47 protein-coding genes (2 of these 47 only partly in view) are annotated in these 56,409 nt (G+C 70.7%); 24 read left to right on the top strand and 23 right to left on the bottom strand.

Annotated features, from left to right (window positions below; all coding sequences use genetic code 11):
- The 3 genes in view from ABD658_RS08215 to ABD658_RS08225 are tightly spaced (at most 46 nt apart) and all read left to right on the top strand, a layout consistent with a single transcriptional unit that may run on beyond the window.
- On the top strand, positions 1-367 hold the end of the coding sequence (locus ABD658_RS08215) for a helix-turn-helix domain-containing protein (RefSeq protein ID WP_344685882.1). Its footprint begins 482 nt before the window's first position; the window shows 367 of its 849 coding nt (coding positions 483-849); the start codon falls outside the window, past its left edge; the stop codon is at positions 365-367.
- A gap of 46 nt (positions 368-413) precedes the next feature.
- A complete protein-coding gene (locus tag ABD658_RS08220) occupies positions 414-764 on the top strand; it encodes a VOC family protein (RefSeq protein WP_311025099.1) in 351 nt (116 codons plus the stop codon).
- 36 nt (positions 765-800) lie between these two features.
- Positions 801-1,196 carry an MmcQ/YjbR family DNA-binding protein gene (locus ABD658_RS08225; protein WP_344685879.1) on the top strand — a complete coding sequence of 132 codons (396 nt, stop codon included), beginning with the start codon at positions 801-803 and terminating at the stop codon, positions 1,194-1,196.
- Positions 1,197-1,230: 34 nt separating this feature from the next.
- On the opposite strand, the gene ABD658_RS08230 is transcribed toward ABD658_RS08225, so the two are convergent.
- Positions 1,231-1,719, bottom strand: coding sequence for an Lrp/AsnC family transcriptional regulator (locus ABD658_RS08230; protein WP_070162475.1), 489 nt, complete (start codon positions 1,717-1,719; stop codon positions 1,231-1,233).
- Positions 1,720-1,832: 113 nt separating this feature from the next.
- Between ABD658_RS08230 and ABD658_RS08235 the strand changes: the two genes are divergently transcribed.
- Both ABD658_RS08235 and ABD658_RS08240 read left to right on the top strand, forming a co-directional pair.
- Entirely contained in the window at positions 1,833-3,029 is a 1,197-nt protein-coding gene (locus ABD658_RS08235; RefSeq protein ID WP_344685875.1) for a trans-sulfuration enzyme family protein, read from the top strand.
- Between the two features lie 16 nt (positions 3,030-3,045).
- Positions 3,046-5,454 (top strand): transketolase-like TK C-terminal-containing protein, encoded by a 2,409-nt coding sequence (locus ABD658_RS08240; protein WP_344685873.1) that lies wholly within the window; start codon positions 3,046-3,048, stop codon positions 5,452-5,454.
- Between the two features lie 38 nt (positions 5,455-5,492).
- Here ABD658_RS08240 and ABD658_RS08245 read toward each other — a convergent pair whose 3' ends face one another.
- The gene (locus tag ABD658_RS08245; protein ID WP_344744265.1) at positions 5,493-8,219 is read right to left on the bottom strand and encodes a hypothetical protein; all 2,727 of its coding nucleotides are present in this window, start codon (positions 8,217-8,219) and stop codon (positions 5,493-5,495) included.
- 22 nt (positions 8,220-8,241) lie between these two features.
- Positions 8,242-9,159 carry a LysR family transcriptional regulator gene (locus tag ABD658_RS08250; RefSeq protein ID WP_344685867.1) on the bottom strand — a complete coding sequence of 306 codons (918 nt, stop codon included), beginning with the start codon at positions 9,157-9,159 and terminating at the stop codon, positions 8,242-8,244.
- A 73-nt stretch (positions 9,160-9,232) separates the two neighbouring features.
- On the opposite strand from ABD658_RS08250, the gene ABD658_RS08255 reads away from it, so the two are divergent.
- The 3 genes from ABD658_RS08255 (at position 9,233) to clpB (ending at position 14,762) form a co-directional block, all read left to right on the top strand.
- A complete protein-coding gene (locus ABD658_RS08255) occupies positions 9,233-10,828 on the top strand; it encodes an MFS transporter (RefSeq protein ID WP_344685865.1) in 1,596 nt (531 codons plus the stop codon).
- Positions 10,829-10,900: 72 nt separating this feature from the next.
- Positions 10,901-11,983 carry an acyltransferase family protein gene (locus ABD658_RS08260; RefSeq protein ID WP_344685863.1) on the top strand — a complete coding sequence of 361 codons (1,083 nt, stop codon included), beginning with the start codon at positions 10,901-10,903 and terminating at the stop codon, positions 11,981-11,983.
- Between the two features lie 151 nt (positions 11,984-12,134).
- Positions 12,135-14,762, top strand: coding sequence for an ATP-dependent chaperone ClpB (gene clpB / locus ABD658_RS08265; protein ID WP_344685861.1), 2,628 nt, complete (start codon positions 12,135-12,137; stop codon positions 14,760-14,762).
- Between the two features lie 115 nt (positions 14,763-14,877).
- Here clpB and ABD658_RS08270 read toward each other — a convergent pair whose 3' ends face one another.
- A complete protein-coding gene (locus ABD658_RS08270) occupies positions 14,878-15,468 on the bottom strand; it encodes a methylated-DNA--[protein]-cysteine S-methyltransferase (protein ID WP_344685859.1) in 591 nt (196 codons plus the stop codon).
- Positions 15,465-16,205 carry a TetR/AcrR family transcriptional regulator gene (locus ABD658_RS08275; RefSeq protein ID WP_344685857.1) on the bottom strand — a complete coding sequence of 247 codons (741 nt, stop codon included), beginning with the start codon at positions 16,203-16,205 and terminating at the stop codon, positions 15,465-15,467. The genes ABD658_RS08270 and ABD658_RS08275 overlap by 4 nt, the downstream gene beginning before the upstream one ends.
- A gap of 145 nt (positions 16,206-16,350) precedes the next feature.
- Between ABD658_RS08275 and ABD658_RS08280 the strand changes: the two genes are divergently transcribed.
- On the top strand, positions 16,351-17,307 hold the full coding sequence (locus tag ABD658_RS08280) for an NAD(P)H-binding protein (RefSeq protein WP_344685855.1): 957 nt from the start codon (positions 16,351-16,353) through the stop codon (positions 17,305-17,307).
- Between the two features lie 14 nt (positions 17,308-17,321).
- On the opposite strand, the gene ABD658_RS08285 is transcribed toward ABD658_RS08280, so the two are convergent.
- Positions 17,322-18,281 (bottom strand): hypothetical protein, encoded by a 960-nt coding sequence (locus ABD658_RS08285; protein ID WP_344685853.1) that lies wholly within the window; start codon positions 18,279-18,281, stop codon positions 17,322-17,324.
- Positions 18,282-18,642: 361 nt separating this feature from the next.
- Between ABD658_RS08285 and ABD658_RS08290 the strand changes: the two genes are divergently transcribed.
- On the top strand, positions 18,643-18,843 hold the full coding sequence (locus ABD658_RS08290; RefSeq protein WP_070160596.1) for a DUF3073 domain-containing protein: 201 nt from the start codon (positions 18,643-18,645) through the stop codon (positions 18,841-18,843).
- 97 nt (positions 18,844-18,940) lie between these two features.
- Positions 18,941-19,915, top strand: coding sequence for a Sir2 family NAD-dependent protein deacetylase (locus ABD658_RS08295; RefSeq protein WP_344685851.1), 975 nt, complete (start codon positions 18,941-18,943; stop codon positions 19,913-19,915).
- A gap of 61 nt (positions 19,916-19,976) precedes the next feature.
- On the opposite strand, the gene ABD658_RS08300 is transcribed toward ABD658_RS08295, so the two are convergent.
- The 3 genes from ABD658_RS08300 to ABD658_RS08310 all read right to left on the bottom strand — a co-directional run bounded on the left by ABD658_RS08300 (position 19,977) and on the right by ABD658_RS08310 (position 23,511).
- On the bottom strand, positions 19,977-20,591 hold the full coding sequence (locus ABD658_RS08300) for a TetR/AcrR family transcriptional regulator (protein ID WP_344685849.1): 615 nt from the start codon (positions 20,589-20,591) through the stop codon (positions 19,977-19,979).
- Between the two features lie 53 nt (positions 20,592-20,644).
- A complete protein-coding gene (locus ABD658_RS08305) occupies positions 20,645-22,183 on the bottom strand; it encodes an MFS transporter (protein ID WP_344685847.1) in 1,539 nt (512 codons plus the stop codon).
- Between the two features lie 137 nt (positions 22,184-22,320).
- Positions 22,321-23,511: a lipid II:glycine glycyltransferase FemX gene (locus tag ABD658_RS08310; protein WP_344685845.1), complete on the bottom strand. Its 1,191-nt coding sequence runs from the start codon at positions 23,509-23,511 to the stop codon at positions 22,321-22,323.
- A gap of 146 nt (positions 23,512-23,657) precedes the next feature.
- Between ABD658_RS08310 and ABD658_RS08315 the strand changes: the two genes are divergently transcribed.
- Both ABD658_RS08315 and ABD658_RS08320 read left to right on the top strand, forming a co-directional pair.
- Positions 23,658-24,269, top strand: coding sequence for a LysE family translocator (locus ABD658_RS08315; RefSeq protein ID WP_344685843.1), 612 nt, complete (start codon positions 23,658-23,660; stop codon positions 24,267-24,269).
- Between the two features lie 72 nt (positions 24,270-24,341).
- A complete protein-coding gene (locus tag ABD658_RS08320) occupies positions 24,342-24,851 on the top strand; it encodes a hypothetical protein (RefSeq protein ID WP_344685841.1) in 510 nt (169 codons plus the stop codon).
- A 16-nt stretch (positions 24,852-24,867) separates the two neighbouring features.
- Here the strand turns inward: ABD658_RS08320 and ABD658_RS08325 are convergent, their stop codons facing one another.
- From ABD658_RS08325 to purD, 6 genes are all read right to left on the bottom strand, one after another.
- Entirely contained in the window at positions 24,868-26,283 is a 1,416-nt protein-coding gene (locus tag ABD658_RS08325) for a sugar porter family MFS transporter (protein WP_344685840.1), read from the bottom strand.
- Between the two features lie 165 nt (positions 26,284-26,448).
- Positions 26,449-27,645, bottom strand: coding sequence for an ROK family transcriptional regulator (locus ABD658_RS08330; protein ID WP_344685839.1), 1,197 nt, complete (start codon positions 27,643-27,645; stop codon positions 26,449-26,451).
- 105 nt (positions 27,646-27,750) lie between these two features.
- Positions 27,751-28,965 carry a phosphoribosylformylglycinamidine cyclo-ligase gene (purM, locus tag ABD658_RS08335; RefSeq protein ID WP_344685838.1) on the bottom strand — a complete coding sequence of 405 codons (1,215 nt, stop codon included), beginning with the start codon at positions 28,963-28,965 and terminating at the stop codon, positions 27,751-27,753.
- Positions 28,962-30,530 carry an amidophosphoribosyltransferase gene (purF, locus tag ABD658_RS08340; RefSeq protein WP_085437215.1) on the bottom strand — a complete coding sequence of 523 codons (1,569 nt, stop codon included), beginning with the start codon at positions 30,528-30,530 and terminating at the stop codon, positions 28,962-28,964. The genes purM and purF overlap by 4 nt, the downstream gene beginning before the upstream one ends.
- Entirely contained in the window at positions 30,517-30,831 is a 315-nt protein-coding gene (locus tag ABD658_RS08345) for a hypothetical protein (RefSeq protein WP_070160609.1), read from the bottom strand. Before ABD658_RS08345 ends, purF begins: the two co-directional genes overlap by 14 nt.
- Positions 30,832-30,886: 55 nt before the next feature.
- Positions 30,887-33,082, bottom strand: coding sequence for a phosphoribosylamine--glycine ligase (gene purD / locus ABD658_RS08350; protein ID WP_344685835.1), 2,196 nt, complete (start codon positions 33,080-33,082; stop codon positions 30,887-30,889).
- Positions 33,083-33,247: 165 nt separating this feature from the next.
- Between purD and ABD658_RS08355 the strand changes: the two genes are divergently transcribed.
- Entirely contained in the window at positions 33,248-34,336 is a 1,089-nt protein-coding gene (locus ABD658_RS08355; RefSeq protein WP_344685833.1) for an asparaginase, read from the top strand.
- 18 nt (positions 34,337-34,354) lie between these two features.
- Complete coding sequence (locus tag ABD658_RS08360) at positions 34,355-34,717, top strand: sterol carrier family protein (RefSeq protein WP_344685831.1); 363 nt, start codon at positions 34,355-34,357, stop codon at positions 34,715-34,717.
- Positions 34,718-34,819: 102 nt separating this feature from the next.
- Here the strand turns inward: ABD658_RS08360 and ABD658_RS08365 are convergent, their stop codons facing one another.
- The 3 genes from ABD658_RS08365 to ABD658_RS08375 form a co-directional block, all read right to left on the bottom strand.
- Positions 34,820-36,781 (bottom strand): endo-1,4-beta-xylanase, encoded by a 1,962-nt coding sequence (locus ABD658_RS08365; RefSeq protein WP_344685830.1) that lies wholly within the window; start codon positions 36,779-36,781, stop codon positions 34,820-34,822.
- A gap of 506 nt (positions 36,782-37,287) precedes the next feature.
- Positions 37,288-39,060, bottom strand: coding sequence for an ABC transporter ATP-binding protein (locus tag ABD658_RS08370; protein WP_344744298.1), 1,773 nt, complete (start codon positions 39,058-39,060; stop codon positions 37,288-37,290).
- Positions 39,061-39,265: 205 nt separating this feature from the next.
- Positions 39,266-41,257, bottom strand: coding sequence for an ABC transporter ATP-binding protein (locus tag ABD658_RS08375; RefSeq protein ID WP_344685826.1), 1,992 nt, complete (start codon positions 41,255-41,257; stop codon positions 39,266-39,268).
- A gap of 856 nt (positions 41,258-42,113) precedes the next feature.
- Here ABD658_RS08375 and ABD658_RS08380 point away from each other — a divergent pair.
- Entirely contained in the window at positions 42,114-42,434 is a 321-nt protein-coding gene (locus tag ABD658_RS08380; protein ID WP_344685817.1) for a hypothetical protein, read from the top strand.
- 15 nt (positions 42,435-42,449) lie between these two features.
- Here ABD658_RS08380 and ABD658_RS08385 read toward each other — a convergent pair whose 3' ends face one another.
- Together ABD658_RS08385 and ABD658_RS08390 are read right to left on the bottom strand one after the other, a co-directional pair.
- On the bottom strand, positions 42,450-43,439 hold the full coding sequence (locus ABD658_RS08385) for a metallophosphoesterase (protein WP_344685815.1): 990 nt from the start codon (positions 43,437-43,439) through the stop codon (positions 42,450-42,452).
- A 14-nt stretch (positions 43,440-43,453) separates the two neighbouring features.
- On the bottom strand, positions 43,454-45,703 hold the full coding sequence (locus ABD658_RS08390) for a transglycosylase domain-containing protein (RefSeq protein WP_344685813.1): 2,250 nt from the start codon (positions 45,701-45,703) through the stop codon (positions 43,454-43,456).
- Between the two features lie 66 nt (positions 45,704-45,769).
- Here ABD658_RS08390 and sp36 point away from each other — a divergent pair, with 66 nt between their 5' ends.
- Both sp36 and ABD658_RS08400 read left to right on the top strand, forming a co-directional pair.
- Positions 45,770-45,937 (top strand): Sp36 family protein, encoded by a 168-nt coding sequence (gene sp36, locus ABD658_RS08395; protein ID WP_170922583.1) that lies wholly within the window; start codon positions 45,770-45,772, stop codon positions 45,935-45,937.
- A gap of 35 nt (positions 45,938-45,972) precedes the next feature.
- The gene (locus ABD658_RS08400; protein WP_344685811.1) at positions 45,973-46,452 is read left to right on the top strand and encodes a RidA family protein; all 480 of its coding nucleotides are present in this window, start codon (positions 45,973-45,975) and stop codon (positions 46,450-46,452) included.
- 229 nt (positions 46,453-46,681) lie between these two features.
- Here the strand turns inward: ABD658_RS08400 and ABD658_RS08405 are convergent, their stop codons facing one another.
- A complete protein-coding gene (locus tag ABD658_RS08405) occupies positions 46,682-47,359 on the bottom strand; it encodes a Crp/Fnr family transcriptional regulator (protein WP_070160133.1) in 678 nt (225 codons plus the stop codon).
- 184 nt (positions 47,360-47,543) lie between these two features.
- Between ABD658_RS08405 and ABD658_RS08410 the strand changes: the two genes are divergently transcribed.
- Entirely contained in the window at positions 47,544-48,722 is a 1,179-nt protein-coding gene (locus tag ABD658_RS08410) for a MarP family serine protease (RefSeq protein ID WP_344685808.1), read from the top strand.
- Positions 48,723-48,823: 101 nt separating this feature from the next.
- Here ABD658_RS08410 and aroQ read toward each other — a convergent pair whose 3' ends face one another.
- Positions 48,824-49,306: a type II 3-dehydroquinate dehydratase gene (gene aroQ, locus ABD658_RS08415; protein ID WP_344685806.1), complete on the bottom strand. Its 483-nt coding sequence runs from the start codon at positions 49,304-49,306 to the stop codon at positions 48,824-48,826.
- Between the two features lie 330 nt (positions 49,307-49,636).
- Positions 49,637-51,649, bottom strand: a complete 2,013-nt coding sequence (gene acs, locus ABD658_RS08420) for an acetate--CoA ligase (RefSeq protein ID WP_344685803.1) — start codon at positions 51,647-51,649, stop codon at positions 49,637-49,639.
- Between the two features lie 281 nt (positions 51,650-51,930).
- On the opposite strand from acs, the gene nth reads away from it, so the two are divergent.
- The 5 genes from nth to ABD658_RS08445 all read left to right on the top strand — a co-directional run.
- Positions 51,931-52,725: an endonuclease III gene (gene nth / locus ABD658_RS08425; protein ID WP_344744277.1), complete on the top strand. Its 795-nt coding sequence runs from the start codon at positions 51,931-51,933 to the stop codon at positions 52,723-52,725.
- Positions 52,718-53,527: an NUDIX hydrolase gene (locus ABD658_RS08430; protein WP_344685799.1), complete on the top strand. Its 810-nt coding sequence runs from the start codon at positions 52,718-52,720 to the stop codon at positions 53,525-53,527. Before nth ends, ABD658_RS08430 begins: the two co-directional genes overlap by 8 nt.
- 133 nt (positions 53,528-53,660) lie before the next feature.
- Positions 53,661-54,818: a CpaE-like family protein gene (locus tag ABD658_RS08435; protein WP_344685796.1), complete on the top strand. Its 1,158-nt coding sequence runs from the start codon at positions 53,661-53,663 to the stop codon at positions 54,816-54,818.
- Positions 54,811-56,118 (top strand): TadA family conjugal transfer-associated ATPase, encoded by a 1,308-nt coding sequence (locus tag ABD658_RS08440; protein WP_344685794.1) that lies wholly within the window; start codon positions 54,811-54,813, stop codon positions 56,116-56,118. The genes ABD658_RS08435 and ABD658_RS08440 overlap by 8 nt, the downstream gene beginning before the upstream one ends.
- Positions 56,115-56,409, top strand: partial view of a type II secretion system F family protein gene (locus tag ABD658_RS08445; RefSeq protein WP_344685792.1) — the 5' portion only. 641 nt of this gene lie beyond the right edge of the window; the window shows 295 of its 936 coding nt (coding positions 1-295); it begins with the start codon at positions 56,115-56,117; its stop codon lies off the right edge, out of view. The genes ABD658_RS08440 and ABD658_RS08445 overlap by 4 nt, the downstream gene beginning before the upstream one ends.

The raw sequence follows: 56,409 nt of genomic DNA on the forward strand, positions 1-56,409 counted from the left end.
GGAATCGCTGCTGGCCGCCGCGGTCAGGCGCATCGACGCCGATCCCTCCGCTGTGGAGGTCAGCGCCGTGTGCCGTGAGCTCGCGATCTCGGCATCCACGCTGTACCGCGCGTTCCGGCGCGGCATCGGCCTCGCCCCGAAGCAGTACATCCAGGTCATGCGACACCGGGCGTTCACCGACCGGCTCCTGGCCGAGACGGACGGGGAACCGGCCGCGCTGGCCGCCGCCCTGACCGGCTACGCCGACCAGCCGCATGCCACGCGGGAGTTCGCCCGATTCACCGGTATGACGGTGTCCTCCTTCCGGGACACCTATGACGGCATCGCCCGGCTCATGGCCCGCACCGACGAGGTCGCCGCGCACTGACCGATTCGTTCAAGGCAGCTGCACACGGCGTCCCTACGCTGGAGCCATGGGACACATCATGCACGTCGAGCTGACCAGTGCGGCGCCCCAGGCGACCGCAGACTTCTACTCCCGGGCCTTCGGGTGGCGCACGGAGGCGTCGCCCTTCCTGCCCGGATACCTGCTGGCGCAGACCGGTGACGGGCCCGGAATCGATGCGGCCATCATGAGCCGCGAGCACCAGGAGCAGGCCGCCATCATCTGGATCCAGGTGGAGGACATCGACGCCGCCCGCGCCGCCGTGACGGAGGCCGGAGGTGATGCGTCAGGAGAGGTCCATGACCTCCCCGGGGAGGGACGGGTCGGGTACGTCACCGACCCCGACGGCGTGGTGCTCGGACTCAAGCAGCCCGCCTGAGGGCTCCGGCGGCGGGCATGCCTCTACAGTGGAGGCATGGAGGAGACCCTCACCGGACGCCGCATCCAGCAGGTGGCCGCAGCCGCCGCCCGGCAGCTGCCCTGGGTCACGTGCACCCACCCGTTCGGGGAGGAGCACGACGTCTACAAGGTCCGCGAGAAGGTCTTCCTCATGGCCACCGACGTCATCGGAGAGCCGATCATCACCCTGAAGGCTCAGCCCGATGCCTCCGAGGTGCTGCGCGAGGAGTTCCCCAGCATCCGCCCCGGCTATCACATGAACAAGCGGCACTGGATCTCCGTGGCCGAAGGACCGGGCGTGACCGCTGAGCTGATCGAGGAGCTGGTGGTGTCCTCCTACGACCTGGTGGTCTCCACCATGGTCGTCTCACGCCAGCCGATCCGCTTCGGCCTGGGTCCCGACGACGGCTGATCGGGCAGGCTGCCGCCGTCGCCCGGGCGCCCGCTTACGGCGCCTCGGGGATCCAGGTCCCGCGCCGGGAGTCGAACACGATGTGGGTCTCCGTGTTGCGGATCGCCGGGTGGACCGTGATGTGGTCCAGCACGAAGTTCTTCAGCTCCTCGGCGCTGCGCACCGCCACGGTGAGCATGAAGTCCGCCCGCCCGGTCAGGTGCACCACCTGCAGCACATGGGCCGTGGTGACCATGCTGTCCAGGAACTGGTCCACCGCTTCGCGGGAGTGGCTGCTCATATACACCGTGATGACGGCTTGGAGGGAATAGCCGAGCTGGGCATGGTCCAGGTCCAGCCGCGGAGGGCCGATGGTGCCCGCATCGCGCAGCCGCCGGCGTCGGTACGCGCAGGTGGACTCCGCCACGCCGAGCCGGGAGGCCAATGCCTTGTTGGTCAGCTCCGGGCTGGCGCTGAGTGCGGCGATGAGGGCGTGATCGAGCCCGTCCAGGGTCTCCGGCGTGAGTTGCCGACTCGACGACATGACCCCTCCTTCCGTTCGTCCACTATGCCGAGAACGCAGCATCCCTCGCGATGGATGGGCATGTCAGCAAGATGTCTTGCTGATGACTGTGTCCTCAGCAATCATCATGACCCATGAGACGCGAATCACACAGCCTGGACACGGCCGCGGTGCACGCCGGTCGTGACGACCTCGCCGCCCTCGGCGTCCACGCCCTGCCCCTGGACCTCTCCACCACGAACCCGCTGCCCGGCATCGAGGCCGGCGGGCTCTCCTATGAGGCTCTGGCCTCCGGGGGTGAGATGCCCGAGGGCGGCAGCGCGGTCTACGCGCGCCTCTGGAACCCCACCGTGGCGCGCTTCGAGGACGCCCTGGCCACCATGGAGAACGCCGAGGCCGGAGTGGCGTTCTCCTCCGGGATGGCCGCCGTCACCGCGTCGGTGCTGGCGCTGTGCCTGGGCGAACAGAAGCCGCATGTGGTCGCGGTCCGCCCGCTCTACGGGGGCACCGATCACCTGCTGGCCTCTGGGATGGTGGGCACCGAGGTCACCTTCTGTGCCGCGCATGAGGTGGCCGCCGCGGTCCGTCCGGACACGGGGCTGATCATGCTGGAGACTCCGGCCAACCCGACCCTGGAGCTGGTGGACATCGCCGACGTCGTCGCCCAGGCCCCCGGCGTCCCGGTGCTGGTGGACAACACCTTCGCCACACCCGTGCTGCAGAACCCGCTGGACCACGGGGCCGCGCTGAGCCTGCACAGCGCCACCAAGTACCTCGGCGGCCACGGAGACGCCGTCGGCGGGGTGGTGGCCTGCGCGGAGGAGATCGCCGCCCGACTGCGGCAGGTCCGGGCCATCACCGGCGGGATCCTGCACCCGCTGGCCGCCTACCTCTTCCACCGGGGGTTGGCCACGCTGCCGGTGCGGATGCGCGCGCAGCAGGACTCCGCCCGGCGTATCGTGGACTGGCTCTCCGGCCACGACGCCGTCGCCGAGGTCTGCTACCCGGGCCTCCACGGCGACCCCGCCGGAGTGCTCGGGAGGCAGATGCGGGGCACCGGTGCGATGATCGCCATCCGGCTGCGCGGCGGCTACGCGGCCGCCGAACGGCTCGCCGGGGACGTCTCGCTGTTCACCCACGCGGTCTCCCTGGGCGGGGTCGACTCCCTGATCCAGCACCCGGCGGCGCTGACCCACCGGCCCGTGGCCGCCGAGGCGAAGCCCGATGCCGACGTCGTCCGGCTCTCCATCGGGCTGGAGTCCCCGGAGGATCTGATCGCTGACCTAGCCCGGGCGCTGGTGGTTCCAGCGCTGATCGGGGAGGATCGGTGACGTGGACCACAGACCGATGACGACGCACCCGATGGACGAGGACCGCCAGTTCGAGACCTCGGACCAGTACGACCCGCCGACGACGAACTCGCGGCCGCTGCGGGCCTCCTCCGCCGCCGACGCCACCGTGCTCGATGAGATCGCCCAGCGCGTGCTGTGGCTGGCCACCGGCATCATCGACGCCGCCAATCGCGGGCGGGAGAACACCGACGGGCTCAAGGTCGGCGGGCACCAGTCCTCCTCGGCCTCGATGGTCGGCATCATGACCGCCCTGTGGTTCTCCCAGCTGACCAGCCGGGACCGGGTCTCGGTGAAGCCGCATGCCTCCCCGGTGCTGCACGCCATCAACTATCTGCTCGGCGACCTCGACGCCTCCTATCTGACCCGGCTGCGCTCCCTGGGCGGGCTGCAGCCCTACCCCTCCCGGTCCAAGGACCCGGACACCGTGGACTTCTCCACGGGGTCGGTCGGCATCGGCGCCACCGCACCCATCTGGGCGGCCCTGTCCCACCGCTACCTGGCCAGCCGGATCGAGGACACCCCTCCGGCCGGCCGCTTCTACTCGCTGCTCGGCGACGCCGAGATGGACGAGGGCGCGGTGTGGGAGGCCATCATCGACCCGGAGGTGCGCCAGCTGGGTGAGGTCGTGTGGATCGTGGACCTCAACCGGCAGTCCCTGGACCGCGTCATCCCGGACTCGCAGATCCAGCGGCTGCGCGGGATGTTCGCCGCCGCCGACTGGCAGGTCATCACCTGCCCGTGGGGCCGCCGGCTCCAGGAGACCTTCTCCCGCCCCGGCGGCGAGGTGCTCGAACGGCGCATGCGCACGATGCCCAACGAGGAGTACCAACGGATCCTACGCGCCCACCCTGCGGAGATCCGCGACCGTCTGCTGCGCGGCTGCACCGCGCAGGACGCCGCCGCCCTGACCAAGCTGCTCGCCGGTCACGACGACGGCGCCCTCGCCGAGCTCGTGCGCGACCTCGGCGGCCATGACCTCCAAGAGCTGCAGGCCGCGTTCGCCGCCATCGACGACACCCGGCCCACCGTGGTGTTCGCCTACACGATCAAAGGCCGCGGCCTGGCCACCGAAGGGCACCCCAACAACCACGCCGCACAGCTCACCGAGGAGCAGATGCACGAGCTCGCCGAGGCCTCCGGCACCTCGCTCCAGGACCCGTGGGTCCGCTTCCCCGAGGACACTCCGGCCGGCCGGCTGTGCACCGAGGTGGCCCGGCGGCTGGCCCGAGAGCCCATCACCCCGGCCGTGCCCCCGACCGTCCCCGCCGAGCTCGGCTGGAGCCCGAAGGCGGTGACCTCCACCCAGGCCTCCCTGGGCCGGTTCCTCTCCGACCTGCGCCGCGCAGCCCCCGAGGTGACGGACCGGGTGGTCACCGTCAGCCCCGACGTCGCCAGCTCCACCAACCTGGGCGGGTGGATCAACAAGACCGGGGTGTGGTCCCTGGCCGGGAGGCATGACTGGTTCTCGGACGACAGGGAGCGGCTGCTCAAGTGGCAGGAGAAGCCGCAGGGCCAGCACATCGAGCTCGGGATCGCCGAGGTCAACCTGGTCAGCCTGGCCGGCGAGCTGGGGCTCACCGGTGAGCGCTGGGGTCAGCCGCTGATCCCCATCGGGGTGCTCTACGACCCGTTCATCAACCGGGCGCTGGAGCCGTGGACCTTCGGGCTCTACGCGGGAGGCCGCTCCCTCATGATCGGCACCCCCTCCGGGGTGACCCTGGCGCCGGAGGGCGGGGCACATCAGTCCATCAACACACCCTCGGCGACCCTGGAGATCCCCGGGCTGACCAGCTGGGAGCCCGCCTTCGCCCAGGATGTGGAATGGGTGATGCTTGAGGCCATGCGGGACCTGCTGGATCCCGCCGGCGGCTCCGCCTATCTGCGCCTGTCCACCCGCCCGGTGGACCAGTCCCTGGCGAAGGTGCCCGAGGACGAGCTGCTGCGCCGTCGTCGTCGGGAGCAGGTGGTGGCCGGCGGGTACCGGCTCTCCGCGCATCCTGCTGCTGAGGACGACGTGACCCTGGTGGGGGCCGGCGCGATCATGACCGAGGTGTGCGCGGCCGCCGAGGCGCTGGGCCGGCACGGGATCCGGGCCGGTGTGGTCTGCGTGACCAGCCCCAGCCTGCTGTTCCGGGCGCTGCGGGCCCGGCGTGAGGTGACGGCGACGCCGCGCTCGGCGATCCTGGACACGCTGTTCCCGGCCGAGCACCCGCGGCCGCTGGTCACCGTGATGGATGCCCACCCGCACACGCTCGCGTTCCTGGCCGGAGTGCGCGGCGATGAGACCCACACGCTGGGGGTCACCGCGTTCGGGCAGGCCGGCACCATGGCGGAGATGCACCGGCTGCACGGCATCGACGAGGACTCGATCGCCTCGGTCGCCCTGGGGCTGCTGGGCCGCTGAAGGGCTGTCCCTCCCGTTGGCTCCAGAGGCAACCTGGCCTAGCGCTGGGTGCGCAGCAGCTCTTCGGCGCGGACGGCGACGTCGGTCTCGCGGGCGGCGAGCGTGTCGATGAGCGTCTCGACGTGGGCCACCCGGGACTCCCAGTCCTCTCCGCGCTGCTCGCGGCGGGGGAGGCGCTCCAGGGCCTGGACCTCGCGCCAGGCGGTGGCCAGCGCGGCCTCGTGGAGGCGCTGGTCGGCCTGCTCGGCGCGGCCTCCGGTGGGGGAGTCCCCGCCCAGGACAGCGACCATGTCCAGGCGGGAGAGGTCCAGTCCGAGGGCGAGCTCGTCGAGTCGCGAGCGCAGCCCGGCCAGCTGGTGCCGCACCCGGCGCGTCCCGATCCCCCGACGCCCGGCCTCCGCGACGGCGACGCCGATCATCAGCAGCGTCTGCGCCCCGGCCCACACGGAGACGGCCACGAGCCAGAACAGGGAGGTGGTGTCCACCTTCACCGACTCCTGGTGGTTGTACTCCATGGCGCGGCCCAGATCCTGCATCGTGTTGGCCACCTGGTCGCCCAGGGTGATCTCGAAGTCTCCGGCGCCGGAGACGATGAGGTCCGTGGCCCGGAAGGAGTAGGTGCCCAGGCGGCTGTCCACTCCCGAGCTGATCTCCCCGGTCATCGTGTAGCCCACGGCGAAGGTGTCCTCGTCCAGCAGCCAGACCGGCAGGATCCCCTGCCCGAGGGCCACCTCCCCGGAGGCGGCGTCGATGACACCCGGATCTTCGGCGCCGACCTCCTCCTTGATCCGGGCATGGGCATCGAGGATGTCCCAATAGTCGATGTCGATGCGGTAGTCGTGGTCGGGGCGTGCGGAGTAGCTGATGTAGTCGTCGGCGGGAAGCAGCGCCACATGCAGCTCGAGGTGGTCCGGCAGCAGAGCCGTGTCCTCGGTGAACTCGACGGTGCGCGCCATGGACTCCCGTACGTACTCCAGGGTCAGGGAATCCTGGTTGGAGGGCCGGAGGTCGGAGGGCTCCTCGAACTCGGGGACGGCCCCGAGGTCGCCGTGCACGTCCAGGGCCGCCAGCGGCTGGTCTCCTTCGAGCGTCCGGCCGAAAGCGGTGTTCACGTCGGCCCGGTCGACGGCGGCCCATCCGGACACAAGCCCGGCCGCCACCGGCAGCAGCAGGGTGACGGTGGCGACGACGGCCTGCCAGCCCTCCTCGCTGATGCCGCCGCTCGGGTCGCCGTCGGGGCGTCCGGCCTGCTCCAGCTGGGCCAGGACGCGCTCGGCGGACCACATCGGACCGCCCTGCGCCCCGTGTTTCAAGCCGAGGGAGGCGCGCAGCTCGGCCAAGGAGTCAGTGGCCCCGCCGGAGCTGGCCAGCACGCGACGGCGGACCCGCTCCTCCGCGTCGCGGCGGAGCTCCTTCTTCCCGGGGCTTCCCTCTCGGCGATGGGCCTTCAGCGCGCCGCCCAGTGAGCTGCAGGCCCCGACGATCCGTCGTTCCGCCGCCTCCCAGCGGTCCAGCAGATCCGCATGCTCGCTGACCAGGCGCGCACCCTCCTCGCCGTCGTCGTCACCGCTCCTCGCCGGGATCGTCGCGGCCTCCTGGTTCAGCGCCAGGAGCTCGTCCCGGGCGTGCTCGAGCCGCTCCAGGGCCTGGCTGGCCCCCTCGCCGGCGAGCGAAGCGAGTCGGCCCTGCTGGGCCAGCACCTCGTCCACCGACTGCAGCAGCGGCAGGGCCAACCGGTCCAGCACCGACCCGGAGCCGGCGTGCCCGGCGCGCAGCTCCGAGGCGGCGGCCAGGGCGTCGGCCCGCCGCTGAAGTTCGGCGGTCTCCTGCTCGAACTGATCCAGGTCGGACCATGCCGGGGCTCTGCCGCCCGGCTCACCGGAGGGCCCGCGGGGAGCCGGGCCGCCCAGCCAGGCGTGCTCCAGCTCCTGCTCACGGCGGGCCAGCCGCAGACTGTCCCGCCGGATGCGGTCCCAGTCGGTCTCCAGTGCCGCCAAGGAGTCGGTCGCGACGATGTCGCCGGCACTGCCCAGAGCAGCCCGGGCGGTCTCGAAGCGCAGCTCCAGGACGTCGAGCTCCAGCACCACGCGGGCCAGGCGGAGCTTCGCTCGGGTGAAGCGTCGCAGGCGCCGTCGCTGGAGTCCCCGGCCGCGCACCCAGACGAACAGCAGTGCGACGCCCGCCATCAGCGGCAGGGCCGCCGCCGCGACCCAGGTCACGGCGGAGCGGCCGCCCTCGTCGAAGTGCATGTCCGCGGCGGTCAGTGCGGCGCCCACCACGGCATTGGGGCCGTGGCCGATGGTGCGGTTGTTCACGAAGGTTTCGCGCACCGTGGAGGCTACCCCGTAGCGATCATCGGAGTCGAGGCCGCTGATGCCCACGCGGGTGGCGTCGGCGAGGGCCAGGTCCGGATCCTCCGGATCGTCGCCCACGGAGAGGATCATGTCCGCATCCTCGATCTCGCCGTTCATGTATTCGTCCCAGTCGAGCTCCCGCTCCACCACACGGACGGTGAAGGGCTGGTAGCTGGCGATGCGGTCCTCAGCCGCGGCCTCCACGGTCTCCTGGGTGATGCCGTGGGGAAGGCCGTCCTCGACGATGAAGCTGACCTCGGCCTCAGGCTCGGTGGTGACGCGGTCATAGCCCACGAGGCCGATCCCCACCGAGGCTCCGGCCAGCCCGAGGGCGAGCATGGGGGCGAGCCAGGCGGGGAGTCGGCCGATGACGTCAGCGAACGACGAGTCGCCGGAAGAGGTGCGCGTCATCGCTTCAGTGTACGAGACCTCGTCACACCTGGGCCGGTGCGGAGTCGGAGCAGTGGGCCTGGAGCGCACGCATTGCGGCCGCCACCCGCGGGTTCTCCTCCGAGCCTCGGCGACGGGCGAGCAGGATCCGACGTCGTGGCACGGGAGATCCGGCCAGGGGGACCTGGACGACGTCGGGATGCGGGATCGTCATCGCCAGCCGGGGCACCGCGGCGATGCCGGCACCGGCTGCCACCAGCGCGGTCGTGGCGGTGAACTCCTGCGCCAGGTGGGCGACCCGCGGGGCGTAGCCGACGGCCCGGGTGGCGGCCAGCAGCTCGGCATAGGCGTCCTGGTGCGGATGCCCGGTGATCCAGTCCTGGTGGGCGGCGTCCTGGAGGGTGACCGTCTCCGCCGCGGCGAAGGGGTGGGCCCGGGGGACCAGCAGGTCGAGAGGGTCATCCTGGAGGCCGGTCACTGTGAGGTGATCTGCGGACAGCCCGCCGGTGGAGTCGTCGGCCACGTAGATGCCGAGGTCCACCGCCCCGGACTCCAGGGCGGCCACGAGCTCGCCGGAGTAGACCTCCTTGACCACCGGGCGCAGCTGGGGGTGCTGAGCCCGCAGGCCGGGGAGGGCCGGGGCGATGATCGAGGAGATGGCCGTGGGGAACCCGCCGATGCTGATCGGTCCGCACAGCTGTGTGGCGGCGGTCGCCACATCACCGAGGGCGGTCTCCCACTGGGCGTTGAGCGCGCGGGCGTGGGCCACCAGCCGCTCGCCCGCCGGGGTGAGGCGGACGCGCCGCCCGTGACGTTCCAACAGGTCGACGTCGAGCTCGCGGGCCAGTTCCTTGAGCTGCCGGGAGACTCCGGAGGGGGTGCGGTACAGCGCCTCCGCGGCGGCCGTGACCGTGCCGTGCTCACAGACGGCGATGAGCAGCTGGAGGCGCGAATCAATCATGTACCTATAGTGCATGAAATCAGGAAAATGATGAACCTGGACTCCATGATGATGTCCCCGTAGAACTGAAGGTATGACACCACATGCCCCCGCAGAGACGACTCTCGAGAGCCCGCGACGGCTGGCGGCCATCCTGCTGCTGTTCGCGGCGGTGATGCTGGTCGGCGGGACGGACATGACCAAGGTCGTGGTCGCCCTGCCGGAGCTGACCGCCGACGTCTCGCTCGACCCCGCCGGGTCGGTCTGGGTCGCTGACATCTACCCCCTGGCGGCCGGCGCCGTCCTGATGACCAGTGCCGTGCTCGCCGACCGCTTGGGGCGGCGACGCCTCTACCTGTCCGGGCTGGTGGTGGCCGTCCTCAGCGCCGCGCTGGTCGGCTTCTCCTCCACCGGTGCGGCGGTCATCGCCGGGCGGATCGGCCAGGGCGTCGGAGCGGCGCTGCTGATCGCCGGCACGGTCGCGATCATCCGGGTGACCTTCCCTGGAGGCCGTCTGCGCGCCCTGGCCTACGGGGTCTGGGTGGTCGGCTTCAGTGCGGGTTCGGCGCTCGGGCCGCTGGTGGGCGGAGTGCTGGTCGACCTGGCCGGCTGGCGCTGGGTCTTCTGGGTCAATGTGCCGGTGCTCGGCCTGTGTCTGGTGGCCGCCGTCGTCGTGCTGCGTGAGTCCCGCAACTCGGACCCGCCTCGCCTGGACGGGCTCAGCATCGTGTCTTCGATGGCCGCCGTCGGGCTGCTGGTGGTGGGGATGAAGACCCTGGCGCGGCCCGAGTCGCCGGCCTGGGCCAGTGTGGCGGCGCTGCTCGGCGGGGTGCTCCTCGCGGTGGTGTTCGTGGGCCGCCAGCTGCGCATGCCGCGGCCGTTCCTGGACGTGCGGCTGCTCGCCGACCCGCTGCTGGGCACCTCCGCGGTGATCATCCTCGGGACGCTCGGCGTCTTCAACGGCGCCCTGTATCTGCTCACGCAGCAGCACCAGCTGGTCGACGGACTCTCCGCCGTGCGCACCGGCATCGCCCTGCTCCCTCTGGTCGCCGCCAGTGCGGCCGGAGGGCTCCTGGGGCCGCTGCTGCACCGATGGATTTCGCAACGACCCCTCATCGTCGTCGGACTGGGCCTGGTCGCCGGCGGGCTGCTGACGGTGGCTGCGCTCGACGGCGTCGGCAGGTCGGCGGGCATGGTGCTGCTCGGGGTCGGGGCCGGGATCATCATGTCCATCGGGGCGAACGCACTCATGAGCGCGGCGCCGGAGACCCGGACCGCCGACGCCGGCGCCATCCAGGAGACCGCCTTCGCACTCGGCGCAGGCGCCGGCATCGCCGCGCTGGGGACGCTGGCGATCCATCATGGAGCCGACGTCGGCGGCGGGGCCTCCGCAGCCGTCCATGGTCCCGGCGCCGAGGCCGCCCTCGGGCTGGGTGCAGTCCTCTATGCCCTGTTCGCCCTGGGCGCGGGCCTGATCATCCTCAGCGCCGCCGATGGCGATCCGGAACGGATCGCCGAACAGGAGCCTGTGCGCAAGGCTGTGGGGGAGGCGCAGCATCATCAGGGTGCGCGGCGCGAGCGCGCGGATCGTCGCCCGCGGAATGCTGAGGGGGCCGACGTCCGGCGCGAGCCCGTCAAGGTCGGCGGTCGTCGCGGATCGGGCGTCACGTCCCGTGCGTCATCGAGGTGACCGCCCTCCCCGTCTTCTGGGGCGGAGGCCGGAGCCCTTGTGATGCGGGGGCCCATGGTATTGCCTGAAGGGATGAGTCCGGTCTCCTCTCCGCCGGCGCGCGACGCCACTCTCGACATCGCGAAGGCGCTGGCCATCATCCTCATCGTGGTCGGGCATGTGTGGCGCGCGCTGGAGCCGGCAGGCCTGGTGCAGGACCCCCTCCTGACGCAGGTGGACGGCGTCATCTACATGGCTCATCTGTCGGTCTTCGCCTTCGCAGCAGGGCTGTTCGTGGCCGGCGGGATGCGCCGCGACGGACCCTGGCACTACGCCCGCGCCCGCACGGTCACCTTCCTGTGGCTCTACACCCTGTGGTCCACCCTGCAGCTGCTGATGAAGATCGCCGTGGGCTCGGTGGTCAACGACCCGGTCTCGCCGGTGGAGCTGCTGAGGATCTGGGAGCCGAAGGAGCAGTTCTGGTTCTTCGGGTGGCTCACCCTGATGATGCTGCTCGCGGCCGCAGCCCGGCCCTGGATCAGCCGTCGGGCCGCCGCAGTGACCCTCGGGGCCGCCGCCGTCGGCTCGCTGGCGGTGTGGGGGCTGAACTGGAACGTCCTCGGTGGTGAGGGCCTCGCGCTGACGGTCTTCTTCTTCGCGGGAGTGGTGCTGACCGGGCGCCGTCTGCTCGGCTGGATGCAGGGCCTCCGCGTCGTGCCGGTGCTCCTCGTGCTCGTCGTGGGCGGCGCCGTGTGGGTGGTGCTGGGCGCCACGCTGCTGGGGACACCGCCCACGGCCTACGGGAGTCTCCGCACCGTCTCCAGCGTGGCGCTCGGTGTCGTCGGCTCGAGCGCCGGCGTCGTCGCCGTCCTCGCGGTGTCCTGGCTGTTGGCGCGGAGGTCCGCGGGCATGCGCTGGCTGGCGTGGATCGGTGAGCGGTCGCTGGTGGTGTTCGTCGCGCATGTGTTCTTCACGGCGAGCACGCGCATCGCGCTCAGCGCGGTGGGAGTCGACTCCCTCGGCGTCCACGTGGTGGTGCCTACCCTCGCCGGCGTCGTCGGGCCGCTGGTGCTCTACGTCGTCGCACTGCGGCTGCGGCAGGACTGGGTGTTCGAGGCCCCGCGGTGGCTGAGACGCCTCACCCGTGCTGACCGGAGTCCCGCCCCGCGTCCCTGAAGGCGGGTGGGTTCTCGTGTCCCGGGCGGGAATATGCACCCCATGCCCAAAGTTGAGTATCATTGACTCAAGTTTGCATGACAGGGCTCGCCGGACCTGATGTACTACAGGTGAGGGCCCGCCGAGGCGCTGAGAAAGGAGCCTTCACCCCATGGACGTCAAGCTCACCACGAAGTCGCAGGAGGCCGTGTCGGCCGCCGCGATGAACGCCAGCACCGCTGGGAACCCGCAGATCGAACCGGCCCACATCCTCAAGGCGCTGATGGACCAGCGGGAGTCCGTGGCCGTCGCGCTGCTCAAGGCCGCCGGGGCGGACCCCGACGCCGTCTCCACCCGGGCCTCCGCGGCCATCCGGCAGCTGCCGGCCACCAGCGGCGACGCCGTCGCGGCCCCGCAGTTCTCCCAGGCCGGGCTGTCCGTCATCAGGGCCGCGCAGGCAGAGGCCGAGCAGATGGGCGACGACTACGTCTCCACCGAGCACCTGCTGCTCGGTGTGGCCGCTGACGCCGGACCCGCCGGCCGCGCCCTGTCCGAGGCGCAGGCCGGCCCGGAGGCGCTGAAGGCCGAGCTGCCCGGACTGCGCGGCGACCGCAAGGTCACCACCCCGGATCCGGAGAACACCTTCCAGTCGCTGGAGAAGTTCGGCACCGACCTCACCGAGGTCGCCCGCTCCGGCAAGCTGGATCCCGTCATCGGGCGCGACTCCGAGATCCGCCGCGTGGTCCAGGTGCTCTCCCGGCGCACCAAGAACAACCCCGTGCTCATCGGTGAGCCCGGCGTCGGCAAGACCGCCGTCGTCGAAGGGCTGGCGCAGCGCATCGTGGCCGGCGACGTCCCCGAGTCCCTGCGGGACAAGACGCTGATCTCCCTGGACCTCGGGGCGATGATCGCCGGAGCGAAGTACCGCGGCGAGTTCGAGGAGCGGCTCAAGGCCGTCCTGGAGGAGATCAAGGCGGCCGAGGGCGGGATCATCACCTTCCTCGACGAGCTCCACACCGTGGTCGGCGCCGGCGCCTCCGAAGGTTCCATGGACGCGGGCAACATGCTCAAGCCCATGCTGGCCCGCGGCGAGCTGCGGCTCATCGGTGCCACCACCCTGGACGAGTACCGGGAGAACGTGGAGTCCGACGCCGCCCTGGAGCGCCGCTTCCAGCAGGTCTACGTGGGCGAGCCCTCAGTGGAGGACACCATCGGCATCCTCCGTGGCGTGAAGGAACGCTACGAGGCCCACCACAAGGTGGCCATCGCCGACAACGCCCTGGTGGCCGCCGCCTCGCTGTCCGACCGGTACATCACCGGACGTCAGCTGCCGGACAAGGCCATCGACCTCATCGACGAGGCCGCCTCCCGGCTCCGCATGGAGATCGATTCCGCGCCGGTGGAGATCGATGAGCTGCGCCGGGTGGTGGACCGTCTGACCATGGAGGAGATGGCCCTGGCGGAGGAGACCGACGCCGGCTCCGCCGAGCGCCTGCAGGCGCTGCGGGGCGACCTCGCGGACAAGAAGGAGGAGCTCGCCGAGCTCACTGCCCGCTGGGAGGCCGAGAAGTCTGAGCTCAACCGGGCCGGTGAGCTGCGCGTCCAGCTCGACGACCTGCGCAGCCAGGCCGAGCGCGCCCAGCGCGAGGGGGACCTCGCCGAGGCCTCCCGTCTGCTCTACGGGGAGATCCCCCAGCTGGAGCAGCGCCTGGCCGACGCCGAGGCCCAGGAGAGCTCGCCCGGGGAGGGCCGGGGTGCCCGCATGGTCTCCGAGGAGGTCGACGCCGACGGCATCGCCGAGGTCATCTCCGCCTGGACCGGGATCCCCGCGGGCCGTCTGATGCAGGGCGAGACCGAGAAGCTGCTCCACATGGAGGAGCTCATCGGCTCCCGGCTCATCGGTCAGCACAAGGCGGTCGCCAGCGTGGCCGACGCCGTCCGTCGGGCCCGCACCGGGGTCTCCGACCCGGACCGGCCCACCGGTTCCTTCCTGTTCCTGGGTCCCACCGGGGTGGGCAAGACCGAGCTGGCCAAGGCGCTGGCCGAGTTCCTCTTCGACGACGAGCGCTCCATGGTGCGCATCGACATGTCCGAGTACTCGGAGAAGCACTCCGTGGCCCGGCTGGTCGGCGCGCCTCCCGGGTACGTCGGCTTCGACGAGGGCGGTCAGCTCACCGAGGCGGTGCGGCGGCGCCCCTACTCGGTGGTGCTGCTGGACGAGGTGGAGAAGGCCCACCATGAGGTCTTCGACATCCTGCTCCAGGTCCTCGACGACGGCCGCCTCACCGACGGGCAGGGCCGCACCGTGGACTTCCGCAACGTGGTGCTGATCCTGACCTCCAACCTGGGCTCCCAGTTCCTGGTGGACCAGTCGCTGGAGGCCGACGCCCAGCGCAAGGCCGTCATGGAGGTGGTCAACCGGTCCTTCAAGCCGGAGTTCCTCAACCGCCTGGACGACATCGTGATGTTCGACCCGCTGTCCATGGAGCAGCTCAGCAGCATCGTGGACCTGCAGATCGGGTCCCTGCAGGAGCGGATGGCCTCCCGCCGTCTGGTCCTGGAGGTCACCGACCCGGCCCGCGAGTGGCTGGCCTTCACCGGCTACGACCCCGCCTACGGGGCGCGACCCCTGCGTCGGCTGGTGCAGCGGGAGATCGGTGACCAGCTGGCCAAGGCGCTGCTCTCCGGTGCGGTGGAGGACGGCGACACCGTCCTGGTGGACCGGCAGGAGCTCTCCCTGGAGGAGGATTCCGTGCACGGGCTCACCGTGGCGAAGAAGGATGCGGCAGTGACGGGCTGAGGCCGCGTGATCCCTCCGTCGAGTGGCCGCGAATCCCGGCATCTGCCCAGCGACGCGCCGCGACACGGGTGAAAGTACCGCGATTCGTGGCCACTCGATGCTGCTGGGGGGCTGCTCAGAGGTGGATGCCCTCGCGGGCCAGCAGACGGCGCTTCGTGGTCACCCCGCCGAAGCCGTATCCGCCGATGGAGCCGTCCGCCAGGATCACCCGGTGGCAGGGGATCGCGAACGCCACCAGGTTGTGTGCACAGGCGCTCGCCGCAGCCCGGTGGGCCAGCGGCCGTCCCGCCATCTGCGCCAGCTCCGCGTAGGAGACCGTCTCGCCGGCCGGCACCTCGCGCAGCGCCGACCACACCTGCTGCCGATACTCCGAACCCGGCTGGACGACGACGAGGCCGTCGAAGGCGCCATGGTCGCCGTCGGCGTAGGCCGCCACGGCCTCGGCAACGGCGCCCCGGTCCGTGGGCAGCGGGTTCATCTCCCGATCCGCGGTCTCCGGGGCTGTGGCCTCCAGCCGCTCCATCATCTGCTCCAGGCATCGGCCGATCGCGGCCACCTCAGGCTCCTCGCCCACGGGCCGAGCCAGGCTCGCGGCGCGGATGGTGTCATCCTCGGGGGAGTGGACGACGACGGCGGAGCCGAGCTCGCCCAGCGATGCGGAGGACCAGCGCAGCTCCGGCAGCGGCGTGGAAGGGTCGGTGGTCATCGGGTCTCCTGGCGTGGTGGAACATGGGGTGATTCCAGGGTCTCAGGCGCCGGGGTGCCGGTGCCGCAGATCAGGCGCAGGACATGTGTGCGCATCAGATGGTCTTCCCAGGTGGCGCTCTCGGGTCCGAGCTGACCGAAGCGCAGCATGTTCACCATGCCGAGAAGGCTCGCCCAGACGGAGACGGCCCGCAACGCTGAATGAGGGGGTATGGCCAGGCCGAGCTCGTCCAGGTCCCTGGCGAGCCAGAGCGCCGCCGGGTCCCGTGCCGCCGACTCGGAGGAGAGTCGGGGATCGTCGGTGTCGTCGTCAAGGGCTGCGACCAGCCGAGCCACCTGGATGGCGACGCGTGTCCCGGGGAGGACAGTGTGCCGTGGGGCCCGGTAGTCCGCCACGGGGGACCCATGGATGAGTTCCCACCGGCGGGGATGACGCCGGGACCAGTCCAACATTGCGAAGGCGACCGATTCCAAGGAGTCATCACGTGCCACAGCGGCGTCGACCGTGTCTGCCAGGCGATCGTAGGCGTCGGTGATCAGGAGCGTCAGCAGCTCGTCCCGACTCCGCACGTAGCGGTAGACGGCACTGGAGACCACGCCGAGGTCCCGTGCCACCGCTCGGAGCGACAGACTCTGGGCGCCGTCGGCGTCGAGGTGGCGGGTGGCGATCTCCAGCACGGCGGCCTCCGTGGCCTGCCTGTTCTTCTGGCGGGGCGTCATGCCGGCGTCGGGCGTCATGGCACGAGGCTAGCAGGAGGCGGAGATCACCAGTCACGCATGAGAGCAGTGCTCTTGTTTTCGGGAGCTGTGGGGAATAGGGTCGATTCGTCATCGGAGAGCAGTGCTCTCATTCGTGGTGCGGGACATCGACAGGAGGCTGGCCATGCGCACAGCAACGGTCATCGGCTATGGGCAGATCGGAGCGCGGATCGTCGCCGATCTGCTGCGTCAGGGAGTGGAGACGACGGTGGTGACGCGCTCTGCGGGGGCCTCGGTGCCGGACGCGGCGAGGCATGTGATCGGCGATGCCGGACGCCGGGACGACGTCGCCGGCGCCGCAGCGGGGGCTGAGGCGATCTTTGCCTGCTTCCACACCGGGTATGACGCCCGGCTATGGGCAGATGTCCTGCCCGGGTTGGAGCAGGTGGTGCTCGATGTCGCTGCCGAGCAGAGCAGCGTGGTGATCTTTCCCGAGTCGACCTACGCCTTCGCGGCCCAGGCGGAGGAGCTCAGAGACGACGCCGCGTTCGCGCCCGCAGAGGACAAGGGACGGGTGCGTCAGCAGCTGATGGAGGCGCGGTCGGCTCATCCCGCTCGCGCGCTCAGCGTGCTGGCGGGAGATCTCGTCGGCCCTGATGCTGTGCCCGGGACGAGTGTGGTCCGCATGATGATCACGGACCGCGTGGCGGCGGGTCGGCGCCCCATCGTTCCGGCAGACCCTGATGTGCCGCATGCCCTCACCGACATCGCCGATCTCAGTGCGGCGATGATCCACAGTGCGGAGCACGTCGAGGAGCTGCTCGAGGGGATGCCAGGGGCCGGTGGGCATCGGCTGCTGATCGCGCCGTCGCAGGCGCCGACCCTGCGTGACGTCGGCGAGCGTGCGGCCAGAGTCGCCGGTCGTCCTGTGGCGGCGCCGTGGGTGCTGCCTCATGGTGTGTTGCGCGCTGCAGGGCTGGTCAGTCGGACGGCGCTGGAACTCGCCCGGCTTCAGCCCATCTGGTGGCGTCGCTGCGTCCTGGTCCCGAGCGGAGAGTTCGCCGGTGCACTGCCTGGAACGCCCTGGAGGCGCAGCGTCGAACAGATGGTGAGGCAGAGCGTGGAAGGGGCACCTGTCTGAGGCTGGCCGCCGCCTCAGGCGTCGGCGTCAGTGCTGTCAGCGTCGTCCGTCTCGTCTTCGGTGTCCTCCGTGCCCTCGGCGTCATCTCCGGCGTCATCTCCGGAGCCGGGCTCGGCGTCCTCATCGTCGGCGGCGGAGGAGTGCTCCTCCGGGTCCACCACGAAGTTCCCCGTCATGGTGGTGCCGCCGGCGGGCTGCAGCAGGCAGTTCACCCGCCGGTCGCTTTCGCGACGCCAGGTGGACTCGGTCGGGTGGGAGATGCGGACCTCCAGTGCGAAGTCCACGGAGTCCACGGCGTCCTGGTCCAGCTGGCCGTTCTCCTCGCAGGCGCGGTGGGCCCGCTCCGAGATCTCCTCATCACCCGGGTACTCGCCCACCTCAAGGTCCTCCCAGTGGATCACCTGCACGTCATAGCTGTGGTCGCATTCGATGATCGTGGCAGGGGCGGATTCGTCATGCGGCTGGAAGCCGGTCAGGCAGTCGCCGGCCGACCACTGGTCCGGGGCGGCGTCGCGGAGGATCACCCCATCGATTCCGGGATCGTCCTCGCGCTCCGCGACCGTCTCCGGCAGCTCTGTGGGCTCCTCGCGGATCAGGAACCACCACAGCAGAGCCAGCATGAAGAGCACGACCAGCCCGCCGATGAAGACGAAGGGGAGCATGTTCGGTCGGTGTGGGTCCCGGTGAGCGGTCTCGCGGACGTCGAACTCCTCGAGCCCCGCAGGCTCCGCCTCCTCGGGCGTGCCGGTCGGGGTGTCAGCGGCCGGCCCGTCCGTGGCCGGCTCGTCGGCGGGCATCTTCTGCGCGGGTGTCTGACCCTCCCCGGAGGTGCGGGCGTCACGAGCACCCTTCCCTCGGGCGGCGCGCTGGCGAGCCTCGCGGCGGGCCCGGCGCGTCTGCGGCGAGGACGTCCCGTCCTGGCCGTCGGTGCGGGCTGTCGGGTCGGTGGTGCCGTCTTCGGTGCTGTCTTCCACTGCGGCGGTGCTCCTGTGCGCGTCGTGGCGGGTTCGGCGGGGGCCTCCGGCGGAGCCCCGCGGCGCGCCGCCGGGGTGATGTCCGTCCCATCCGGCCGTCATCCAGGGTGCCGTCAGGTGGTGACGGCACCCGGAAGAACAGCCTGTGAGCAGGTGGGGACCCCCGTGAACTGGACCTTCCCGGCGCGCGACACACTGCAGGACGGGCCCGAGTGGAGGGCTTCGCCCTGCGCGGACGTGCGACGCGCCGTTCCCAATCATGTTAACCTAGGAAGCACGAACCAGTTGATCGCAGAGATACTCCCGCGGTGGACCCTGCCCGGCATCGCGAGGACCAGAGAAGACAGAGGGGGTCTCGCTCATGGGGCGCGGCCGTCAGAAGGCGAAAGCAACGAAGCAGGCTCGGGAGATCAAGTACTTCACCCCGAACACTGACCTGTCAGCTCTCGAGCGAGAGCTGGCTCAGTCGCGTGGGGACAGCTCGGCGGATGACCTGACCTCATACGAGTCGGAGGACGAGTCGTACGGCTACGACGACCTCTCAGACCGCTACGGCCGCTGAGTTCGTGGAGCAGCGCAGCACGGCTCCCCTCAGCAGGTCGGCACAGATCAGCAGTCACGAATCCGACCCGGCGATGACCGCCGGGTCGGATTCTGCTGTGCCTGGAAACGGCACCCGCTACACCGATTCCCCGGCCTTCACCACACCTGTGGCCAATGCGCATCGGGCCGCTCTGCGTTCCATCGCCCGGGTGGTGGAGGACAGCGCCCCGCCGCAGCCCGCCCAGGAGGCCCGCGCAGGAATCCTGGAGATGATGGGGTCCCTGAGGGTCCTGGTGGTCACCGGGGCCGGCGTCTCCACCGATTCCGGCATCCCTGACTATCGAGGCCCGCAGGGCTCGCTGCACCGGCACCGTCCCATGACGTACCAGGAGTTCCAGCACGACGCCGGCGCCCGTCACCGGTACTGGGCCCGCAGCTATGTGGGCTGGCGTCACATGGACCAGGCTGCTCCGAACATGGCCCATCGCATCCTTGCCGACTGGCAGCGCCGGGGGCTGCTCTCCGGCCTGGTGACGCAGAACGTGGACGGTCTGCACGCCCAGGCGAACCGCGAGGTCGGAGTCGCCAGCCCCCTGATCCCGCTGCACGGGGACCTGGGCACCGTGGTGTGCCTGGCCTGCGGCAACCGGGAAGACCGGCGGCACCTGGACTCGCGGCTCGAGGAGGCCAACCCGGGCTATGCCGAGGAGGCGATCCACGCCGCCGAGAACGTCAATCCCGACGGCGACGTCAGCCTGGACGACTCCTGGGTCCAACGGTTCCACATGGTGGCCTGCCTGGTCTGCGGCTCGACGCGTCTGAAGCCCGACGTGGTCTACTTCGGCGAAAGCGTCCCGCCGGAGCGCAAGGCCGCCGTCGACGAGCTCATCGACGCCTCCACCGGACTGCTCGTGGTGGGGTCCTCGATGGCCGTGATGAGCGGCTTCCGGATCGCCCTGCACATGCGGCGGGCCGGCCGTCCGATCGGGGTCATCAACGGGGGCCCCTCCCGTGCGGACGCGAAGGCGGACTGGCGCTGGCGCACGCGCATCGCCCCGGCGTTGCAGGACCTCGACGCCGCCCTCGCCTGAATCTCATTGCTTGGCTGAACCTCAGTGCTCGGCTGAACCTCAGCGGGGCGGAGACGTCGCCTCAGCCCTGCGAGTGTCCACCCGCGCCGAGCTTGACGATCGCCTCCACGATCGTCGACCGCTGCGCCTCGGTGAAATGGCCCGGGGTCAGCGCCTCGTAGAACCACAGCCCGTCGGCGGCCAGTCGCGCCAGGAACGGCAGCAGGGCAGGGTCCGGCTCGGAGTCCCGGGAGGAGCCGCTGTCTCCTGCGCTGTCTCCTGCGCTGTCGCCACTCGTCGGGGCCGGAGCCCCGCTCGGGGCCGGAGGGGACCAGCGGTCGTGGACCCGGTCCCAGGCGGCCTGGGCGGCCGGATCACCGGCGGACTCCAGCATCAGCAGCAGCTCGGCCCGGTCCGGGTTCTGCGAGGCGCGGATATAGGCGTCCAGGCGCTGCCCCGGCGTCAGCTCCTCATAGGGGCCGCCGGCTTCGGACTCCATGCAGGCCTCCCACTGCCCGGAGACGTGCTCATGCAGCGCCAGCAGCATGTCCTCCCGGGACGGGAAGTGGTAGAGCAGCCCGCCCTTGGTGAGTCCGGCTTCGGAGGCCACCGATTCGTAGGTCAGGGCCGTGACGCCGTCGCGCTGGACGATGCGCGTGGCGGCCTGCAGGATCTCGGTGCGTTTGGACTGTCGCATGATGGTCAAGCCTAACCGTCGTGGAGCGCGGGGCGCTCAGGAGTGCCGGGCCCTCAGTGGTTGCCCGGGTACGCCTGCGATGCGGTGCCGGGGGTGTAGCGGCGCAGCAGGGACAGCGTGGTAGCGGCGCCTGCCACCAGCACCACGGCGACGGCGACCAGCACCGCCACGAAGGCTCCGTCCATGGCGTCGGCGGCCGCGAGGACGACGTCGGACCGGCCGCTGGTCAGCGCCGCCGTCGGGCTGGCGTCGGCGAACTCGCCGGCACCGGTCGGCAGCACCAGGAACCGGAAGTAGGCGAAGTTCAGCAGGCTGCCCATCGTCGCCACGGCCACCAGGCCGCCGAACTCGTAGGAGACCTCCTCGATGGAGGCCGCCATCCCGGCCCGGCGCGGCGGGACGTTGCCCATGATCGCCGTGGAGGCCACGGAGATGGAGGCGCCGAGCCCGGCGCCCATGATCAGCAGCCCCAGCACCAGCACCGGCAGCAGGTGCTGCGCGGCCCCGACGACGGCGACGCCGGCGCCCACCGCCGCTGTGCTCAGTCCACCCCCGATGAGCAGCAGCAGACCGGTGCGCTGCAGGACCGCACCGCCGATCAGGGCCAGCGGCAGGGAGCCGACGGCGATGACGGAGACCAGCAGGCCCGCCTCCAGCGGGGTGTAGCCCTCCACGAGCTGGAAGCGCTGCGTGCTGGCCAGCTGGGCGCCCATGATGGCGAAGACGCTGGTCGCGGCGGCCACCATGCCTCCGGTGAAGGCCTTGTTCCGGAACATCGTGAAATCGATCAGCGGCTCCTGGCGCCGGGTCTGCCGCCGGCCGAAGACGGTCAGGGACGCGGCGGCGACGACGGCGGAGCCGATCACGAGCGGCCAGTTGATGTGGTTCTCCGCCAGGGACTTGATGGCCAGCACGGAGGCCGTGAGGCCGACCATCACCTGGGCCGAGGAGACCCCGTCCCAGTGCTTGCTGGGATTCCGGCGGTTGGGCGGGCCGATCAGGATGATGGCCAGCAGTCCCGCGACGGCGATGGGTACGTTGATCAGGAACACCGAGCCCCACCAGAAATGCTCCAGCAGCAGTCCGCCCACGATGGGGCCGATGGCCATGCCGACCAGCGAGACCGACGCCCACACGGCGATGGCGACGTTCCTCTCGCGCTCCATGGGGAAGCTGATCCGGATGAGCGCCAGGGTGGCGGGCATCATGGCCGCCGCCCCGACGGCGAGGAGCGCCCGGGCGGCGATGAGCGTCTCCGCAGTGGGGGAGAAGGCGGCCGCGAGCGAGGCGAGCCCGAAGATCACCAGCCCGTACTGGAAGAGCCGTTTGTGGCCGAGGCGGTCGCCCAGGGACCCGGATCCGGGCAGCAGCCCGGCGATGACCAGCGGATAGGCGTTGATGATCCACAACGACTGCGAGGTGGAGGCCTGGAGATCCTCGGTGAGCCGGGGCAGCGCCGTGTAGAGGACGGTGTTGTCCAGGGTGATGAGCAGCAGCGCGGAGGAGACGATGACGAGCACGCTCCAGCGCTGCCAGCGGGAGAGCTGCTGGCCGGGGCCGGTGTCCACGACAGGGAGGGAGGCAGTCGTCATGCCAGAAACTGTACCGGACGTATGGTGAAGTGTGGAGGGTTCTGGGACCGAGATCACCGGTGGGCGTGACGTGCGGTGCGGGCCCACGGCTGAGTGGGGCGCGGCTGACCCGGGCGTCCGCTCGGCGGCGCCCCGGGTCAGCGGCGCGACATGTACAGCGTGAACGCTTTCGTCAGCAGTCGGTCCACGGGGAAGTCCCACTCGCCGTAGGTCTGCACCACATCCGCCCCCATGGTGGTCTTGAACCGGGTGAGTCCGGCCAGCGGATACTCCGGGTCCAGGGACGGGCTGAGCCCGCCGAGGTCGTACCACCGGCACCCGGCGGCCAGCGCGTCTTCGATCTGCCGCAACTGCAGCGCCCGGGGTGCGTAGCGCTTGCGCTCCTCGGAGGAGGAGGCCCCGTAGACGTACCAGGCGAACTGCCCCTGCCGCACATAGATCGCCGCCGCCAGCAGCGTCTCCTCGTAGTGGGCGAAGTACAGCGTGCACTCGGTGTCCTCGGCGGCGTTGAGCTCGCGGAACATCCGTTGGAAGTAGCTCAACGGGCGACCGGTGAAGTCGTCACGCTCCGCGGTCTCCTCGTAGAGCGCCTGCCAGGCGGGCAGGTCCTCCACCCCGCCGGTGCTGATGGTCAGTTCCGAGCGGGTGGACTTGCGGGTCTGCCGCCGTGAGGTCTGGTCCATGCGGGCCAGGACCGCGTCGACGTCGAGGGCGGCGCCGTCGTCGTCGGTCAGCGGGATGCGGGCCTGGAACTGCGGCTGACCGGCCTCGAACTCCTCGGACGCGGAGGGAGCCTGCCAGCCGAGGCGCTCCAGCTCGGCACGGACCGCGTCAGCGCCGTCGTGGACCGTCAGGGGCTCCAGCTCGGTGATGCTGCGGTGCTCCCCGGAGGCCAGCGCGCGGCGGACGTCCTGGGCCGCCCAGCGGCGGGTGGCCCCGGGCAGGCCCATGCGGATCAGGAAGGCCCCCTGGCGCTTCAGGTGGTCGGTCAGGGCGGGCAGCAGCGCACGGAGCTCCACCTCGTCGGGGTCGAAGACCGGCCCCTCGGCCAGGTAGGCCAGGCTCTTGCGGCCCAGCACCGGAACGGCCGCAGGGACGGGCAGCCGGCGGTGGAGGACCAGGGTCGCGGCCACGAGCCGGTCGCCGTCGAAGGCTCCCAGGGACTCGCCCCGCCAGTCGGTCTTGACCTGCGGCCAGCGGGGATTCTGCAGGAACGACGACGTCGGGTGCCGACGCAGGAAGGCGGCGTGGTCGGCGGTGCTGATCGGCGTCACCGAGAGCCGGCGCGGGCTGGTCGTCTGCCGGGAGGGCTGGGGTGGGGTGCTCACGGTCCCGATGATACCGGCCGGGCCTGCCGCTCCCGGGGACGCCGACAGGCGGTGCGGGGGATCGCGGCTCGGGTGGCGAGTCTCAGAGTGCGGGCTCCGCCGGGCGTCCCGCCGCCGGCCCTGTCACCCACGCTACGCTGTCGCCCGTGACCATCCTCTCGCTGATCTTCTTCGCGCTGGCGACCGCCGGCACGCCTGGCCCGAACAACACGATCGCCATGGCCTCGGGCGCGACCTACGGGCTGCGCCGCACGGTGCCGACGATCGCCGGGGTGAACATCGGTTTCCCGGTGATGATCGTGCTCGTCGGGCTGGGGCTGGGTCAGATCCTGGAGCAGCAGCCGGTGGTCCTGGACGTGCTGCGGCCGATCGGCATCGCCTACCTGCTGTACCTGGCGTGGAAGATCGCCTCCGGCCCCACGGACCTCTCGGCCCAGGACGGGGCCCGTCCGCCGTCGTTCGTGCAGATGGCGCTCTTCCAGTTCGTGAACCCGAAGGCGTGGACCATGGTGGTGGGCGCGATCGCCGCCTACACGGGCTTCTGGGAGTCCTTCACCGTCGAGGTCCTGGTGATCGCCGCCGTCTTCCTGCTGTTCGGGACCCCGTGCACGGCGAGCTGGGCGCTGCTGGGCGTCGGGGCCGGGCGGCTCATCTCCAAGCCCGCGCACCTGCGGGTGTTCAACCTGGTGATGGCGGGTCTGCTGGTGGTCTCCTTAATGCCCGCCGCCGTGGAGACGGTGGCGTCCGTGACCGGTTGACGACTCTGGCGAGGAGCGTCGTCCGCCGGTACCCTGACGCGGGACAGCTTCGGCGTCGAGCAGAAGGGCCGCATGTCAACGCAGAACCACGCCTACGCCCCGTACCCTCCGACGGACGGCTCGTACCTGGGCCCGGATGAGGTGCGGCACCGGCTCAGTGACGACGACGCCCGGCGGCTCGGCCTGACCGGCTGGCGCCGCTGGACGGTCGGCCCCGCCGCCGGCACGCCCGGGCGGGCGAAGCTCCAGGTCGCGGCCGGGGTCGTGGGTGGCTCCCTGCAGCTGGCCTCGCAGCTCTACAACGTCGCCTCCGGGGTGGACACCGGGGTGTGGGCCACCGTGGTGATGATCAGCGGAATCCTCTTCTATGTCCTGGCCTTGGGCACCTATGTCACCTACCGCGGCAACATCGACCACGGCGTCTACGCGCGCCTCGACCAGGCGCGGCGCGAGGAGGTCGCCCGCTGGGAGGAGACCCACGGCCGCCGTCGCCAGCGGCTGCGGGATGCGGCTCAGGCTCAGCAGGCGCCGGAACGGGCCGCCCACCCACCCGGCGCGGGGGAGGGTGGACGGCCCGCGTGAACCGTCAGCGTGCGGATCACTGCATGTCTTCGAGCTGCTTGCCCTTCGTCTCCGGGACGAAGCGGAACACGAAGAACAGCGAGATCGCCGCACAGATGGTGTAGAAGCCGTAGGCCACACCCAGGCTCAGGTCCGCCATCATCGGAAACGTGGTGGAGATGGCGAAGTTGGCCAGCCACTGGGCCGCGGCCGCGATGCCGAGGGCGGTGGCCCGGATGCGGTTGTTGAACATCTCGCCCAGCAGCACCCAGACCGCCGGACCCCAGGACATGCCGAAGAAGACCACGAAGCCGTTGGCGGCCAACAGGGCGATGACGCCGCCGGTGTCGGTCAGCTGCGGGGTGACGCTGCCGTCGGCGGCCTCCACCACCGGGGCTGTGGCGAAGATCCACGCCAGCAGACCGAGGGTGACGGTCATGCCGGTGGACCCGATCATGAGCAGTCGACGGCGGCCGATCTTGTCCACCAGGGCGATCGCGATGATGGTGACCACGATGTTGGTCACGCCGGTGATCACGGTCTGCGCCAGCGCGTCGGCCTCGGTGAAGCCCACCGACTGCCACAGGGTGGAGGAGTAGTAGAAGATCACGTTGATGCCCACGAACTGCTGGAACGTGGAGAGCAGGATCCCGACCCAGACGATCGGCAGCAGGCCCAGGGCCGGGCCGCGCAGATGCTTCAGCCGGGTCCGCGTCTCGGTGCCCAGGCTGCGGCGGATCTCCTCGATGCGCTGGTCCACGCCCGTCTGGAGCACGCGGCTGAGCACCTCGCGGGCCTTGGCCGGGGAGCCTTTCTTCACCAGGAATCGCGGGGACTCGGGGATCATCAGGGCGAAGGCGCCGTAGGCCAGGGCGGGGACGACCTCCGCGAAGAACATCCAGCGCCAGGTCTCCAGGCCGAACCACAGGGGCTCCGCCGCGCCTCCGGAGAGGCCGGCCAGCCAGGCGTTGGAGAGCAGGGCCACGAAGATGCCGACCACGATGGCCATCTGCTGCATGGAGCCCAGGCGGCCGCGGATCTGTGCCGGAGAGATCTCTGCGATGTAGGCCGGGGCGATCACCGAGGCCGTGCCGACGCCGAGACCGCCGATGACCCGCCAGGCGATCAGGTCGGTGGCGCCCACGGCGAAGGTGCAGCCGACCGCGCTGATGAGGAACAGCGAGGCCGCGATGAGCATGACCCGGACGCGGCCGATCCGGTCGGCCAGCTTGCCGGCGGTGAAGGCGCCGACCACGCAGCCCAGCAGGGCCGAGGAGACCACGAAGCCAGTGAGTGCGGGGCTGAGCTCGAAGCCGTCGCGGACGGCGGAGACGGTGCCGTTGATGACGGCGGTGTCGAAGCCGAAGAGGAATCCTCCGAGGGCGGCGACCGAGGCCAGCAGCAGCGCTTGGCCGGTATGGAAGCTCTCGGGTGCGGAGCGGGTCTCTGTCATGGGGTCCTCCTGTGATGATCCGTCCCGGGGAGTCTCTGGTGAGTCGCGTCACGTGTCGCTCGTCGGGATGGCAGGCCGGTGTGAGTGGTGCGGATCACTCTAGGGAGCCCGTTCGCCTGCTGTCTATGTGATGAATAAGAAGCACGCTCTAGTCTTGCTCAACGTTCATCCAGTGAACGATCTGCCGGTGGAGCGGAGCTGCTCGTCGAGGGCCAGGGCCACCGCCCCCAGGACGCCGGCGCGCTCCCGCAGTCGTGAGAGGCGCACCGTCAGCTGGTCGGTGGCGGGCGGCACGGCGTGGCGGCGGATCGCCTCATGCATCGGCGCGAGCAGGAGGTCCCCCGCCTGGGCGAGCTCGCCGCCGACGATGATGGCCTCGGGATTGAACAGGTTGCACAGGTTGGCCAGCGCCCGGCCCGCATGATGCCCGGTGTCATGCAGCACCCGCAGGCAGGCATGGTCGCCGTCGGAGGCCGCCGCGACCACCTGAGCGATGGAGATCCCCGGGCCCAGCCGGGGCTCCAGCAGCTCCAGGATGGCGCGAGCGGAGGCCACCGTCTCCAGGCAGCCCCGGTTGCCGCAGCGGCACACCGTCCCGTGGTCCTCGATCGTGGTGTGCCCCAGCTCCCCGGCCGTGCCGCCGGGTCCCCGGAAGAGACGCCCGTCGATGATGAGCCCGCTGCCGACGCCGTCGGAGAGCTTCACGTAGGCCATCGTCTCCGCGCCCCGTCCCGCACCCCAGCGATGCTCCGCCAGAGCGGCGAGATTGGCGTCGTTGTCCACCGACACCGGCGCCCCGAACGTCTCCGCGGCCTGCTCGGCGGGATCCAGGCCCGCCCAGCCGGGCAGGATGGCCCGGGAGTGCATGCGGCCTCCAGGGCGGCCCACCGGGGCCGGAAGCCCCAGGCCCACCCGCTGCACCGCGCTCAGCCCCCGGCGCTGGTCCGCAAGGATCTGTCCGAGCAGACGCTCGGCGATCTCCAGGGCACGGGGCGCGGACGTGCCGGCCGGCAGAACGCTGCGGCACAGCCCCAACGGTTCGCCGGAAGAGTCTGCCAGCGCCACGGAGATGTGCCGGTGTCCGATGTCCAGTCCCACCACGGTGCCCTCGCCCGGGGTGAGGCGGATGCGGGGCCGATGCCTGGTGCCGCCCGGTACGGTCTCCACCCGTCCGTCCTCACGGAGACGGCGGACGATGTTGGAGACGGTCGCCGGCGCGAGCCCGGTCCGGCGGGCGATCTCCGCCTGAGAGGTGCCGCCGTGCTCCCGCAGTGCGGCCTCGACGCGGCGACGGTTCGCCGCGGCCAGTGCACGCTGCGAGCCCGGCGCCCCGGCAGGCTGAGAGGCGGGTCCCTGGGTCATCACGCTCCTCGGCAGTGAGGGATGACGGCATTGTACCCGGGGCCGTCAGGCCGCTGCCGGCCTGATCGGAGGGCGGCAACGGCGATATGCGGCGGGGAGGACGGCTCAGTCGGCGTAGGCGCCGGTGAGCAGCACGCCGCCGCCGTCGACACCCTTGGCACCCTGGACGAAGTCCTCGCCGGCACCGGCCACATCCTCGGGCGAGTACGCGGAGACCTCGCCCATCACCCAAGCGGTCTGACCGGCGGCGGTCAGCTGGGCCACGGCGGCGTCGGCCTGCTCCGGGGCCACCACGGCCACCATCCCGACCCCCAGGTTCAGAGTCCGCTCCAGGTCCGCCTGCGGGACCCGGCCGAGCTCGGCGACCAGCGAAAACACCGCCGGCCAGGACCAGGTGGAGCGGTCCACGGTGGCCAGCAGGCCGGCCGGCAGCACGCGGGCCAGATTCGCGGCCAGGCCGCCGCCGGTCACGTGGCTGAACCCGCGCACCGGCAGGTCCCCACCGAGGCCCTCAGAACGCTGCGCGTTCTCAGGGAACCCTCCTTCGGCGGCGGCCCCTGGTCCGTCGCCCTGCGCCGGGTCGCCGTTGAGGGCCTTCACCAGGTCCAGGCAGGGCGTGGTGTACAGGCGGGTGGGCTCCAGCAGCTCCTCGCCCAGGGTGCGGCCGAACTCGGGGACCTCGCGCTCGTAGCCCCATCCGGCCGCGGACACCACCCGGCGGACCAGCGAATAGCCGTTGGAGTGGATGCCGGAGGACCCCATGCCGATGATCACGTCACCGGCGCGCACGCGCTCCGGACCCAGCACGGCGGAGGCGTCTACCATGCCGGTGGCGGCGCCGGCGACGTCGTACTCGTCCTCGGCCAGCAGGCCCGGGTGCTCGGCGGTCTCGCCGCCCACCAGGGCGGTGCCGGCCTCCGCACAGGCCTTCGCGATCCCGGACACCACGGCGGCGATCCGGGTCGGCTCCACCTTCCCGGTGGCGATGTAGTCGGTCATGAACAGCGGCTCGGCGCCCATGACCACGATGTCGTCCACCACCATCCCGACCAGGTCGAAGCCGATCGTGTCATGGATGTCCATCGCCTGGGCGATCGCCACCTTGGTGCCGACCCCGTCCGTGGAGGTGGCCAGCAACGGCCGCGGCAGAGCCTTGAGGGCCGAGGCGTCGTAGAGGCCCGCGAACGCGCCGACCCCGCCCATCACCGCAGGCGTGTGCGTGGCTTCGATATGGGCCTTCATCAGTTCGACGGCGCGGTCTCCCGCCTCGACGTCGACCCCGGAGGCGGCGTAGGTGATGGGTGCGGGCTGGTCGGTCATGAAGTGGCCTCCGCGAGCGGCTGGTCGTCGACGTCGAACTCTGCATCCGGACCCGGCTCGCACCCCGAGGGGGCCGACCGGTCCATGCCGGGAAGCTCCGGCTGCTCCAGCAGCAGCTTGCCGCGGCGGTTCTCCGGCGGCAGCTCGATCGGGTACTCCCCGGAGAAGCAGGCGGTGCACAGGGTGGAGCGCGGCTGCTCGGTGGCGGCGATCATGCCCTCCTCCGAGATGTAGGCCAGGGAGTCGGCCCCCACGGCTTGCCGGATCTCATCCATGCTGGCCCCGTTGGCGATCAGCTCCGCCCGGGTGGCGAAGTCGATGCCGTAGAAGCAGGGCCACTTGATGGGCGGCGAGGAGATCTTCACGTGGACCTCCTTGGCCCCGGCCTCCTTGAGCATGCGCACGATCGCCCGCTGGGTGTTGCCGCGCACGATCGAGTCGTCCACCACCACCACACGCTTGTCGCGGACCACATGCTCCTGCACGTTGAGCTTCAGCCGGATGCCCAACTGCCGCAGCGTCTGCGAAGGCTGGATGAAGGTGCGTCCCACATAGGCGTTCTTGATGAACCCCTGGGCGAAGGGCAGCCCGGAGGCCTCCGCATACCCGACCGCGGCCGGAGTGCCGGACTCGGGCACCGGGATGACGATGTCGGCGTCGTGGGTGTCCTCACGGGCCAGCTGGCGACCCATCTCCACGCGGGACTCGTACACCGAGCGGCCGTTGATGTTGGCGTCGGGCCGGGCCAGGTAGACGTACTCGAAGACGCAGCGCGCCGGTTTGGGGGAGGCGAAATGCTGGGAGCGGATCCCGTCGGCGTCGATGGCGATGAACTCGCCGGGCTCGATCTCGCGGATCACCGAGGCGCCCACGGTGGCCAGCGCCGACTGCTCGGAGGCGACCACCCAGCCGCGGTCCAGGCGGCCCAGCACCAGGGGGCGCACACCCTGGGCGTCGCGCGCCGCGTAGAGCGTGTTCTCCGTCATGAAGACCAGGCAGAAGGCGCCCTTCAGCGTGGGCAGCAGCGCCATGGCCTGCTCCTCCAGGCTGGCGCCCTCCTCGTCCTTGAGCAGCGCGGTCACCAGGGCGGTGTCCGTGGTGTTGCCCTGGGCGAGCTCCCCGAAGGAGGGGGTCGCCCCGCCGCTGCGTTCGACCAGGCGGTCGTAGAGCTCCGCCGAGTTGGTCAGGTTGCCGTTGTGGCCCAGGGCCACGGTGCCGTGCGGGGTGTCGCCGAGGGTCGGCTGGGCGTTGGACCACTGCCCGCCGCCGGTGGTGGAGTACCGGCAGTGGCCCACCGCGATGTGACCGTTGAGGGCGGTCAGGGTGGACTCGTCGAAGACCTGGGAGACCAGGCCGATGTCCTTGTAGACGCGGATGCTCTGGCCGTCGGAGGCGGCGATGCCGGCCGACTCCTGGCCGCGGTGCTGGAGCGCGTACAGCCCGTAGTAGGCGAGCTTCGCGACCTCCTCACCGGGGGCCCAGACGCCGAACACTCCGCATTCGTCCTGCGGGGTCGCGTCGTCGTCGAGCAGATTGAAGGTCAGGCGACCGTCAGCGCGGGCCATGCTCGTCGGTCCTCTCGGAGGGTGCGGGGGTGGCGGGCACGGCACGGTATTCGCGCGTGCGCCGGCGAGAACGGCGGTCCAGGAACAGCCACGCAGTGGCCGCCAGGGCCAGTCCGGGCAGGGACAGCACGAACGTCACGAAGCCGATGCTTCCGGCGGTGGAGTAGTCGTCCGCCGGTCCGGTGATCAGGACCAGGACGACGGCGGCCACGAGGGCGACGACCACGCCCGCCACGAGGAACGGGACGAGACGGGGAGTGGGGCGGACCGTCACCTGGCGGTGCTGTTCGCTGGAGGGCATGGCTTCCAGTCTACTGGCTTCGCGCGGTCCGGAAGAACGCGCCGGTCCCCGGCCTCTACTGCGGAAGCTCCTCGCCGGTGAGGCGCCGATAGGCGTCCAGATAACGCTCCCGGGTGGCGGCGACGACGTCGGCGGGCAGCGCGGGCGGGGCGACGCCGGAGTCGCGGTCCCAGCCGGAGCGTGACGAGGCCAGCCAGTCACGGACGTACTGCTTGTCGAAGGACGGCTGAGCGGACCCCGGCTCCCAGGACTCGGCCGGCCAGAACCGGGAGGAGTCCGGGGTGAGCACCTCGTCACCGAGCACCAGCTCGCCGGTGGCGCGGTCCCGGCCGAACTCCAGCTTCGTGTCGGCCAGCACCACGCCGGCCTCCCGGCAGGTCTGCTCGGCCAGGCGATAGATCCGCAGCGTGGCCTCACGGAGCTGCTCGGCCAGGTCCTCGCCCACCGAGGCGGCGAGCTCGGCGAAGCTGATGTTGACGTCGTGGCCTCCCTGCTCGGCCTTCGAGGACGGGGTGAAGATCGGCTCCGGCAGGCGGGAGCCGTCAGTGAGCCCCTCCGGCAGGGGGATGCCGGTGACGGTGCCCGACTCGCGGTACTCGGCCAGCCCGGAGCCGGTCAGATACCCGCGGGCGATGCACTCGGCCTCCACCATCTCCAGGTCCCGGCAGATCATCGCCCGCCCGGCCACGGCCTCGGGCACCTCGGTGGAGACCACATGGGTGGCGGTCCCTGCCTCGCGCAGCTGCTCGAACCACCACAGACTCAGCTGGGTGAGCACCCGGCCCTTGTCCGGGATCGGAGTGGAGAGCACGTGGTCGTAGGCGCTGATCCGGTCGCTGGCGACCACCAGCACCACGTCCTGGCCGTCCCAGGCGGAGCCGGGGGCCGGTCGATAGAGGTCACGGACCTTCCCGGAGGTCACATGGACCCAGCCGGGCAGCTGGGAGGAGACGCGGATGTCCCCGGCCAGCGCCTTCGCAGCGATGTCGGTGCGGTGCTGGGCGCCCCGCCAGCTGATGCGGGACACACCCTCGTAGGAGCGGCCCACCGCCTCGGCGAGCGTGGAGCCGGTGCCGACGACGGCGAGCACACGCCCGCCGGCGGTCAGCAGGTTCCCGTCCTCATCCCGGCCGGTGCCGGCGTGCAGCACGGCGACGCCGTCGAGGTCCTCCGCGGCGTCCAGGCCCTGGATGACGTCGCCCTTGCGAGGCGAGTCGGGGTAGTTCTCGGCGGCCATGACGACGTCGACGGCGTAGCCGTCCCGCCAGTCCAGGGTGCGGTCCGCGCCCAGCGTGCCGGTGGCACAGTCCAGCAGCAGTCGGCCCAGGGGAGTGGCCAGCCGCTCCAGCACGGCCTGGGTCTCCGGGTCGCCGAAGCGGACGTTGAACTCCACCACCCGCACGCCGCGGGAGGTCACGGCCAGACCGCAGTACAGCACGCCCACGAAGGGGGTGCCTCGGCGGGCCATCTCCGCCACGGTGGGGCGGGCGACCCGGTCCATCACGGTGGCCACGAAGTCGCGGGTGACGCCGTCGTCGTGCGTCTCGGTGTAGCCGGTCAGCCAGTCCAGCGGGGTGTAGGCGCCCATGCCGCCGGTGTTGGGGCCGGCGTCGCCGTCGAAGATGCGCTTGAAGTCCTGGGCGGGGCTCAGCGGCACCAGGTGCTCACCGTCGACCAGGACGAACAGCGAGACCTCGGGGCCGTCGAGGAACTCCTCGATCACCACGGACCCGCCGGCGTCGAAGCAGGCCTGCGCGTGCGCCAGGGCGGCCTCACGGTCCTCGGTGACCACCACGCCCTTGCCGGCGGCCAGGCCGTCGTCCTTGACCACATGGGGAGCGCCGAAGCGGTCCAGTGCGGCCTCGGCGGCGGTCAGCTCGGTGGCGTGGACGGCGCCCGCAGTGGGCACCCCGGCGGCCTCCATGACCTCCTTGGCGAAGGCCTTGGAGGCCTCCAGCTGGGCGGCGGCACCGGAGGGCCCGAACACCGGCACCCCGGCGTCCCGGACGGCGGCGGCCACTCCGGCGGCCAGCGGGGCCTCCGGGCCGACGACCACCAGGTCATAGCCGTGGTCGGTCACCAGCTGGGCGACCGCCTCGCCGTCGGAGGCGTCCACCGGATGGCAGGCGACGTCCTGGGCGATCCCGGCGTTGCCAGGGGCTGCTTCGACTGTGTCGACGGCGTCGTCGCGCAGCAGTGCTCGGACAATGGCGTGCTCGCGGCCTCCCGGCCCCACAACTAGTACCTTCACGGTGGTCAAGACTACGTCATGGGGCTGCCATCAGGGCCGAGTTGGTCCGCAGTTGCGGGTACTCGACTCGATCGACTCGAGTACCCGCAACTGCGGACCAACTCGGCCGTTCGTCGCGCGACGGAGGCGCGGCATCTCTGCGGAGCGCCCTCTAGACTGGGCCGCATGAGCGCCGACCACCCCCAGAGCACCCGCACCGCCCGTGACGCCGCCCCTGCCTCGCCGGCTCCGGTGACCACGGGGACGCCGCCGCATACCGCCTCCGCCGCGGACTCCGCGGAGCTGGCCTGGGTGACCAGGGCCGGCGCCGTGGAGTCCCGCCACATCGGCTCGGCGGTGCTGCTCGGCCCTGACGGCGCGGTGTTGGAGTCCCTCGGTGCCCCGCAGCGGCCGATCTTCCCGCGCTCCACGCTCAAGCCGTTCCAGGCGATCGCCTCGCTGCGGTCCGGCGCCCTGATCTCCCAGGAGGCAGTGGCCCTGGCTTGCGGGTCCCACAACGGGTCCCGTCGGCACCAGGAGGTGGCCGCCGCGGTGCTGGAGGCCGAGAAGCTCGACGAGTCCCACCTGCGCTGCCCGGCCGCCTACCCGGCTCGGGAGCGGGACCTGATCGACCACCTCGCCGCTGGCCGGGAGAAGACCCCGCTGGCGTTCAACTGCTCCGGCAAGCACGCCGGCTTCCTGGCCGCCACCCGCACCCAGGGCTGGCGGCTGGCCACCTACACGGACCCCAAACACCCCATGCAGCAGGCGGTGATGACCGTGCTGGAGGAGTACTGCGAAGAGGTCCCGGGAGTGGTGGGCACCGACGGCTGCGGAGCCCCCGCGCCGTCGCTCACCCTGACGGGGCTGGCCCGCGGGTTCTCCAAGATCGCCTCGGCCACCTCCCGACGGGACGCGGAGGTCCACGCCTTCACGGTCTCCCAGGCGATGCTGGACTACCCCTGGGCGGTCCACGGGCGAGGGGAGGCCAACACGGTGGTGATGGAGGAGCTGGGGCTGCTCGCCAAGCTCGGTGCCGAAGGCGTGCTGATCATCGGCGCCCCGGACGGCACGACGGCGGCGGTGAAGACCCTGGACGGCAGTCAGCGGGCCAACAACCTGGTGGCGCTGAGCCTGCTGGCCGCCCACGGGGTGATCGACGTCGACGCGCTCGGTGCGGTGCTGAAGAAGCTCATCCGGCCGATCACCGGCGGCGTCGACGAGGCCCAGGTGGGCAGCATCCGGCTGTCCCACACGGTGCTCGAGCGACTCTGACGCGACGGTCTGGGCCACATGGCACGACGACGCATCACCGCGGAGGCCGGAACCGCCGCGCTGCGCCGCTGGGCTGAGGCCGGCGACGCCGATCGGCGCACCGTGGCCACGGCCGTCCGCTATCTGTTGGAGGAGCTGGCTGAGCGCGCCCCGGGGAACTCCGTGGAGGTCCGGGTGCCGCCCTTCGGCGTCACCCAATGTGTGGAGGGCCCGACCCACACCCGCGGAACCCCGCCGAACGTCGTCGAGCTCGACGCCGCCACCTGGCTGGAGCTGGCCGTCGGCCGGCTGAGCTGGGATGAGGCGCGAGCGGAGGGCCGGATCTCCGCCTCCGGCATCCGCGCGGACCTGACCGAGGTGCTGCCGCTGGTGCACGGCTGAACCCACCCCTCACGTGGAGAGGGTGCGCCTCCGCCCGAATGACGCCCTACGGCGGCTCAGTGCGGCTGAGACGCACCCTCTCAACGAAGGTGTCGCTGGCGGTCAGCTCACGGTGTCAGCGTCCTTGCGCCGGACCTTCGTGATGGCGATTGCGCCGGCGCCGAAGGCCAGGAGCAGCAGGGCGACGAGGCCGAGACCCACGGTGCCCGAGGCGCCCGTAGCAGCCAGATCTTCCTCAGCGTCCTCTGTCTTGCTCTCGTCCGGCGCGGGTGTCTCGGAGTTCTTCGCGCCCGCCTCCGCGACATCGTCCTTCCCGCCAGCACTGGCGTCCTCGACTGAGTCGTCCTCAGTGGTGCCGTCCTCGGCTGAGCCGTCTTCCGTGGTGCCCTCCTCAGTGGTGTCGTCCTCGGCTGAGCCGTCTTCCGTGGTGCCGTCCTCGTCCTCGTCGAGGCCCTCAGGCCAGTTGACCAGCAGCTCGTCGCCGTCGTCCTCGATCTTCTCGACGGTGATCGAGTTGATTGCGTAGGCACTGCCGCCCATGCCGCCGCGGATCGCAATGTTGCCGATCAGACCCTCGGGCTCCTCCGAGCCGTCCAGGGTGAACTCGGTGACGAGGTCGTAGGTCCCCATGTTCACCATGCCGTCGTTGAAGTAGGCGGGAATCTGGGTCGCGGTCTCGTCGGCACTCACCAGGTGGTCGTTGTGCGTCGCATCATCGCGGGCGGTGTATCCGCCGTTGCTCTCATCGCGGACCCACCGTACGCGCACTGCGGTGGTGCCCTGGGGTGTCACGTTGACTGTGAGGCGGTAGTCGGCGTCCTTCTCCGGGACGAAAGCGACGGCGTCGTCTTCGCCTGCGGTGGACCAGGGCCACTCAGAGTCGTCATTGCCGAGGATGATGTTGGCCCCGGTGTATCCGTCTCCGTGCTCAGCGTGGTAGACGTGGACGCCGTCGATCGGCTCGTGGTCGTCGTCGTAGTCGGATTCCATCCATTCGTGCTCAGCCAGGAACTCCTCGGGCCAGAGGATGCCCAGCAGGGCCTTCTTGGCGTGGCCGTCGACGTCGAAGGGCATCGCGTACTCGCCGCCTCGCCAGCCTTCCATGACGTCGCGCACCCCGGCGAGCTTCACGGTGGTGATGACCTGAGGATTGCCGGTGGTGTTGGCCGGGCCGGCCGCGTAGTCGCGGTAGAGCTGGAAGAGTTCGGCGTACTTGATGCCCTGGTTGTTCTCCTTGACCTCGTCAAGCTCGCCCGGAGGAACCCCGAGGTCCATCTCGGTGATGTGGATCTCGACGCCGGGCAGCGTGGCGAAGAGCTGGATGTTCTCCTCAATGGCGTCGACGTCGGTGTCCAGGCCGTAGTGACCTTGCATGCCGATGACCTCGATGAGCTGCTTGCCGTCGGGCCGCAGGCCTTCATGACGCTCGTTGAGCTCCTGCACCATGGCGTGAGTCACCTGTGCTTTGGCCGGGTTGTCCAGTCCGAAGTCGTTGTAGGTGAGCTTGACGTCCCAGCCGTTCTCATCGACCACTTCGGCGGCCTTGAGGAAGGCCATCTCCACCCAGTCGGCGCCGAGTGCCGGGTACCAGCCTCCGCCCTTCTCCAAGGAAGCTTCCCAGTCCGAGGGGTCGGAGCTCCCGATGGCTTCGTTGGCGACATCCATGGCCTTGATGTCTGGGCCGAAGTGTCCGAGGACTTCTTCGATGTGGGTCTCCAGGTTCTGCTGGGCGACGTCCGGGTCGTACTCGCCAGGCTGTCCGTAGCGGGCCGGGGGAGCGTCCCACATCCACGTGGGGGTCTGGGAGTGCCAGGCCAGGGTATGGCCGGAGAACTCCATGTCCGGGTTGAGAGCGCCGTGCTCTTCCATGGCGGCCTCGGCGACGTCGAAAGTGAAGACGCCTTTCTCCGGCTGAGTGTTCTCCGGCTTCATCTCGTTGCCGGGGGTATAGGAGGCGTAGTTGTGGACCAGCTCTTCCATCTCGCCGCCGGCTCGTCCGAAGATGCCGAAGTGGAAGTAGTCCTCGTAGTGGTCCTTCAGGGCGGGATAGTTCTCAAAGGTCATGCCGGTGGGCGGAAGCTCGCTCTCTGGGGCGGCCGACGCCGGCTGGGGGGGGGGATGGCCCCGCCAAGGAAGCGGCGGCGATGAGACCCGCCAGAGCAGTGGCACCCGCGGCACGGACGGCGTGTCGACCTCGGTGTCTCTCTCCGGTGGGCGGATGGGTGGAATGCCATGACAAAGGCATGGGAACTGACTCTCTCCGTCGGGGTCTGTGAGGCAGGGAGCACGGCCTCGAGGTCAAGGGAATACGCTTTCCAGCTCCCTGGCTCGAACCTACTGTGGCATGACTCACATTTCAAGAGTCTCGAAAAACAAAATCGTGTCAATGGAGTCGGGGCAGCGAGAGAGTGCTCTCCGAGATGGTCTGCGCGGGGCCCGAGCGCGCGTAAGTTGGTCTGGAGTTGTGGGTACTCGACTCGATCGAGTCGAGTACCCACAACTCCAGACCAACTCAGCTGGGCGTGGGGCGGGGTGTGGGAGAGGGTGGGGGAGGGGGTCGTCGTTGAGGGTCAGGAGCCCATCGTGGCTTCCCATGCGGCGTGCAGCTTGGCGTAGTACCCGCCGGCGGCGATGAGCTCCTCGGGGGAGCCGTCCTCCACCACACTCCCCTCGTCCACCACCAGGACCCGGTCGGCGATGGCCACGGTCGAGAGGCGGTGCGCGATGATCAGCGCCGTCCGGTTCCCCAGCAGCCGCTGCAGCCCCTGCTGCACCAGCTGCTCGCTGGGCAGGTCCAGGGAGGAGGTCGCTTCATCCAGGATCAGCACCGCAGGATCCGCCAGGAAGGCGCGGGCGAAGGAGATCAGCTGCCGCTGTCCGGCCGAGAGCCGACCCCCGCGCTTGTTGACGTCGGTGTCGTAGCCCTCGGGCAGGTCCATGATGAACTCATGGGCGCCCACGGCCTGGGCCGCGGCGATCACGTCCTCCTGCGGGGCGTCGGGGCGGCCCAGCGCGATGTTCTCGGTGATCGTGCCGGAGAACAGGAATGCCTCCTGGGTCACCATCGCCACGTGCCGATGATGGTCTTCCAGGGAGAGCTTCCGCAGGTCGACGCCGTCGAGGGTCAGGCTGCCGGAGGTGACATCGTAGAACCGGGCGAGCAGCTTCACCAGCGTGGACTTGCCCGCTCCGGTGCGGCCGACGACGGCCACGGTCTGTCCGGCGGGGATGTGCAGGTCCATCTGATGCAGCACCACGGGTCCCTCAGGCGTATAGCGGAACTCCGCCTGGGAGAACTCGACCTCGCCGCGGCAGGCGTCCAGACGCTCCGGCTGAGGGTCCTCCGTGAGGGTGGGCTTCTCCTCCAGGAGGCCGGAGACCTTCTCGAGCGCCGCCGTGGCCGACTGCAGGGCGTTGTAGAACATGGCGATCATGTCCAGCGGCTGGAAGACGCGCTTGGTGGCCAGCAGCAGCGCCACCAGCACGCCGACCTCCAGATCTCCCTGCAGCACTCGGAAGCCGCCCCAGAGCAGCACGGCGGCCACGGTGAGGTTGCCCAGGGCCAGCAGGGCGGGCTGCAGGATCCCGAACAGACCCAGGGAGCGGACCATGTCATCCCGGTAGCTGTGCGCCAGGCGCTGGTACTGCCGGGACCGCGAGGACTCACGACGGAACGCCTGTACCGCGCGGATGCCGGTCATGGTCTCCACGAAGTGGACGATCATGCGGGCCGAGGAGATGCGGGTCTGCCGGTAGGCGACCTCGGAGCGCCGCTGGTACCACCGGCCCAGCAGGGCGATCGGCACGGCGACGGCGACCAGCAGGAGCCCGGAGCGCCAGTCCAGGATCACGATGGAGATGGCGGTGAAGGACATGAACATGATGCCGGAGACCAGCGAGCTGATGCCCTGGTCGAGCAGTTCGCGCAGCGACTCCAGGTCCGAGGTCTGCCGGGAGATGACCTTCCCGGAGGTGTAGTCCTCGTGGAAGTCGAGGCTGAGCTGCTGGGTCTTGCGGAAGACCTCGCCGCGCAGGGTGAACAGCATCTGCTGGGAGACCTCGGCGGTCATCCGGGTGTAGGCCCAGGTCAGCACCCCGGCCGACACTGCGGCGGCCACATAGGTGACCCCGGGCAGGATCATGCCGGAGCTCTGGCCCTCCATCATCCGGGGCAGTCCCCAGTCGATGGCCCAGGCGATGATCAGCGGAGTGGCGGCCTGGGCGGCCTGGGCGACCATGACGAACAGCGCGGTGATCAGCAGCTTCAGCCGCACGCCCTTCGAGAGGTGCACCAGCAGCTTCCAGGAGCGGCGGCGGATGAACTTCCGCTCCTCAGCGTCCATGTCCACCTGTTCCTCGCCCGCGGTGCCGCGCAGATGGTCGAAGCGCGGGTCCTCCGGTGAGAAGCTGCCGTGGCGGATGGCCTCGGGCACGGCGGTGCGGGTGGTGGCGGCGACGGGATCGACGTCGAACTCCGGCACATCGTTCTCGGAGCGTCGGCCCGAGGAGCCCCGATCCGCGGAGCCGCGGTGGCCGTTCTGGGTGGTCTCAGCCATGGGTGCTGACCTCCTGGATGGAGCCGGTGTCGGTGTCTTCAGTCTCAGCGTGGCCCGCTGAGACGTCGCCTGGGGCGTCGTCAGCCAGGGCGCCCGGGGACTTCTCGGCGGGGATGGAGTCCATGATCTCCTCAGCCTCGGGGGTCGTGCTCATCACGTCCCGGTAGAGCGCGGACCGGGTCAGCAGCTCCTCATGGGTGCCGACGTCGGCGATGCGTCCTTCGTGCAGCAGGGCCACCCGGTCCGCCAGGGCCACGGTGGAGGGGCGGTGGGCGACGATGAGCGTGGTGGTGCCGTCGAGCACCTCGCGCAGCCGCCCGGTGACCCGTTCCTCGGTGCGCACGTCGAGTGCGGAGAGCGGGTCGTCGAGCAGCAGCACCGACGGTGCGGCGGCGATGGCGCGGGCCAGGGCGAGCCTCTGCCGTTGCCCGCCGGAGAGGCTGAGGCCTTCCTCGCCGATGGCGGTGTCCACGCCGTCGGGCAGGTCCTCGACGAACTCGGCGTCGGCCGTGCGCAGGGCGCGCTCGAGCACCGCGTCCAACTCCTCCGGCCCGGGCGCGCCGTCACGGTGCGGGTGCTGCGGGTCGTCCTCGTCACGGTCGTGTCCGGTGCCCAGCAGCACATTAGCCCGCACCGAGGAGGAGAACAGCGTGGGGTCCTCGAAGGCGACGGCGATGCGGGAGCGAAGGTCGGCCAGGTCGAGGTCCCGGACGTCGGCGCCGTCGACACGGACGGTGCCTGAGGTGACGTCGTAGAGCCGCGGGATGAGGTTCAGCAGGGTGGAGGTGCCGCCCCCGGTGTGCGAGACCAGGGCCATGGTCTCGCCGCGTTCGATGCGCAGGCTGACGCCGTCGAGCTGGTCCCGTTCCTCCGGCTTGGCGTCCGGGTAGCGGAAGTGGACGTCGTCGAGCTCCAGGGTTCCGTGCTCGGGGACCCGCACCGGCTCCTCCGGCGAGGTGATGGTGTTCTCGGTGTCCATGACGTCGGCGTGGCGGTCGATGGCGGTCTTGGCCGTGAACGTCATGCCCAGCAGCATGCCGACGCCTTCGATGGGGCCCTTGAGTACGGCCGCGGTGGCGAAGAACGCGGCCAGCGCGCCGACGGTGACGCCGGTGGTCTCCTCGTGGGCCACCTGCCAGAGACCGATGAACAGGCAGATCCCCAGCACGGTCTCGGGCAGGGTGATCATCACCAGCAGGAAGCGCGCCAGGGTGCGGGCCTTGGCGACCTCGGTGGTGCGCAGCCGGTCGGCCTGCGTCACGAACCCCTTGAGGGCGTGGTCGCCGCGCCCGAAGGCCTTGAGCACCCGGATGCCGTGCACGGACTCCTCCACGGCGGTGGCGACGTCGCCGGCTTGGTCCTGGGCGCGGCGGGAGTAGAGGACGAACTTGTTCCGGAACTTGGGCCCGTAGACGATGATCGGGATCGCGGCGGCCAGAAAGACCACGGCCAGCAGAGGGGAGAGCCGCATCATCAGGGTGAAGCCGACGATCACGCTGATCACCGAGGAGATGAACATGATCGAGCCGAAGGCGAACCAGCGGCGCAGCAGGTTGAGGTCGGCGATGGCGCGCGACTGCAGCTGACCGGCGCCCCATGCGGAGTGGAAGGATGCCGGCAGGTCCTGGAGCTTCTCGAACAGGCGGGTGCGCATGGCGGTCTCCGCATCCGAGGCCGGCGGGAGCACGAAGTACCGACGCAGGAAGAACAGGAAGGCCTCCAGCAGGCCCAGAGCGAGGATGATGCCGGCGGCGGTCCAGACGGCCGAGGCCTCGGCGCCTTCGGCGAGCACGGAGTTGACCAGCACCTGGAGGACCTGCGGGATGGTCAGCGCCACGATGCCTGCCCCGACGGCGGAGATCAGGCCCAGGGTCCAGCGCAGGCGGATGCCCTGCAGGTAGGGGTTGAGGCGCCCCAGCGCCTGCCACAGCGAGCGGCGGCGGGTGGAGTTCTCTGATTCCAGGTGTCTTGCGTCTCGTTGCATCAGACAACTAATCCTAGTCTAAAGGAGTGGGCGGGGGAACTCCCTGGGGCGGGGAGCTCCTGGTCTGCCGGGCATGCCGGCGGGGCGGTCCCGACGGCGAGGTGCCGCGCTGAGGCTGGGCGGAGCCGTCGCTGGAACGGCACCGCCGCTGGAACGGCACGGGAGCGTTGGTGCCAGTGCGCACCAGAACCCCTCCGGTGGCACCGGTGCAGTCACGCCGCTCCCCGGCTGCGAGGGCCCACGGGCCGGGGCGTCACGCGGCCGGCTGCGCGACGGGACCGATGGCCCTGGATGACGTGGTCACGCGCCGTGGGGACGTACCTGGTCATGGGTCCGTTCCCGGCCCAGCGGCACGTCGTACCTCGCCCCGTCGTACCTCACCTCGTCGTGCCTCGCCTTGTCGTGGCTCGCGTCGAGGTGCGGCGCTTCGAGATGCCGCACTCCGAGGGGCTCGACGCCGCGGTGCCTCATTCCGCAGTGCCCAGGCCCGTCGGCTCCACTTCGTGCAGCGCCGGCGGGGGTCCGTCCATTCCCCGCCCCGCTGTGCATCGGTGATTCTGGGAGGAGCATCGGTGGTTCCAGGCGGAGCGCTGCACCGTCCGGCCTGGAGGGCACCCCATCCCCGTCAGAACAATCGCGCGTCAGGTCTCCCGTGTGACACATGCTACCCCTCCGTGCTGACAGATTCCTCCGGCGGGCTCCGGCGCACGGGGTGCATGATTCCCGGAATATCATCGACAGGCCTGGTCAGCCGCGGTGTTGAGGCCCTGGACGGTGGTTTCCTGCAAGAACTACTGTGGACGGCATGACGCGAGGACATCAGTCCAGCGAAGACATCAGCCCAGCGAGGGGACCCATGACAGAGCAGATCGGCGCCGGTGGAGGTTACCCGGGGAGCCAGAAGTCGCGGATGGATCCGACAGCGCGCCGATGCGTGGGGTGGGCCGTGGCCTGCCTCGTGATCGGTTCCCTGGTGGTGGCCATCTTCCCGCCTGTGCTCATGTGGCTGGCGACGTCGGCCGGGCAGCCCGGCCAGGTCCTGCTCACCGTCGTCGAGCCGGTGGTGGCGATTCTGCGCTGGTCGCTGTTCCCTCTCGGCGCCGCGCTCATCGGGGCCGCCGTCGTCATCCAGTGGCTGGCCACCCGGCTTCGGTTGGAGGTCCGTCAGCGCAGCTGAGGCCCGAGCCGCACGTCACCGGTGAGGGAACAGATCCAGCACAGTCGCCTCCGGCGGGCAGTTGAACCGGATCGGCGCCGTGGCCGAGGTGCCGATGCCGGCGGAGACATGCAGCGGCACCTTTCGCCCGCCGGTGGAGGTGACCGTGGACAGGCCGCTGGCCTGCGTGGTCGGCAGGTCGCAGTTGGTGGTCAGCGCCTGGCCACCCGGCAGGCAGACCTGGCCGCCATGGGTGTGGCCGGCCAGGATCAGGTCCGCGCCCGTGTCGGCGAATCTGCTCAGTATGCGCGAGACCGGAGCGTGGGCCACGCCGATGCGCAGAGCCTTCGACGACGCCACGCCCCGCGGCCAACCGGTGAACTCGTCGCGTCCGATGTGCGGGTCATCCACCCCACTGAACAGCACCGGCACAGTGCCCACGGTCATGGCGTGATGCCGGTTGGTCAGGCTGACCCACCCGGAGGCCCCGAAGCCGGCGAACAGTCGCCTCCAGGGCAGCTCCAGCCGGTCCGGCTCGTGCTCTGACGGCGCCCGCAGGTAGCTCAACGGATTCTTCACCCGCGGACCGTAGTAGTCGTTCGACCCCGACACGTAGACCCCGGGGAATCGGCGCAGCGGCGCCAGGGCCTGAAGCACCTCGTCCACTGCGTCCGGGTGGGAGAGGTTGTCCCCGGTGTTGACCACCAGGTCAGGCTGCAAATCCGCCAGGGCCTGCAGCCAGGCGAACTTCTTCTGCTGGCCCGGCACATAGTGGATGTCGGAGATGTGCAGGATCCGCAGCGGGACCTGCCCCGGGGGCAGAACCTCCAGCTGCTCGAATCGGGTGGTGAACCGGGTCAGACCCACGCGATGTGCGTAGGTCAGCAGGCCGGCCCCGACCACGGCGCCCGCGGCAGCCGCCGCCAGGCCCCACCGGGTGGCGGTGCGCAGGCTGGGCGGAAGGGCCGACGAGCGGCGGGAGGGCAGCCGCGAGGGCAGGGAAGGATCAGGCGTCGACGGGCTCATCGTGAGGAGGAACTTCAGTCGTCGTCCGAGTCGGAGTCATCTCCGTCGTCGTCACTGTCGCTGCCGTCAGCGTCGTCGATGTCCGGGACATCGTCGCTGTCGGAGCTGCCGCCGCCACGCTCGGTGCCGTCGTTCTCCCAGGAGTAGCGGTCGGAGGACTCCGGGTCGTCCCAGGGGGAGTCCTCGGGCTCCGGGAACTCGTCGGTGGAGTAGTTCGGGGCGACCTGGTTCATGTAGTCCAGCCACATGGGCCCGGCGATGATGGAGCCCCACACGTCGTCGAAGAAGACGCCGCCGATGGTCTCGCCGTTCAGGGAGTAGTCCTCACCCACGCCGTTCGGGTTGCCGACCCAGCTGGCCGTGGACAGGCCGCGGGAGAACCCGATGAACCAGGTGGAGGACTCGAAGTTGTTGGTACCGGTCTTCCCAGCCATCGGGAACTGCGGGTCGCCGTCAGCGGTGCGGTCCTCGGCGATGCGGATGAGGGTCTCGTTCAGCTGGGCGACGACCTCTTCGTCGATGACCTGCTCGCAGTCGGCCTCCGGCGTCTCGTAGGTGTTCCCGTTGGTGTCGGTGACTTCGGCGATGGCCCGGGGGCGGCAGTATTCGCCGTCGTTGGCCAGTGTGGCGAAGGCGCTCGCCTGGGTGAGCGGCGAGACCTCCTGGGCGCCGAGCACGAACGACGGGTGGCTCGGGTCCAATCCGCTGCCATCCCGTGCCGAGTGGTATCCGACCCGGTTCATCAGCCCGGTGATGTCGCACAGGTCAAGCTCGTGGGCGGTGGCCACCGTGGCGGTGTTGATCGACCAGTAGAGACCGTAGTCCACCGTCATCTCACGCTTCATGTCGCGGATGGCGTTGTTGATGGGCCAGCGGTCTGTGTTCCTGGCGATGCCGTTGTTCAGGCAGCTGGCCTCCCAGGACTCCAGTGCCGGGTACTCGTCGACGCTCGCGTCGATCTTGTCCCCCATGGAGTTGCCGTCCTCCAGCCAGGCGGCGGCGACGAACGGCTTCAGGGTGGAGCCTCCCTGGAAGCCGCCGCTGCTGCCGTAGTCGAAGTCCGTGTTGTAGTTGACGTTCGTCCCGCCCGTCTGTTCGGTGTCGTACGGCGTGTTCTGGGCCATCGCCTTGACCTCACCGGTGCCCGGCTCGACGGAGACCAGCGCAGCCGCGGCTTCGGAGGGGTCGCCCGCCGGCACAGCGTTCTGCGTCTCCTCTTCAGCAGCCTCCTGGGCATCGGGGTCCAGTGTGGTGGTGATGCGCAGGCCGCCGCGCTCCAGCAGCTGCTCACGGGAGGCGCGGTCCGGGCCGTAGGCGTCGCTGCTCAGGAACAGCTCGACCACGTAGTCGCAGAAATGGTTGGCCATGGAGGCGTTGAAGCAGCCGGCGCTCTCCGGGTTGGGGTCCAGCGACTCCTCGAGATCCACCTCGACGGCGTCCTCGTACTCCTCATGCGTGATGTAGTCATTGCGCAGCATGGCGGAGAGCACGGTGTTGCGACGGTTCTCCGCGGCGTCGGGGTTGACCAGCGGGTTGTAGCCGTTCGGCGACTGCACGATGCCGGCCAACGTGGCGGCCTGGGCGACATCCAGATCCGCTGCGGAGACGCCCCAGTACGCCTGGGCGGCCGCCTCCACGCCGTAGTTCCGCCCACCCAGGAGCACGATGTTCAGGTACCCCTCGAGGATCTCGTCCTTGGTCATCTCCTGCTCGATGGAGACTGACAGCTTCATCTCGCGGAGCTTGTCAGCGTAGGTCTTGGAGCCGGAGATCGTCAGACGGTCCTCGCCGCGGAGGAAGTCCGCATTGATCAGCACGTTGTTCACGTACTGCTGGGTGATGGTGGAGGCGCCCTGCTGGGAGTCCGAGGTGACGTTGTGCACCATCGCACGGCCCAGTCCGCGGGCATCCACACCGCCGTGCTCGTAGAACCGCTCGTCCTCGATGGCGACGATCGCGTCCTGCATCTCCTGAGAGATGTCCTCGATGCCCACCGGCTTGCGGTTCTCCGCGTAGAACTGGGCGATCTCCGTCCCGTCCTCGGCGAGGATGTGGGAGGGCACCGACAGCGGCTCCTCGCGCAGCTCGGCCGGCAGCTGCTCGAGCATCTCAGAGCCGGCCGCCGCAGCGGCACCGCCGGAGGCGGCGAGGGGGAAGATGAGACCCGCGGCCAACACACCGCACAGCGCGCTCACGCCCAGGAAGGACATGATCTTGCCGAGCGTCGTGGCAGTGTCGAAGAGGGGGGATTTACGGGGCGCCATAGGCTCCATGGTAGCGGGCACGGTCAAACCCGTCCCTGGGAGGTTCCTGGAGGATAGGCTGGACGCATGACTTCAGTGACCCAGTGGGAATACGCCACCATTCCGCTCATCATCCACAACACGAAGGCCATCCTGGACCAGTGGGGCGAGGACGGCTGGGAGCTCGTCACCGTGCTGCCCGGCCCGGACGGCAACGCCCCGGTGGCCTACCTGAAGCGGCCGAAGAACGTCTGACCCGCGCATCTGACCGCACGTCTGATCGGAGCCCCATGACTGAGACCAGCCAGACCAGCACCGTGGAGGCCCGCCTGGCGGACCTCGGCCTCACCGTGCCCGAGGTCGTCCCGCCCGTGGCCGCCTACCAGCCGGCCGTCGTCGCCGACGGCGTCGTCTACACCGCCGGCCAGCTCCCGCTGGTGGACGGGATGCTGCCGCTGACCGGCAAGGTGGGCGCCGAGGTCACCGAGGAGCAGGCCTACGACCTCGCGCGGCAGTGCGCACTGAACTGCCTGGCCGCGCTGAAGCACGCGGTGGGAGACCTCGACCGCATCACCCGCATCGCCAAGGTGGGCGGATTCGTGGCCTCCGCACCCAGCTTCACCGGTCAGCCGAAGGTGCTCAACGGCGCCTCCGAGCTGTTCGGGCAGGCCTTCGGAGACCTGGGGCAGCACGCCCGCAGCGCCGTCGGTGTGGCCGTCCTGCCGCTGGACACCCCCGTGGAGGTCGACGTCATCGCGCACTTCCGCTGAGACCGCCTGCCCATACGCGGAGACACCGCACTCACACGCAGAGATCGTCTCTCTGTGAGAGATCGTTCGTCCATTCAGGGGCGATCTCTCACAGAGAGACGATCTTCGGGAGGGCGCCGACGTCGCGCACGTCCGTGGACACGACGCAGCAGACACGACGAAGGGGACCGGATGATTCCGGTCCCCTTCGTCGTGCTCGCCCCTGGGGCAGGCGATGCGTGTGCTGCGGTCAGCGGGAGCGCTGGCGGATCCGCTGGATGTCCAGGATCACGACGGCGCGGGCCTCCAGGCGCAGCCAGCCGCGCTGGACGAACTCGGCGAGCGCCTTGTTCACGGTCTCGCGCGAGGCGCCGACCAGCTGGGCAAGTTCCTCCTGGGTGAGCTCGTGGGCCACCAGCACACCGTCCGGGGCGGGACGGCCGAAGCGGTCCGCCAGGTCCAGCAGAGCCTTGGCCACACGGCCGGGGACGTCGGAGAACACCAGGTCGGCCAGGGACTCGTTGGTGCGGGTCAGGCGCTTGGCCAGAGCCTGCAGCAGCTGCACCGAGACCTCAGGGGTGGAGGTGATGACCTCGCGCAGGCTCTCGTGCTTCAGGCCCGCCAGGCGGGTCTCGGAGACCGCAGTGGCGGTGGCGGTGCGCGGCGCCGGGTTGAACAGCGCCATCTCGCCGAAGATCTCACCGGGGCCGAGCACGGCCAGCAGGTTCTCGCGGCCGTCCGGAGTGGTGCGGCCGAGCTTGATCTTGCCCGAGACGATGAAGTAGAGCTGATCGCCCTGGTCACCCTCGTGGAAGATGGAGCTCCCGCGGGAGAGATCGACCTCGGAGAGCTCCGCGGTCAGTGCGGCGAAGACGTCGTCGTCGACAGTCGCGAACAGAGGCGCGCGACGCAGTACTTCAAGATCCATGGTCTTCCGTTCTTCCTCTCCGAGATGCATGCTGTCTCGCTGGTAAGAAAGTATCAGGTCAGCGGCGAAGTGGGAAACGTCCAGGATAGCCGTGGCGTGCCCCTGGAGCCGCATCCGGGGCGTGTCAGGCGGGTGTGTCATCCTGGTGCCTGCTGTTCAGACCCCTCCCGAGAGGAGCCCTGAGATGGGTGTCACCCTGCTCGACGTGATCCTGGTGCTCGTCCTGCTCGGGTTCCTGATCGCCGGGCTGCGCAAGGGCATCTGGATCACCGTGGGGGGCCTCGCCGGCTTCCTCGTGGGTGCCGTCGCGGCGTTCTTCTCCATCCCGCTGGTGGCCGGATGGGTGCCGGATCCGCTGTGGCGCATCGTCGCCGTCATCGCGACCGCCATCGTCCTGGTCGTCGCCGGGCACGCACTGGGGACCACCGCCGGCGCGGAGGTGCAGCGGATGTTCCGCTCGCCCACCGTCCGGACCTTGGGCTCGCTCGTCGGAGGTGCGCTCAACGTCGTCGTCGCCGTCTTCGTCATCGCCGCGCTGTCGCTCTCTGTGGGCGCGATGGGTTTCCCCCAGGTCAACCAGCACATGCGCCAGTCCAGCGTGCTGCAGGGCATCACCTCGGTGATGCCGGAGCGGGCGGAGGCGTGGATCGCGCAGATCCGCGCGCGCGTCATGGAGTCTGACATCCCGGAGCTCGCCCAGACGCTCGTGCCGGAGAGCGACGAGACCCCGGAGAACGAGGACCTCAGCGACGCGGCCGACCAGGCTTCCCAGTCTGTGGCCAGGATCACCGGTGTGGCGGATCAGTGCGGGCTGAGCCAGTCCGGCTCGGGCTTCGTGGTCTCGCCCACGCGTGTGGTCACCAACGCGCATGTGGTCGCCGGGGTCAACGAGCCCACCGTGGAGCTGCGGGACGGGCAGGTGGCCTCTGCCCGGGTGGTGCACTTCGACGCCGCGGAGGACCTCGCGCTGCTGGCTGTGGACGGCCTGGACGCGGCCCCGCTGGAGATCGGCGACCCGCTGGACGCCGGGGACACCGGATTCGTCATGGGCTATCCCGCCGGCGGGCCGTTCCATGCGGGCACCGCTGTGGTCCAGGCCCGGGACGTCTCCCAGGTCAACAACATCTACGGCAGCTCGCCGTCCTCCCTGGAGATCTATCAGCTCAACGCCGACGTCCGGCAGGGCAACTCGGGCGGGCCGCTCATCGACGCCGACGGCGACGTCGCCGGTGTGGTCTTCGCCCGCGCCATGGAGGGCAGTGCCGTCGGCTTCGCGCTCACCGCCGAGGAGGCCGGGGACGTGCTGACCAGCCCGGACTCCTACACGGAGGCGGTCTCCACCGGGCAGTGCGTGGAGCGCTGAGCCTGTTTCCTCCGCCTCTGCGGGGCGGCGGCCAGGATGGCTCCGGCATCGGCTCCCGGGATGACGACCGGGGGTGACGACCGGGGCGAACAGCGAGGCGATCAGCTGCGCAGCGTGTCCGCCAGCAGCTCGATCGCGAAGCGGTAGCCGGCCACCCCAGCGCCGGCGATGACGGCCTGGGCCAGCGGGGAGACGAAAGAGTGCCGGCGGAACTCCTCGCGGGAGTGCACGTTCGACAGGTGCACCTCCACCACCGGCAGGGCCACGGCCCGCAGCGCGTCGGCGATCGCCACGGAGGTATGGGTGTAGGCCGCCGGGTTGATCACGATGCCCGCCGCCGTGCCCCGTGCGGCCTGGATCGCATCCACGAGCTCCCCCTCGTGGTTGGACTGGACCACGTCGACGGCGAAGCCCTGTCGTGCGGCGGTGCTGCGGCACAGCTCGTGGATGTCCTCCAGGGTCTCGGAGCCGTAGATCCCCGGCTCCCGGGTGCCCAGCAGGTTCAGGTTCGGCCCGTTGACGATCAGCAGCCGGCCGGTGCCGGAGGCGCCGTGCTCGGAGGGGGTGCTGGTCTCTGCACTCATCGGTGCTCCTCTGCGGTGGTGCGCGGGTGGTCTGCGGCCGCCGACGTCGTGATCGGTCCGCCGGTGATCAGCCTATCCGCCCCGGCGGCCCCTGCGGCGAGTCGGCCCCGGGGTGCACCGTGGTCACCTGTCTCGCCGGTGACGACGGCTGGGCGCCTCAGCTGGCCGGCACGCGGGTCGACGCCTCCGCACTGCTCGGTGCCCGGGAGAGGGTGGCTCGCGGCGGCTGAGCGGGACGCTTGAGCAGGCCGCCTGAGCGGATACGACGGCGCCCACCGGCCCCATGCGGGGCAGGTGGGCGCCGTCGATCAGACCGACCGGTCGTCCGGGTCAGGCGTCCGCCCCGTGCTTGGCGCGCATGTCCTCAGCGATCTGCTGCATCACCGAGGGGTCTGCCAGGGTGGAGGCGTCACCGGCCTCGCGGCCCTCGGCGACGTCCTTGAGCAGTCGGCGCATGATCTTCCCGGAGCGGGTCTTCGGCAGCTCCGGGACCACCAGCACGTTGCGCGGCTTGGCGATCGGGCCGATCTCCTGGCCCACATGGGCGCGGAGCTCCTGCTCCTTCTGCGCGGGATCGCCGCCCTCGGCGTCTCCGCGCAGGATCACGAAGGCGACCACCGCCTCACCCGTGGTGGCGTCCTTCGCCCCGACGACGGCGGCCTCGGCCACAGCCTCGTGGGAGACGAGGGCGGACTCGATCTCCGTGGTGGAGAGCCGGTGTCCGGAGACGTTCATGACGTCGTCGACGCGGCCCATCAGCCAGATGTCGCCGTCGTCGTCGGTGCGGGCGCCGTCGCCGGCGAAGTACACGTCCCCGAATCGCGCCCAGTAGGTCTCCTGATACCGCTCTGGGTTCTTCCAGATGCCGCGCAGCATGGAGGGCCACGGCTCCTTGATGACCAGCAGACCCGCCTCGCCCGTGTCCAGCGGGGTGCCCATCTCGTCCACCACGCCGATCTCCACGCCGGGGACCGCGGTCTGGGCGGATCCGGGCTTGGTGGCGGTGACCCCCGGGAGCGGGGCGATCATGTGGGCCCCGGTCTCGGTCTGCCACCAGGTGTCCACGATGGGCGCGGGGTGCTCCTTGGACGGGTTGCCCGGCCCGTTGTTCGCGCCGATGACCTCCCGGTACCACATCCAGGCCTCCGGGTTGATGGCCTCGCCGACGGTGCCGAGCACGCGCAGGCTGGAGAGGTCGTACTGGTCGGGGATCTCGCGGCCCCACTTCATGCAGGTCCGGATCAGCGTGGGGGCCGTGTAGAACTGCGTGACCCGGTACTTCTGGACGATCTCCCACAGCCGGCCCTTGTGCGGGGAGTCCGGGGTGCCTTCGTAGACCACCTGGGTGGCGCCGTTCACGAGCGGGCCGTAGACGATGTAGGAGTGCCCGGTGACCCAGCCGACGTCGGCGGTGCACCAGTAGACGTCCTGCTCCGGCTTCAGGTCGAAGCTGTCCCGGTGGGTGACCGCGCACTGGGTCAGGTAGCCGCCGGTGGTGTGCAGGATGCCCTTGGGCTTCCCGGTGGTCCCCGAGGTGTAGAGGATGAACAGCGGGTGCTCGGAGTCGTGCGGCACGTAGCTGTGCTCCGTGGACTGCTGCGGCACCAGGTCATGCCACCAGGTGTCGATGTCGTGGACCGGGACGTCCTCCCCGTTGCGCCGGACCACCACCACGTGCTCCACGCTGTGGCCCGGGGCGGAGAGCGCCTCGTCCACGGCGGGCTTCAGCGGGGAGGGCTTGCCGCGGCGGTAGGAGCCGTCCGCGGTGACCACCAGCTTGGCCTCGGCGTCGTCGATGCGCGAGCGCAGCGCATCCGAGGAGAAGCCGCCGAAGACCACCGAGTGGATGGCGCCGATGCGGGCGCAGGCCAGCATGGTCACGATGGTCTCGGGGATCATCGGCATGTAGATCGCCACACGGTCGCCCTTGGCCAGGCCGAGCGACTCGAAGGCGTTGGCGGCGCGGGCGACGTCGTCCTTCAGCTCCGCGTAGGTGATGCTGCGGGAGTCGCCGGGCTCGCCCTCGAAGTGGATGGCCACCCGGTCCCCGCGGCCGGCCTCCACGTGGCGGTCCACGGCGTTGTAGGCGGCGTTGACCTCACCGCCGACGAACCACTTCGCGAAGGGAGCCTCGGACCAGTCGAGGGTCTCGGTGAAGTCGGTGTCCCAGCTCAGCACGGAGCGGGCCTGGTCCGCCCAGTAGCCGAGGCGGTCCGCGGCGGCCTTGTCATAGCGGTCCGCCGTCGCGACGGCGTGCGCGGCGAACTCCTCGCTGGGCGGGAACGCCCGAGTCTCCTTGAGCATGCTGTCCAGCTGGTTGTCTGCCGGGGGAGTGGGGGTCATGCGCTGTCCTCCTTGGGTGCTCCAGGTGCGCCGCAGTGCACCCGTCCCCCGCCCGGTGACCCCCGGGTCGGTCGGTGCGCGCGACGCCGTCCGACACCTTGCTGTGTCGCCGATCACAATACCGCGCGGGGCGTGCCCAAAGCGAGGTGCGCACTGCAACGTGACGCACGCCATAGCTCGCTGACCTGGTATTTTCCGTGAGCGGTCATGACGAACGGTAGGTATTCTGCGACGAACGGTTCTCCCGGTGGGGGTCCGGCGGCGGCGACGTCGCCCGTAGAATGACCACGATGATGCGCGAGGAGACCCCGCTGGCGACCACTCGCCGGGTGCGGAAGATCAACAGGGTGCTGGCCGAGACGTACCCCTATGCCGTGGCCGAGCTCGACTTCGAGAACCCCTTCGAGCTGCTGGTGGCCACCGTGCTCTCCGCCCAGACCACAGACGTGCGCGTCAACCAGGTGACGCCCTCGCTGTTCGCCCGCTTCCCCGACGCCCATGCCATGGCGGTGGCCGACGAGCGCGAGCTCTCCGAACTGATCCGGCCCACCGGGTTCTACAAGTCCAAGACCCGAGCCCTGCTCGGCCTCTCCCAAGCACTGGTCGACGAGCACGACGGCGAGGTCCCCGGCCGCCTTGAGGATCTGGTGAAGCTGCCGGGGGTGGGGCGCAAGACCGCCTTCGTGGTGCTGGGCAACGCCTTCGGCGAGCCCGGGCTGACGGTGGACACCCACTTCGGGCGGCTCGCCCGTCGGCTCGGCATGACCGAGCAGGAGGACCCGGTGAAGGTGGAGCGCGACGTCGCCGCCCTCTTCGAGCCCAAGGACTGGACGATGCTGTCCCACCGGCTGATCTTCCACGGACGCCGGGTCTGCCATTCCCGCCGACCGGCCTGCGGCGCCTGCCCGATCGCCCGCTGGTGCCCCTCCTACGGCGTCGGCGAGGTGGAGCCCCAGGCGGCGCGCGAGCTGCTCAAGTACGAGCTCGCTCCGGGTCGGGAGGAGCTGCTGGAGAAGATGCGGGCCGGGTGGAGCCGCCGCAGGCTCCGCGAGGAAGGCTACTCGCTCAGTGCCTGAGCCGCAGAGGGGAGACGTCCGCCGAGATGGGCGCCGAGACCAGCAGGGGACGGCCGCCCGGTATCGGGTGGCCGAGGACCTGACGCGCCTGGTCGCCGAGGCGGCGGACTACAGCGCGAACCATCCGGAGGCCGCTGAGCTGGGCGGCTGGTGGTGGACCCCGGAGCCGGTTCTCGAACCGCCTGCCGAGCCCGCCATGCGCGTCGGCGAAGGCCGAGAGGCTGCGGTGCTCGCCCTGTTCTGCCTCGAACCGCACTCCGGCGACGGCGTCCCGGACGTGCCGGGGGTCGTCGAGGCTCCCTACCTCCTGGTGACGGAACGCTCCCGGGGACTCGCGAAGCACCCGGGACAGGTGGCATTTCCCGGTGGCGCGCTCGAGGCCTTCGACCATGGCCCAGGGGCTGCTGCGCTGCGCGAGGCCCACGAGGAGATCGGACTGGACCCTGCGCGGGTCGGGGTGATCGGGCTGCTTCCTCCGGCGCCCGTACCGATCAGCGGCTTCATGGTCACCCCGGTGGTCGGGGTGACCGAGGATCCGGGTCTGCTGACTCCGCAGGCTGGGGAGGTGGAGGCTGTGATCCGGGTGCCGGTTCGCCGGCTCGTGGACCCTGCGAACCGGACCACCTCGGTGATCCGTCGCCACGGCACCACGCATCGGGCGCCGGCGTTCGTGGTGGACGGCACGCTGATCTGGGGTTTCACGGGGATCCTGCTGGACCGCATCCTCAGCAGGCTCGGCTGGGAGGAGCCCTGGGACCAGGAGGCCAGTGTGGACCCGCGGGAGTACCAGCCGCTGTTCTGATCGGCCTGCGCGGACCCTGGGGCGCTGATCCGCTGCGGGGAGCGTTCCTCCACAGGCTCCGTGACACGCCGACCTCTCCACAGGGCCGCCCCGGGCCCTGGGCGTCTGCCGTGCCGCCCGAGATGCTGGGGCCATGCCGCTGCTCAGGTCCGATCGTCCCCGTCCCTCCGTTCCGCCGGTCGGCGCCGAGACGGAGGATCCCTCGCTGCTGCTGGTCACCGACGAACCGGCCCTCTGCGACGACGTGGCCCTGCTGGCCGCGGTCGTCGGCGCCCGCCTGGAGACCTGCTCCACCTGGCAGGAGGCGCCCAACCGCCAGTGGGCGGCGGTGCTGTGCGGACCGGACGCCCCGCCGCCGGAGAGCAGACGCGAAGAGGTTCTGCTCGTCATCGGCGAAGGAAGCTGTGCAGACTCTTGGGCCCTGGCCGCTGAGCATCCCCCTCTGCGGCCTGTGCCCCTGCCGGCCGGGGAGCAGTGGCTCGTCGACCATCTGGCCGCCCAGGTCATGGACCGACTGCCCGGGCGCGTGGTGACCGTGCTGGGTGCCCTGGGCGGCGTCGGATCCTCCACGGTCGCCTATCTGACGGCCGCCGAGGCGGCTGCCCGCGGGATGGGAGTGCTGCTGCTGGACGCCGACGCCGGGGCCGGCAGCGGGCTGCGTGCCCTGCGGGAGCAGGCCCGACGCGCCGGAGTGCTCACCGGGGCGTCGAGCGCCCTGGACTGGGAGGAGCTCGATGCGCTCGACGGTCCCCTTTCGGCGGCCCAGCTCACCGCTGCGCTCGCCGAGGTGGACGGGATCTCGCTGCTCACCGGGGAGGCCTCCGAGGATGACGCCGGTCCCCGAGCCTTGGCGGCGGTGGTCACCGCCGCTCGGCGTGCCGTGGACCTGGTGGTGGTCGACGCCGCGCGACGCCCGGGCGTGCTGGAGGCCCTCGGGGGAGCGCCGGAGGCGGGACTGCTGGTGACCGAGCCCTCCGCACGCGGCGCGGCGGCCGTCGCGGAGATGCCGCTGCGCGGCCATGACGTGGACTGGTCCCTGGTGATCAACGGCGCCGCCCGCGGAGGGATCACGGCCGCGGAGCTGACCCGTCGTCTGGGGATCCCGGTGGCCGCCGAGCTCGCCGAGCAGCGGTGGCTGCGGCGGGCAGAAGAGTTCGGGGAGGCCTACGAGGTGCTGCGCAGCCGACGGGGCGCGTCCTTCGCGCAGGCGCTGTTGGAGGCTGTCGGTGTGGGGACCCAGGGGCCTGACGCCGTCGTCCGGAGGATGGGCGGAGGTGGCCGGGATGCCTGATAGGAGCCATCGACCGCCGCTGGCCATCGGATCGCGGTCAGGAGGCTCCAGGGCCGGGGACGCGCGACGCCAGGGGCCGCCGCGGGACGGTGGCCTGGAGGAACTGCAGGGCCGGCTCCGCGAGGAGCTCACGGCGGGCACCGAGCCGCTGACCGCGGCCCGGATCGCTGAGGCGGTGCGGGACTCCGGGGTCGCCCTGGGCGCTGAGACCACGCGTCGCCTGGTGGGATCCCTGCGGGACGAACTGGTCGGGATGGGGCCGCTGCAGCGTTTCGTGGACAGTCCCGGAGTCACCGACGTGCTGGTGGACGGCCGGCGGCGCGTCTGGGTCGACGGAGTCGAGGGGCTCGCCGACACCGGCGTGCGGCTCGACTCGGAGGAGCAGGCACGGGGCTTGGCGCGGCGGCTCATCTCCCTCTCCGGCGGGCGGTTGGACGAGGGCCACCCCTGCGCCGACGGTCGCCTGGGACCCTGCCGCATCCATGCCGTGATCCCGCCGGTGGCGGTCGAGGGGACGCTGATCTCCGTGCGGATCTCCCGCGCGGCGCAGGCCGGTCTCGATGACCTCGCCCGGCAGTGGCACGGACCGCGGATCTGGCTGGAGCTCATCCGGGGCATCGTCGGCGCCCGGCTGAACGTGCTGATTTCCGGGGCCACCGGCTCCGGAAAGACGAGCCTGCTGGCCGCCATGCTCGGTGAGGCTCCCCCACAGGAGAGGATCCTCATCGTCGAGGACACCGCCGAGATGGTCCCGGACCACCCGCACGTCGTCCATCTGCAGGGTCGGGCCGGCAACGTGGAGGGCGCCGGACGCATCGAGATGGGCGACCTGGTCCGCCAGACGCTGCGGATGCGGCCCGATCGGCTCATCGTCGGTGAATGTCGCGGCGCGGAGCTGCGCGACTTTCTGGCTGCCATGAACACCGGGCACCACGGGGCAGCCGGCACGGTGCACGCCAACTCCCCCGACGCCGTCCCGGCTCGGCTGGCCGCCATGGGCGCGCTGGCGGGCATGCCTCCGGAGGCGGTGGCGCTGCAGGTGGCGGCCGCCCTGGATGTGGTCGTCCATGTCGAGCGGCGCGGAGGCCGGCGGATGCCCGTGGCGGCCTCCGTGGTGCGGCAGCGGCAGGGTCGCCTGCACATGGAGCCCGCCCTCAGCATGGAAGGCCCTCTGCCGGGAGCCGGTGAGGTGAGGCGGGGGCCGGCCTGGGAGGAGCTCGCTGCGCGCAGCGGAGCCGCGGAAAGCCTTCACGGGACAAGGCAGCCCCGGTCGTACGACGCGTCGCAGGGGTCGAGATGATCGATGCCGTCCTGCTGGTCTCTGCGGGGACGCTCGCGGCCGGAACCGTCCTGCTGCTCCTGCCGGGGGCCGCCGCGCCGGAGATCGTCGGAGAGGCCGCCGGGCCGATGCCGGGCCCGATCAGACGGGTGCGCGGACTCCTCGACGGCGTCCGGGGGCGGCTCACCGGACGGGCGCGGGGTGCAGACGTGGTCCGAGAGTCCGCGATGCTGCTCAGGCAGCTCGCCGCCCTGCTGCAGTCGGGACGCGGGCCTGGCCGGGTCTGGGACGATCTGGCCCGGAGATGGGCGA

The organism is Nesterenkonia aethiopica (genome assembly GCF_039534665.1).
GTDB classification, from domain to species: domain Bacteria; phylum Actinomycetota; class Actinomycetes; order Actinomycetales; family Micrococcaceae; genus Nesterenkonia; species Nesterenkonia aethiopica.

What these genes read in the sequence shown, in the direction of transcription:
- ABD658_RS08220 (WP_311025099.1), top strand. Translation starts at nt 414, where the DNA reads ATGGGACACATCATGCACGTCGAGCTGACCAGTGCGGCGCCCCAGGCG.
- ABD658_RS08225 (WP_344685879.1), top strand. Translation starts at nt 801, where the DNA reads ATGGAGGAGACCCTCACCGGACGCCGCATCCAGCAGGTGGCCGCAGCC.
- ABD658_RS08230 (WP_070162475.1), bottom strand. Translation starts at nt 1,719, where the DNA reads ATGTCGTCGAGTCGGCAACTCACGCCGGAGACCCTGGACGGGCTCGAT.
- ABD658_RS08235 (WP_344685875.1), top strand. Translation starts at nt 1,833, where the DNA reads ATGAGACGCGAATCACACAGCCTGGACACGGCCGCGGTGCACGCCGGT.
- ABD658_RS08240 (WP_344685873.1), top strand. Translation starts at nt 3,046, where the DNA reads ATGACGACGCACCCGATGGACGAGGACCGCCAGTTCGAGACCTCGGAC.
- ABD658_RS08245 (WP_344744265.1), bottom strand. Translation starts at nt 8,219, where the DNA reads ATGACGCGCACCTCTTCCGGCGACTCGTCGTTCGCTGACGTCATCGGC.
- ABD658_RS08250 (WP_344685867.1), bottom strand. Translation starts at nt 9,159, where the DNA reads ATGATTGATTCGCGCCTCCAGCTGCTCATCGCCGTCTGTGAGCACGGC.
- ABD658_RS08255 (WP_344685865.1), top strand. Translation starts at nt 9,233, where the DNA reads ATGACACCACATGCCCCCGCAGAGACGACTCTCGAGAGCCCGCGACGG.
- ABD658_RS08260 (WP_344685863.1), top strand. Translation starts at nt 10,901, where the DNA reads ATGAGTCCGGTCTCCTCTCCGCCGGCGCGCGACGCCACTCTCGACATC.
- clpB (WP_344685861.1), top strand. Translation starts at nt 12,135, where the DNA reads ATGGACGTCAAGCTCACCACGAAGTCGCAGGAGGCCGTGTCGGCCGCC.
- ABD658_RS08270 (WP_344685859.1), bottom strand. Translation starts at nt 15,468, where the DNA reads ATGACCACCGACCCTTCCACGCCGCTGCCGGAGCTGCGCTGGTCCTCC.
- ABD658_RS08275 (WP_344685857.1), bottom strand. Translation starts at nt 16,205, where the DNA reads ATGACGCCCGACGCCGGCATGACGCCCCGCCAGAAGAACAGGCAGGCC.
- ABD658_RS08280 (WP_344685855.1), top strand. Translation starts at nt 16,351, where the DNA reads ATGCGCACAGCAACGGTCATCGGCTATGGGCAGATCGGAGCGCGGATC.
- ABD658_RS08290 (WP_070160596.1), top strand. Translation starts at nt 18,643, where the DNA reads ATGGGGCGCGGCCGTCAGAAGGCGAAAGCAACGAAGCAGGCTCGGGAG.
- ABD658_RS08300 (WP_344685849.1), bottom strand. Translation starts at nt 20,591, where the DNA reads ATGCGACAGTCCAAACGCACCGAGATCCTGCAGGCCGCCACGCGCATC.
- ABD658_RS08305 (WP_344685847.1), bottom strand. Translation starts at nt 22,183, where the DNA reads ATGACGACTGCCTCCCTCCCTGTCGTGGACACCGGCCCCGGCCAGCAG.
- ABD658_RS08320 (WP_344685841.1), top strand. Translation starts at nt 24,342, where the DNA reads ATGTCAACGCAGAACCACGCCTACGCCCCGTACCCTCCGACGGACGGC.
- ABD658_RS08325 (WP_344685840.1), bottom strand. Translation starts at nt 26,283, where the DNA reads ATGACAGAGACCCGCTCCGCACCCGAGAGCTTCCATACCGGCCAAGCG.
- ABD658_RS08330 (WP_344685839.1), bottom strand. Translation starts at nt 27,645, where the DNA reads ATGACCCAGGGACCCGCCTCTCAGCCTGCCGGGGCGCCGGGCTCGCAG.
- purM (WP_344685838.1), bottom strand. Translation starts at nt 28,965, where the DNA reads ATGACCGACCAGCCCGCACCCATCACCTACGCCGCCTCCGGGGTCGAC.
- purF (WP_085437215.1), bottom strand. Translation starts at nt 30,530, where the DNA reads ATGGCCCGCGCTGACGGTCGCCTGACCTTCAATCTGCTCGACGACGAC.
- ABD658_RS08345 (WP_070160609.1), bottom strand. Translation starts at nt 30,831, where the DNA reads ATGCCCTCCAGCGAACAGCACCGCCAGGTGACGGTCCGCCCCACTCCC.
- ABD658_RS08355 (WP_344685833.1), top strand. Translation starts at nt 33,248, where the DNA reads ATGAGCGCCGACCACCCCCAGAGCACCCGCACCGCCCGTGACGCCGCC.
- ABD658_RS08360 (WP_344685831.1), top strand. Translation starts at nt 34,355, where the DNA reads ATGGCACGACGACGCATCACCGCGGAGGCCGGAACCGCCGCGCTGCGC.
- ABD658_RS08365 (WP_344685830.1), bottom strand. Translation starts at nt 36,781, where the DNA reads ATGACCTTTGAGAACTATCCCGCCCTGAAGGACCACTACGAGGACTAC.
- ABD658_RS08370 (WP_344744298.1), bottom strand. Translation starts at nt 39,060, where the DNA reads ATGGACGCTGAGGAGCGGAAGTTCATCCGCCGCCGCTCCTGGAAGCTG.
- ABD658_RS08375 (WP_344685826.1), bottom strand. Translation starts at nt 41,257, where the DNA reads ATGCAACGAGACGCAAGACACCTGGAATCAGAGAACTCCACCCGCCGC.
- ABD658_RS08380 (WP_344685817.1), top strand. Translation starts at nt 42,114, where the DNA reads ATGACAGAGCAGATCGGCGCCGGTGGAGGTTACCCGGGGAGCCAGAAG.
- ABD658_RS08385 (WP_344685815.1), bottom strand. Translation starts at nt 43,439, where the DNA reads ATGAGCCCGTCGACGCCTGATCCTTCCCTGCCCTCGCGGCTGCCCTCC.
- ABD658_RS08390 (WP_344685813.1), bottom strand. Translation starts at nt 45,703, where the DNA reads ATGGCGCCCCGTAAATCCCCCCTCTTCGACACTGCCACGACGCTCGGC.
- sp36 (WP_170922583.1), top strand. Translation starts at nt 45,770, where the DNA reads ATGACTTCAGTGACCCAGTGGGAATACGCCACCATTCCGCTCATCATC.
- ABD658_RS08400 (WP_344685811.1), top strand. Translation starts at nt 45,973, where the DNA reads ATGACTGAGACCAGCCAGACCAGCACCGTGGAGGCCCGCCTGGCGGAC.
- ABD658_RS08405 (WP_070160133.1), bottom strand. Translation starts at nt 47,359, where the DNA reads ATGGATCTTGAAGTACTGCGTCGCGCGCCTCTGTTCGCGACTGTCGAC.
- ABD658_RS08410 (WP_344685808.1), top strand. Translation starts at nt 47,544, where the DNA reads ATGGGTGTCACCCTGCTCGACGTGATCCTGGTGCTCGTCCTGCTCGGG.
- aroQ (WP_344685806.1), bottom strand. Translation starts at nt 49,306, where the DNA reads ATGAGTGCAGAGACCAGCACCCCCTCCGAGCACGGCGCCTCCGGCACC.
- acs (WP_344685803.1), bottom strand. Translation starts at nt 51,649, where the DNA reads ATGACCCCCACTCCCCCGGCAGACAACCAGCTGGACAGCATGCTCAAG.
- nth (WP_344744277.1), top strand. Translation starts at nt 51,931, where the DNA reads ATGACCACGATGATGCGCGAGGAGACCCCGCTGGCGACCACTCGCCGG.
- ABD658_RS08435 (WP_344685796.1), top strand. Translation starts at nt 53,661, where the DNA reads ATGCCGCTGCTCAGGTCCGATCGTCCCCGTCCCTCCGTTCCGCCGGTC.
- ABD658_RS08440 (WP_344685794.1), top strand. Translation starts at nt 54,811, where the DNA reads ATGCCTGATAGGAGCCATCGACCGCCGCTGGCCATCGGATCGCGGTCA.